The sequence below is a fragment of the Arthrobacter sp. zg.Y820 genome (assembly GCF_030125555.1).
In the GTDB taxonomy this organism is placed as follows: Bacteria; Actinomycetota; Actinomycetes; order Actinomycetales; family Micrococcaceae; genus Arthrobacter_B.
The window spans coordinates 1-56,271 of record NZ_JASKLX010000006.1; the positions used below are offsets into that span (position 1 = coordinate 1).

Annotated in this window: 54 protein-coding genes, 3 tRNA genes and 1 other RNA gene (1 of these 58 only partly in view); 28 read left to right on the forward strand and 30 right to left on the reverse strand. The window is 66.1% G+C overall.

Features of this window, described 5'->3' with window-relative positions:
- From QNN99_RS05205 to QNN99_RS05225, 5 genes are all read left to right on the forward strand, one after another.
- Positions 1-354, forward strand: a 354-nt coding sequence (locus tag QNN99_RS05205) for a magnesium chelatase subunit ChlI family protein (protein WP_502858707.1), incomplete at its 5' end; no start/stop codon positions are given.
- On the forward strand, positions 351-1,559 hold the full coding sequence (gene dprA, locus QNN99_RS05210; RefSeq protein ID WP_229965367.1) for a DNA-processing protein DprA: 1,209 nt from the start codon (positions 351-353) through the stop codon (positions 1,557-1,559). The genes QNN99_RS05205 and dprA, both read left to right, overlap by 4 nt.
- Positions 1,560-1,681: 122 nt before the next feature.
- The gene (locus QNN99_RS05215) at positions 1,682-2,203 is read left to right on the forward strand and encodes a methylated-DNA--[protein]-cysteine S-methyltransferase (RefSeq protein WP_229965368.1); all 522 of its coding nucleotides are present in this window, start codon (positions 1,682-1,684) and stop codon (positions 2,201-2,203) included.
- 106 nt (positions 2,204-2,309) lie between these two features.
- A complete protein-coding gene (locus QNN99_RS05220) occupies positions 2,310-3,197 on the forward strand; it encodes a tyrosine recombinase XerC (protein WP_229965764.1) in 888 nt (295 codons plus the stop codon).
- 318 nt (positions 3,198-3,515) lie between these two features.
- Complete coding sequence (locus QNN99_RS05225) at positions 3,516-4,019, forward strand: DUF3145 domain-containing protein (RefSeq protein ID WP_229965369.1); 504 nt, start codon at positions 3,516-3,518, stop codon at positions 4,017-4,019.
- A 136-nt stretch (positions 4,020-4,155) separates the two neighbouring features.
- Here the strand turns inward: QNN99_RS05225 and fabF are convergent, their stop codons facing one another.
- From fabF to QNN99_RS05265, 8 genes are all read right to left on the reverse strand, one after another.
- Entirely contained in the window at positions 4,156-5,391 is a 1,236-nt protein-coding gene (gene fabF / locus QNN99_RS05230; protein ID WP_229965370.1) for a beta-ketoacyl-ACP synthase II, read from the reverse strand.
- Positions 5,392-5,484: 93 nt separating this feature from the next.
- Complete coding sequence (locus QNN99_RS05235; RefSeq protein ID WP_152217833.1) at positions 5,485-5,730, reverse strand: acyl carrier protein; 246 nt, start codon at positions 5,728-5,730, stop codon at positions 5,485-5,487.
- An 85-nt stretch (positions 5,731-5,815) separates the two neighbouring features.
- Positions 5,816-6,880, reverse strand: coding sequence for a beta-ketoacyl-ACP synthase III (locus tag QNN99_RS05240; RefSeq protein ID WP_229965371.1), 1,065 nt, complete (start codon positions 6,878-6,880; stop codon positions 5,816-5,818).
- Positions 6,877-7,848: an ACP S-malonyltransferase gene (locus tag QNN99_RS05245; protein WP_229965372.1), complete on the reverse strand. Its 972-nt coding sequence runs from the start codon at positions 7,846-7,848 to the stop codon at positions 6,877-6,879. Before QNN99_RS05245 ends, QNN99_RS05240 begins: the two co-directional genes overlap by 4 nt.
- Positions 7,849-7,956: 108 nt before the next feature.
- A complete protein-coding gene (locus tag QNN99_RS05250; protein ID WP_229965765.1) occupies positions 7,957-9,150 on the reverse strand; it encodes a PucR family transcriptional regulator in 1,194 nt (397 codons plus the stop codon).
- 107 nt (positions 9,151-9,257) lie between these two features.
- Complete coding sequence (locus QNN99_RS05255; RefSeq protein ID WP_229965373.1) at positions 9,258-10,769, reverse strand: carboxyl transferase domain-containing protein; 1,512 nt, start codon at positions 10,767-10,769, stop codon at positions 9,258-9,260.
- On the reverse strand, positions 10,766-12,025 hold the full coding sequence (locus tag QNN99_RS05260) for a CaiB/BaiF CoA transferase family protein (protein ID WP_229965374.1): 1,260 nt from the start codon (positions 12,023-12,025) through the stop codon (positions 10,766-10,768). The genes QNN99_RS05255 and QNN99_RS05260 overlap by 4 nt, the downstream gene beginning before the upstream one ends.
- Before the next feature lie 60 nt (positions 12,026-12,085).
- Complete coding sequence (locus QNN99_RS05265; RefSeq protein ID WP_229965375.1) at positions 12,086-13,447, reverse strand: SLC13 family permease; 1,362 nt, start codon at positions 13,445-13,447, stop codon at positions 12,086-12,088.
- 180 nt (positions 13,448-13,627) lie between these two features.
- Between QNN99_RS05265 and QNN99_RS05270 the strand changes: the two genes are divergently transcribed.
- Positions 13,628-14,320, forward strand: a complete 693-nt coding sequence (locus QNN99_RS05270) for a FadR/GntR family transcriptional regulator (protein ID WP_229965376.1) — start codon at positions 13,628-13,630, stop codon at positions 14,318-14,320.
- A gap of 262 nt (positions 14,321-14,582) precedes the next feature.
- Complete coding sequence (locus tag QNN99_RS05275) at positions 14,583-16,337, forward strand: HNH endonuclease signature motif containing protein (RefSeq protein WP_229965377.1); 1,755 nt, start codon at positions 14,583-14,585, stop codon at positions 16,335-16,337.
- A gap of 125 nt (positions 16,338-16,462) precedes the next feature.
- Here the strand turns inward: QNN99_RS05275 and aceE are convergent, their stop codons facing one another.
- Positions 16,463-19,201 carry a pyruvate dehydrogenase (acetyl-transferring), homodimeric type gene (gene aceE / locus QNN99_RS05280; RefSeq protein ID WP_284015745.1) on the reverse strand — a complete coding sequence of 913 codons (2,739 nt, stop codon included), beginning with the start codon at positions 19,199-19,201 and terminating at the stop codon, positions 16,463-16,465.
- Positions 19,202-19,512: 311 nt separating this feature from the next.
- Here aceE and QNN99_RS05285 point away from each other — a divergent pair, with 311 nt between their 5' ends.
- From QNN99_RS05285 to QNN99_RS05300, 4 genes are all read left to right on the forward strand, one after another.
- Positions 19,513-19,932: a DUF3052 domain-containing protein gene (locus tag QNN99_RS05285; RefSeq protein ID WP_229965378.1), complete on the forward strand. Its 420-nt coding sequence runs from the start codon at positions 19,513-19,515 to the stop codon at positions 19,930-19,932.
- Between the two features lie 8 nt (positions 19,933-19,940).
- Positions 19,941-20,423: a redoxin domain-containing protein gene (locus QNN99_RS05290; RefSeq protein ID WP_229965379.1), complete on the forward strand. Its 483-nt coding sequence runs from the start codon at positions 19,941-19,943 to the stop codon at positions 20,421-20,423.
- Positions 20,420-21,430: an NAD-dependent protein deacetylase gene (locus tag QNN99_RS05295; RefSeq protein ID WP_229965380.1), complete on the forward strand. Its 1,011-nt coding sequence runs from the start codon at positions 20,420-20,422 to the stop codon at positions 21,428-21,430. Before QNN99_RS05290 ends, QNN99_RS05295 begins: the two co-directional genes overlap by 4 nt.
- A gap of 84 nt (positions 21,431-21,514) precedes the next feature.
- Positions 21,515-21,587: transfer RNA gene (locus QNN99_RS05300), tRNA-Val, on the forward strand.
- 112 nt (positions 21,588-21,699) lie between these two features.
- Here the strand turns inward: QNN99_RS05300 and QNN99_RS05305 are convergent.
- Positions 21,700-23,115: a trimethylamine monooxygenase gene (locus QNN99_RS05305; RefSeq protein WP_229965381.1), complete on the reverse strand. Its 1,416-nt coding sequence runs from the start codon at positions 23,113-23,115 to the stop codon at positions 21,700-21,702.
- 567 nt (positions 23,116-23,682) lie between these two features.
- On the opposite strand from QNN99_RS05305, the gene QNN99_RS05310 reads away from it, so the two are divergent.
- Positions 23,683-24,633, forward strand: coding sequence for a serine hydrolase (locus QNN99_RS05310; protein WP_229965382.1), 951 nt, complete (start codon positions 23,683-23,685; stop codon positions 24,631-24,633).
- A gap of 77 nt (positions 24,634-24,710) precedes the next feature.
- Positions 24,711-26,147, forward strand: a complete 1,437-nt coding sequence (gene gnd / locus QNN99_RS05315; protein ID WP_229965383.1) for an NADP-dependent phosphogluconate dehydrogenase — start codon at positions 24,711-24,713, stop codon at positions 26,145-26,147.
- Positions 26,148-26,284: 137 nt separating this feature from the next.
- On the opposite strand, the gene epsC is transcribed toward gnd, so the two are convergent.
- The 3 genes from epsC to msrA all read right to left on the reverse strand — a co-directional run bounded on the left by epsC (position 26,285) and on the right by msrA (position 28,493).
- A complete protein-coding gene (epsC, locus tag QNN99_RS05320) occupies positions 26,285-26,869 on the reverse strand; it encodes a serine O-acetyltransferase EpsC (protein WP_229965384.1) in 585 nt (194 codons plus the stop codon).
- A gap of 53 nt (positions 26,870-26,922) precedes the next feature.
- Positions 26,923-27,858, reverse strand: a complete 936-nt coding sequence (cysK, locus tag QNN99_RS05325; RefSeq protein ID WP_229965385.1) for a cysteine synthase A — start codon at positions 27,856-27,858, stop codon at positions 26,923-26,925.
- A gap of 110 nt (positions 27,859-27,968) precedes the next feature.
- Positions 27,969-28,493 (reverse strand): peptide-methionine (S)-S-oxide reductase MsrA, encoded by a 525-nt coding sequence (gene msrA / locus QNN99_RS05330; protein WP_229965767.1) that lies wholly within the window; start codon positions 28,491-28,493, stop codon positions 27,969-27,971.
- A 132-nt stretch (positions 28,494-28,625) separates the two neighbouring features.
- On the opposite strand from msrA, the gene QNN99_RS05335 reads away from it, so the two are divergent.
- From QNN99_RS05335 to QNN99_RS05345, 3 genes are all read left to right on the forward strand, one after another.
- On the forward strand, positions 28,626-29,573 hold the full coding sequence (locus tag QNN99_RS05335) for a Nif3-like dinuclear metal center hexameric protein (protein WP_229965386.1): 948 nt from the start codon (positions 28,626-28,628) through the stop codon (positions 29,571-29,573).
- Between the two features lie 69 nt (positions 29,574-29,642).
- A complete protein-coding gene (locus QNN99_RS05340; protein ID WP_229965387.1) occupies positions 29,643-30,383 on the forward strand; it encodes a zinc ribbon domain-containing protein in 741 nt (246 codons plus the stop codon).
- A gap of 3 nt (positions 30,384-30,386) precedes the next feature.
- Positions 30,387-31,451: a reverse transcriptase-like protein gene (locus QNN99_RS05345; RefSeq protein ID WP_442860481.1), complete on the forward strand. Its 1,065-nt coding sequence runs from the start codon at positions 30,387-30,389 to the stop codon at positions 31,449-31,451.
- Between the two features lie 15 nt (positions 31,452-31,466).
- Here QNN99_RS05345 and QNN99_RS05350 read toward each other — a convergent pair whose 3' ends face one another.
- Positions 31,467-32,231 (reverse strand): YaaA family protein, encoded by a 765-nt coding sequence (locus QNN99_RS05350; RefSeq protein WP_229965388.1) that lies wholly within the window; start codon positions 32,229-32,231, stop codon positions 31,467-31,469.
- A gap of 112 nt (positions 32,232-32,343) precedes the next feature.
- Between QNN99_RS05350 and rnpB the strand changes: the two genes are divergently transcribed.
- The 3 genes from rnpB (at position 32,344) to QNN99_RS05365 (ending at position 35,873) form a co-directional block, all read left to right on the forward strand.
- An RNA gene (gene rnpB, locus QNN99_RS05355) (RNase P RNA component class A) lies at positions 32,344-32,748 on the forward strand.
- A 137-nt stretch (positions 32,749-32,885) separates the two neighbouring features.
- Positions 32,886-34,193 carry an MFS transporter gene (locus QNN99_RS05360; protein ID WP_229965389.1) on the forward strand — a complete coding sequence of 436 codons (1,308 nt, stop codon included), beginning with the start codon at positions 32,886-32,888 and terminating at the stop codon, positions 34,191-34,193.
- 213 nt (positions 34,194-34,406) lie between these two features.
- On the forward strand, positions 34,407-35,873 hold the full coding sequence (locus QNN99_RS05365) for a glyceraldehyde-3-phosphate dehydrogenase (RefSeq protein WP_269439156.1): 1,467 nt from the start codon (positions 34,407-34,409) through the stop codon (positions 35,871-35,873).
- Positions 35,874-35,955: 82 nt separating this feature from the next.
- On the opposite strand, the gene QNN99_RS05370 is transcribed toward QNN99_RS05365, so the two are convergent.
- From QNN99_RS05370 to QNN99_RS05390, 5 genes are all read right to left on the reverse strand, one after another.
- Positions 35,956-36,528, reverse strand: a complete 573-nt coding sequence (locus tag QNN99_RS05370; protein WP_229965390.1) for a peptide deformylase — start codon at positions 36,526-36,528, stop codon at positions 35,956-35,958.
- A gap of 66 nt (positions 36,529-36,594) precedes the next feature.
- On the reverse strand, positions 36,595-37,752 hold the full coding sequence (locus QNN99_RS05375; protein ID WP_229965391.1) for an acyl-CoA dehydrogenase family protein: 1,158 nt from the start codon (positions 37,750-37,752) through the stop codon (positions 36,595-36,597).
- A 188-nt stretch (positions 37,753-37,940) separates the two neighbouring features.
- Positions 37,941-38,016, reverse strand: a tRNA-His gene (locus QNN99_RS05380).
- A 142-nt stretch (positions 38,017-38,158) separates the two neighbouring features.
- Positions 38,159-38,773: an oligoribonuclease gene (gene orn, locus QNN99_RS05385; protein WP_284015751.1), complete on the reverse strand. Its 615-nt coding sequence runs from the start codon at positions 38,771-38,773 to the stop codon at positions 38,159-38,161.
- Positions 38,774-38,896: 123 nt separating this feature from the next.
- Positions 38,897-39,610 carry a hypothetical protein gene (locus QNN99_RS05390; protein WP_229965392.1) on the reverse strand — a complete coding sequence of 238 codons (714 nt, stop codon included), beginning with the start codon at positions 39,608-39,610 and terminating at the stop codon, positions 38,897-38,899.
- 302 nt (positions 39,611-39,912) lie between these two features.
- Between QNN99_RS05390 and mptB the strand changes: the two genes are divergently transcribed.
- Entirely contained in the window at positions 39,913-41,451 is a 1,539-nt protein-coding gene (mptB, locus tag QNN99_RS05395; RefSeq protein WP_229965393.1) for a polyprenol phosphomannose-dependent alpha 1,6 mannosyltransferase MptB, read from the forward strand.
- Here the strand turns inward: mptB and QNN99_RS05400 are convergent.
- A complete protein-coding gene (locus QNN99_RS05400; protein WP_229965394.1) occupies positions 41,414-42,646 on the reverse strand; it encodes a glycosyltransferase 87 family protein in 1,233 nt (410 codons plus the stop codon). The two genes, mptB and QNN99_RS05400, sit on opposite strands and share 38 nt — an antisense overlap.
- Positions 42,647-42,799: 153 nt before the next feature.
- Here QNN99_RS05400 and QNN99_RS05405 point away from each other — a divergent pair, with 153 nt between their 5' ends.
- The gene (locus QNN99_RS05405; protein ID WP_229965395.1) at positions 42,800-43,213 is read left to right on the forward strand and encodes a DUF3224 domain-containing protein; all 414 of its coding nucleotides are present in this window, start codon (positions 42,800-42,802) and stop codon (positions 43,211-43,213) included.
- 28 nt (positions 43,214-43,241) lie between these two features.
- Here QNN99_RS05405 and QNN99_RS05410 read toward each other — a convergent pair whose 3' ends face one another.
- From QNN99_RS05410 to QNN99_RS05430, 5 genes are all read right to left on the reverse strand, one after another.
- Positions 43,242-44,000: a M50 family metallopeptidase gene (locus QNN99_RS05410; RefSeq protein ID WP_229965396.1), complete on the reverse strand. Its 759-nt coding sequence runs from the start codon at positions 43,998-44,000 to the stop codon at positions 43,242-43,244.
- A gap of 44 nt (positions 44,001-44,044) precedes the next feature.
- Entirely contained in the window at positions 44,045-44,815 is a 771-nt protein-coding gene (locus QNN99_RS05415) for an anti-sigma factor (protein WP_229965771.1), read from the reverse strand.
- Entirely contained in the window at positions 44,799-45,368 is a 570-nt protein-coding gene (locus tag QNN99_RS05420; RefSeq protein WP_229965397.1) for an RNA polymerase sigma factor, read from the reverse strand. Before QNN99_RS05420 ends, QNN99_RS05415 begins: the two co-directional genes overlap by 17 nt.
- Before the next feature lie 80 nt (positions 45,369-45,448).
- The gene (locus QNN99_RS05425) at positions 45,449-46,126 is read right to left on the reverse strand and encodes a class F sortase (RefSeq protein WP_229965398.1); all 678 of its coding nucleotides are present in this window, start codon (positions 46,124-46,126) and stop codon (positions 45,449-45,451) included.
- A gap of 184 nt (positions 46,127-46,310) precedes the next feature.
- Positions 46,311-47,123, reverse strand: a complete 813-nt coding sequence (locus QNN99_RS05430) for a DUF4397 domain-containing protein (protein ID WP_229965399.1) — start codon at positions 47,121-47,123, stop codon at positions 46,311-46,313.
- Positions 47,124-47,391: 268 nt separating this feature from the next.
- Between QNN99_RS05430 and QNN99_RS05435 the strand changes: the two genes are divergently transcribed.
- The 4 genes from QNN99_RS05435 (at position 47,392) to ettA (ending at position 50,738) form a co-directional block, all read left to right on the forward strand.
- Positions 47,392-47,464 (forward strand) — tRNA-Arg (locus QNN99_RS05435).
- Positions 47,465-47,767: 303 nt separating this feature from the next.
- Positions 47,768-48,328: a single-stranded DNA-binding protein gene (gene ssb / locus QNN99_RS05440; RefSeq protein WP_229965400.1), complete on the forward strand. Its 561-nt coding sequence runs from the start codon at positions 47,768-47,770 to the stop codon at positions 48,326-48,328.
- Complete coding sequence (locus QNN99_RS05445) at positions 48,325-48,825, forward strand: DUF6993 domain-containing protein (RefSeq protein ID WP_229965401.1); 501 nt, start codon at positions 48,325-48,327, stop codon at positions 48,823-48,825. The genes ssb and QNN99_RS05445 overlap by 4 nt, the downstream gene beginning before the upstream one ends.
- A 230-nt stretch (positions 48,826-49,055) precedes the next feature.
- Entirely contained in the window at positions 49,056-50,738 is a 1,683-nt protein-coding gene (gene ettA, locus QNN99_RS05450; RefSeq protein WP_229965402.1) for an energy-dependent translational throttle protein EttA, read from the forward strand.
- A gap of 91 nt (positions 50,739-50,829) precedes the next feature.
- On the opposite strand, the gene QNN99_RS05455 is transcribed toward ettA, so the two are convergent.
- The gene (locus QNN99_RS05455) at positions 50,830-51,720 is read right to left on the reverse strand and encodes an acyl-CoA thioesterase (RefSeq protein WP_229965403.1); all 891 of its coding nucleotides are present in this window, start codon (positions 51,718-51,720) and stop codon (positions 50,830-50,832) included.
- Positions 51,721-51,859: 139 nt separating this feature from the next.
- On the opposite strand from QNN99_RS05455, the gene QNN99_RS05460 reads away from it, so the two are divergent.
- Positions 51,860-52,378: an acyl-CoA thioesterase gene (locus QNN99_RS05460; RefSeq protein WP_229965404.1), complete on the forward strand. Its 519-nt coding sequence runs from the start codon at positions 51,860-51,862 to the stop codon at positions 52,376-52,378.
- Positions 52,375-53,070, forward strand: coding sequence for a DUF8185 domain-containing protein (locus QNN99_RS05465; RefSeq protein WP_229965405.1), 696 nt, complete (start codon positions 52,375-52,377; stop codon positions 53,068-53,070). Before QNN99_RS05460 ends, QNN99_RS05465 begins: the two co-directional genes overlap by 4 nt.
- Before the next feature lie 39 nt (positions 53,071-53,109).
- Here QNN99_RS05465 and QNN99_RS05470 read toward each other — a convergent pair whose 3' ends face one another.
- Together QNN99_RS05470 and QNN99_RS05475 are read right to left on the reverse strand one after the other, a co-directional pair.
- A complete protein-coding gene (locus tag QNN99_RS05470; protein ID WP_269439166.1) occupies positions 53,110-53,523 on the reverse strand; it encodes a globin in 414 nt (137 codons plus the stop codon).
- 71 nt (positions 53,524-53,594) lie between these two features.
- A complete protein-coding gene (locus QNN99_RS05475; protein ID WP_229965406.1) occupies positions 53,595-54,320 on the reverse strand; it encodes a mechanosensitive ion channel family protein in 726 nt (241 codons plus the stop codon).
- A gap of 95 nt (positions 54,321-54,415) precedes the next feature.
- Here QNN99_RS05475 and QNN99_RS05480 point away from each other — a divergent pair, with 95 nt between their 5' ends.
- Positions 54,416-55,420: an NAD-dependent epimerase/dehydratase family protein gene (locus QNN99_RS05480; protein WP_229965407.1), complete on the forward strand. Its 1,005-nt coding sequence runs from the start codon at positions 54,416-54,418 to the stop codon at positions 55,418-55,420.
- Here QNN99_RS05480 and QNN99_RS05485 read toward each other — a convergent pair whose 3' ends face one another.
- On the reverse strand, positions 55,421-55,900 hold the full coding sequence (locus QNN99_RS05485) for an OsmC family protein (protein WP_229965408.1): 480 nt from the start codon (positions 55,898-55,900) through the stop codon (positions 55,421-55,423). It lies immediately after the preceding gene.
- Positions 55,901-56,001: 101 nt separating this feature from the next.
- Positions 56,002-56,271, reverse strand: partial view of an aminopeptidase N gene (pepN, locus tag QNN99_RS05490; RefSeq protein WP_229965409.1) — the final stretch only. Its footprint extends 2,283 nt past the window's final position; only the last 270 of its 2,553 coding nucleotides appear in the window; its start codon lies off the right edge, out of view — the gene reads right to left on this strand; the stop codon is at positions 56,002-56,004.

Sequence of the window (56,271 nt, forward strand, 5' to 3'; positions counted from 1 at the left end):
CGCGGGGGGGCGCCGGGGGGGGGGGGCGCGGGGGGCGCCCCCCCCCCCCCCCCCCCCCCCCCCCCCGCCCGGGTCGCCGCCGCCCGGAGCATCCAGCACGAGCGGTTGAAGGGCTGGGGCTATGAAACCAATGCCGAGGTGGCCGGAAACCTGCTCCGCGGTGCCCTCCGGCCGTCGCCGAAGGCCACCTCCTCACTGGACCGCGCCATGGACCGCCAGACGCTGACGGCACGCGGTTATGACAGGGTGCTGCGGGTCGCGTGGAGCGTCGCCGACCTTGCCGGGCATGACACGCCGGGTGCTGACGACGTCGGGCAGGCGCTGGGGTTCCGGCAGCAGGGAGCGCTGGCATGAGCGGGGACCGGACGGCATTGCTTCGCAGCCGGGCCGCGTTGTCCCGGTTATTCGAGCCATCGGACAACGTTGGGTTGGCTCTCGTGGCGGCAGCGGGGCCGGCAGATGCGGTGCGGGTGGCGACGGGAACGCTGCCCGCCGGGAAAGAGCTGCGCCGGGAAGTTGCTGAGGAGCTGGCCGCAGCAGGCATCCCGGGGCGGGGCAGCAGTCTGCCCGAGGCCCTGAGCCGGTGGGCGCCGAGAGTTCCTGACCTGGCGCCGGACCGCGATTTGGCGACCATCGGCCGTCTGGGGGGTGAACTGCTCATTCCCGAGGACCCGCGGTGGCCGGAAGCCCTGCGCGACCTGGGGTTGGGCATGCCTCTGTGCCTGTGGGTGCGGGGCGATCTGAGCCTTGGAATGCCCGTGCTTCGCCGGACGGCGGCCGTCGTGGGCTCCCGCGACAGCACGGGGTACGGAGCCTCAGTGGCAGGAGATCTTGCGGCAGGGCTGGTGACGCGGGGATGGACCGTGGTGTCCGGAGGCGCCTACGGCATCGACGCCCAGGCCCACCGCGCGGCGTTGGCCACCGGAGGAACGGCGGGGATGCCCACTGTTGCCGTTATGGCCTGCGGTGCGGACCGCTACTACCCGGCAGGGAACGAGGACCTGCTGCGGGAGGTGGCCCGTCGCGGACTCCTGCTGTCCGAGGTGCCGCCGGGATCCGCCCCCACCCGCTGGAGGTTCCTGCAGCGGAACAGGATCATCGCAGCGCTCGGCGCCGTGACGGTGGTGGTTGAGGCCCGCTGGCGCTCCGGGGCACTGAACACTGCCCACCACGCCGCAGCCCTGGGCCGGGAGGTCGGTGCGGTGCCGGGGTCCGTGTACTCGGCAAACTCGGCAGGCTGCCACCGGCTGCTTCGAGACGGCAACGCCGTCTGCGTGACAGACGCAGCCGAGGTCGTTGAACTGGGCAGTCCCATCGGATCGGCTGCAGCCTCCGCCGAAGTGGAGCGTGGCGAACCCGGAGCGGTGCATGACGGGCTCACGATCGAAGACATCCTCCTCCTTGATGCTTTGCCGCTGCGCAGCGGATCACCGGTCGACAAGCTTGCGTCGGTGGCCGGGCTGTCGGTTCCGGCGGTCCGCGCCGGCCTGGCACGGCTGGAACTGGAAGACCTTGCCGTCCGCGACGGGCCGGAGACGTGGCGACGGAGCCGCCAATGAGCCGTCGCCGTCGCCGGGCAAAGCCCCAAGCAAATCCAACAAAGCACCAAGAACCCAAAGCACCAAGAACCCAAAGCACCAAGAACCCATTGCTCCACCGCACATCCACGAAAGGAACCACAATGCGCATCCATAAGAGTGTCGTAACGCCGCTGGGTGTCCTCACCCTGGCCTCCGACGAGGGTGCCCTGCGGGCTGTCTTCCCCGGGGTTCCCGATCCGGCCGCCGATCACGGGCTGGGCCGGATCGTCGAAGACGGCTTCGAGGAAGTCGAACGCCAGCTCGAGCAGTATTTCGCCGGGCACCGCTGCTGCTTCGACCTGGATCTCGACACCCGCGGGACGGACTTCCAACGCCGGGTTTGGGCCGAGGTGTCGGCAATTCCGTACGGCCAGACCTGCAGCTACAAGGAGCTGGCCATACGGCTCGGCGATGCCGCAAAGGCACGCGGTGTCGGAGCAGCGTTGTCCCGCAATCCGCTGAACATCGTCATTCCCACGCATCGGGTGGTCGGATCCCGGGGTGCGCTGACCGGGTACTCCGCCGGCATCGGCTCGAAGCGTTTCCTGCTGGACCACGAATCATCCGAGGCCACCGCCGTCCTGCGCGTGCATTGCGCCGGCACCGCCGGTGTGCCTGCTTGAGGTCGCGCCGTGATGCGAGGACAGTAAAGGGGTGAAACCTTCGAGCGACAGTGAGCCCACGGACACAGGGGAAGCCGGGGGATGGCCGGCGGAGTTCAGCCGGGCCCTGCGCGGGTTCAGCCGCTACCTGACCAGTGAACGCGGCCGTTCCGAGCACACAGTGCGAGCCTACGAAGGGGACGTTGCCAAGTTGCTGACCTATGCGCTCGCCGGGGGAGTGCGGACGCTGGCCGGGATAGATCTCGAAATCCTGCGCGGCTGGCTCGGGGAACTCAGTGCGGCCGGCCAAGCACGCTCAACACTGGCCCGCCGGGCCGCTACCGCCCGCAGCTTTACCGGGTGGGCGCTGCGCGAGGAGCTCCTCGACACTGACCCGGCCCTGCGGCTGCGGGCACCGAAGCGGGAGCGGACCCTGCCGGCGGTGCTGCGCGCGGGGCAGATCGGCGAGCTGTTCACTGCTCTGGCCGACGCAGCCGTCGACGGCGGACCGCTGGCGGTCCGGGACCGGGCCATCGTCGAACTGCTCTATGCCACCGGCATCCGGGTGGGCGAACTGACCGGTCTGGACATCGACGACCTAAACCCAGACCGGCGCACGCTGACTGTGATCGGCAAGGGCAACAAGGAACGCACTGTTCCCTATGGGCAGCCCGCGGCCGCGGCCGTCGATGACTGGCTGCGCCGCGGCAGGCCCGCTCTGGCCGGAGCCGACAGCGGCCCCGCGCTGTTTCTGGGGCAGCGCGGCCGCAGAGTGGACCAGCGGCAGGTCCGCTCCGTGGTGGCCGGACTCTTTGAGGCCCTGGGTGATACGGGGGCTACGGGGCCCCACGCGCTGCGGCACTCAGCCGCCACGCACCTGCTCGACGGCGGTGCTGACCTGCGGGCGGTGCAGGAGATTCTGGGCCATTCCTCACTGGCAACCACCCAGCTCTACACCCATGTATCTGTGGATCGGCTCCGGGCAAGCTACCAGCAGGCGCACCCCCGGGCCTGAGCCCGCCGGTGCCCCGCCCGGTGCCCCGGACGGCCGGATACCGGTGCCCCGCCCGGTGCCCCGGACGGCCGGATACCGGTGCCGTGTTCCGTGCCGGTACACCCGGAAAGGATTATTGGCGCATTCCAGAAACTTGCGGCACAATAAGGCTAAGTCCGCACCGGATGAGGGTCTTTAAAAGAATTGGAAGACACAGAAAAAACCTAAGCGCAGTTTGCGGTGATTTCAGGCTGGTCCTGAATTAACCAGGCAGCACGAGCATTTCAACATGGTCTGAAGGTCGTTGGGGAAGACGTACCTACAGCTATGGAGGATGGAATGTCTGTTGTGATGGCCCACGGCGTGTTATTCATACACTCCGCCCCGTCTGCGTTGTGCCCGCACATTGAGTGGGCCATTGGATCCGTCGTGGAAAAGCGAACGGATCTAAAGTGGACCCCTCAGCCCGCTGCCCCGGGCATGCTGCGCACCGAGCTGGAATGGACGGGGCCGCAGGGCACCGGGTCGCTCTTGGCCTCGGCCCTGCGCGGCTGGGCGCACCTTCGTTACGAAGTCACTGAAGACCAGAGCCCGGGATCTGACGGGAGCCGGTGGTGCCACACGCCCGAGCTGGGCATTTTCCATGCCGCCACCGACGTGCACGGCAACATCATGGTCTCCGAGGACCGGATCCGGTACGCCTACGAAAACGGCGCGGGGGATCCCTCGGCGGTCTACCACGAGCTTTCCCTTGCGCTGGGGGAGGCCTGGGATGACGAGCTGGAGCCTTTCCGGTACGCGGGCGACGGCGCCAACGTCCGCTGGCTGCACCAGGTCGGATAGCCGGGCAGAACACCAGCCGGCCAGACCACTAGCCGGGGCAGCCCACGCAACAAGCAAACAAACCATAGCTGGTTAATAACAGCAGCGGCCGATTCCCTCGGGAAACGGCCGCTGCTGTTGTTGGCGCTGGTGGTGCCTAGTAGCTGCGCAGGGCGATGACGGCGTTGTGCCCGCCGAAACCGAAGGAGTTACTCAGGACCACGATGTCCCCGCCGGGCAGGGCCCGGGCGGACGTCACGACGTCGAGCGGGATTTCCGGATCCTGGTTATCCAGGTTGATGGTGGCCGGAGCCTGACGGTCGGACACGGCCATGGCTGCCATCACGGCTTCCACGGCGCCGGAAGCGCCCAGCAGGTGACCGGTCTGGGACTTGGTTGCCGACACCGCAACGTTGTCCACGTGGGCGCCCAGTGCGGCCTTCAACGCTGCATACTCGGGGCGGTCACCGACAGGGGTGGAGGTGGCATGTGCGTTCACATGCACCACGTCCTCGGCCTGCGCGCCGGAGTCAGCCAGGGCGGCCTTCAGCGCGCGGGTGGCGCCCAGCCCCTCGGGGTCGGGTGCTGTGATGTGGTACGCGTCGGCGGTGACTGCGGTCCCGGCCAGCTCGGCGTAAATCCGCGCACCGCGGGCCAGCGCGTGCTCCTCGGATTCCAGCACCAGCGCGCCGGCACCTTCACCCATCACGAAGCCGTCGCGGTCCTTGTCGTAGGGACGCGAGGCGCGTTCCGGATCGTCGTTGCGCTTGGACAGCGCCTGCATGGAGGCAAACGCGGCCATCGGCATGGGGTGGATGGCGGCTTCGGCACCGCCGCAGACGACGACGTCGGCCTTGCCGGAGCGGATCAGCTCCAGTCCCTGGTGCAGTGCTTCGGTGCCGGAGGCGCACGCGGACACCGGGGTGTGGGCGCCGGCGCGGGCGCCCAGGTCCAGGCTGACGGCGGCGGCGGGGCCGTTGGGCATCAGCATGGGAACGGTCATGGGCAGGACGCGGCGGGGGCCTTTTTCGCGCAGGGTGTCCCAGGCATCCAGAAGGGTCCAGACGCCGCCGATGCCGGTGGCAAAGGAGACGCCGAGCCGGTCATGGTCGACGTCTTCGATGCCCGAGTCGGCCCACGCCTCGCGGGCGGCCACGACGGCAAACTGAGTGGAGGGATCCATGCGCTTGGCTTCAACGCGGGAGAGGACGTCGGTGGCCGGCGTGGTGACGCGTGCGGCGAAAGTGACGGGAAGGCTGTACTTTTCCACCCACTCGTCCTCGAGGGTGCGGGCGCCGGCGACACCCTTGAGCGCGTTCTTCCACATGGTGGGAACATCTCCGCCGATGGGCGTTGTGGCACCCAAACCGGTGATGACTACTTTGCGGGCCATGATTCACTCTCTCGAAGACGTTGGTGGTGCGGGAACTGCAAAACTGCGCTGACGCGGCGGCCGCCGCCGGCGAGGGCAGCGGCCGCCGGCGGATTACGCCTGGGCTTTGGAAATGAAGTCCACGGCGTCGCCGACGGTCTTCAGGTTCTTGACCTCTTCGTCCGGGATGCGTACGCCGAACTTCTCTTCGGAGTTGACGACGATGGTCATCATGGAGATGGAGTCGATGTCCAGGTCATCGGTGAAGGACTTGTCCAGCTCGACGGACTCGGGGGCCAGACCGGTTTCCTCGTTGACGATCTCGGCGAGGCCGGCCAGGATTTCTTCGTTGCTAGCCATGTTGGCTCCTTTTTCTCGTGACGCCGGCAGGAGCCGGCGTGGGTTGTCCAACCGCGGAACGGTGGGGTGTTGGGGGACGGACAGGTTACGGAAGAACGATAACCTGTGCGCCGAAGACCAGGCCTGCGCCGAAGCCGATCTGGAGGGAGAGCTTGCCGCTGAGCTCGGGGTTTTCCTTCAGCAGCCGGTGCGTGGCCAGGGGAATGGAGGCCGCTGAGGTGTTGCCGGCGTCGGCGATGTCACGGGCAATGATGACGGACTCGGGCAGTTTCAGCTGCTTGGCCATTTCGTCGATGATGCGCATGTTCGCCTGATGCGGTACAAACGCGCCAAGGTCCTCGGCGGTGACGCCGGCGGCGTCCAGCGCGCGCTGGGCGACCTTCGCCATTTCCCAGACAGCCCAGCGGAAGACGCTCTGGCCGTCCTGGCGCAGGGTCGGCCACAGCTTGCCGTCGCGGGCGGCGACGTCCGACACGCCGACCTCGGTGCCGTCGGTTTCCGCGGCCAGCGACAGTTCGCGGATGTCCAGCATGGAATGGGTCATGCCGATGGTGCTGGACTTGCTGCCGTCCGAGCCCCAGACGGAGGGGCCGATTCCGGCCGCGTCGGAGGGCCCGACGACGACGGCGCCGGCGCCGTCACCGAGCAGGAACGAGATGGTGCGCTCCGTGTTGTCGATGAAGTCGGAGAGCTTCTCCACGCCGATCACCAGCACGTACTCGGCGGCGCCGGAGCGGACCAGGGCATCCGCCTGGGCGACTCCGTAGCAGTAGCCCGCGCAGGCGGCGGACACGTCGTAGGCCGGAGCGGGGGAGGCACCGAGCCGGTGCGCGATCTCGGCGGCCGCTGACGGCGTGGCGAAGGGATGCGTGACGGTGGAAACGATGACGGCGCCCAGCCGGGAGCCCTCGATTCCGGCGCTCTGCAGGGCGTCGCGGCCGGCGGCCTCGGCCATGTCCACCACTGATGTGCCCTTGTCGGCGCGGTGCCGGGTGACGATGCCGGTGCGCTGGCGGATCCACTCATCAGAGGAGTCGATCCACTGGCAGACATCTTCGTTGCTCACGATGACGTCCGGGCGGAAGGCGCCGATGCCGTGGACGCGGCTGAACTGGTGGACGGGGGACTGCTTCAGGGTGGGCGTGCTCACGCGTTACCTTCTCCAATGGTGGTTGCTGCTGTTGCTGCGGCGGACGTGGAGGAGTGTTCGGTGATGAACTCCCGCGCGGCGTCGAGGTCTTCGGGGGACTTCAGGGCCAGGGTGGGCAGGCCCTTGAGTCCGCGGCGGGCCAGGCCGGTGAGGGTGCCGGCCGGAGGCAGTTCCAGCATTCCGGTGACTCCCATGGCGGCCATGGACTCCATGCACAGGTCCCAGCGCACGGGCCGGGAGACCTGGCTGATCAGGCTGTCGAGGTTGGCTTCGCCGGAGACGACGGCGGCGCCGTCGTAGTTCGAAAGCAAAGTGGGGCGCGGGGCGGCCGGGCGCAGCTGCGGGCGGAGGGCTTCCAGGACGCTCACGGCCGGTGCCATGTGCGCGGTGTGGAAGGCGCCTGCTACCTTCAGCGGAATCACGCGGGCCTTGGCGGGAGGGGCGGCGGCGAAGGCGGCGAGCTGCTCCAGGGTTCCCGCGGCGACTGTCTGTCCGCCGCCGTTCGCGTTTGCTGCCGTGAGACCGGCGGCGGCAAGCGCGGCCGCCACCTCGTCCGGATCGCCGCCCAGAACGGCGCTCATGCCGGTGGGCGTGTCAGCTGCGGCGCGGGCCATGGCGTTGGCGCGTTCGCGGACAAACATGAGGGCGTCGGCTTCGGTGAGCGCACCCGCCAGGGCCGAGGCGGTGATTTCCCCGACGGAGTGGCCGGCGACGACGGTGGAGGCGGTCAGCGCCTGCGGCTGCAGCAGCAGCCGTGCGGCCATCAGCCCGGCGGCCACAATCAGCGGCTGGGCCACTGCCGTGTCCTTGATGGTCTCCTCGTCGGAGACCGTGCCGTGGGCGATCAGGTCCAGACCTGCGAGGGAGCTCAAGGCTTCGAGATGTTCCCGGACACCGGGCAATTCCAGCCACGGAGAAAGGAAACCTGGCGTTTGGGACCCCTGGCCGGGGCAGACAATAGCGAGCACGTATCAAGCTTTCCAAAGAGTCGGGAAGATACCGGGTGTTTGCGTAGACCAAGCTCTGTGTGAGCAGTTGTAGGAAGTCTACAAGGGAAGGTGATGGATGCAACCCGCTCAGGAGCGGGTGGCCGGGCGCTCCGGGACCGCTTTTCCGGGCGGCGCCAGGCGGCCCACCACGAGGGCGGTCTGCAGCACGAAGGCCTCGCGCGGCAGCATCGGGTCCCAGCCGGTCACGTCGCAGACCCGGCGCAGCCGGTAGCGGACCGTGTTGGCATGGACAAAGAGTTCCCGGGCCGTTGCCTCCAGGGAATGCCCGAGCGACAGGTAAGCGGAAAGGGTTTCCGCCAGGCCGTTGGAGGCGCCGAGCAGCGGCCGGTAGATGCTCCGCACAAGGGCCTGGCGGGCGCTGTCGTCGCCGGACATGACCCGCTCGGGCCAGAGGTCGTCGGCGGCTACCGGGCGCGGTGCCGCCGGCCAGGCGCGGGCCGCGGTGAGTCCGGCGAACGCCGCCTGCGCCGACGGTCCGGCGTCGACCAGGGACTCGGCGGGCGGGCCGTAAACGACGGGACCGGGGCCGAAAAGTTCGGCAAGCCGGGCGTAGGAGCCGGGGGTGTCCTCCAAGCCGCCGAGCACCAGGATGAGCCGTTCGCCCTGGATTCCCACCAGGGCGTCCTCGGTGAGCCGTGCCGTGGCGCGGCGCAGTTCGTTGACGAAGGAGGCATTGGTGTCCGACGGCGAGCTGCCCACCATTACGGTGATCCGGGCCGTGGAGGTCCAGCCGACGGCGGCGATGCGGGAGCGCAGGGCGTCCGAACTCTCACCGCGCAGAATGGCATCCACCACCAGGGCTTCCAGCCGCGTGTCCCAGGCCCCGCGGGTTTCCGCGGCGCGGGCGTAGACATCGGCAGCCGCGAATGCCACCTCCCGGGAATAGCGCAGGACGGCGATGCGCAGCTGCCCCTGGACGTCGTCGTCGGCGAGCTCGGGAACGCGGTCCTCCACCACCTGCACCACCACCCGGATCAGCTGCAGCGCCTTCTGCAGGCTGATCGACCGGGTGAGTTCGGTGGGTGCGGTGCCGAAGACATCGCTGAGGACCCAGGCGGGGGAGGCCGGACGCTCGTACCAGTTCACGAACGAGGCGATGCCTTTTTGGGCGACCATGCCCAGGGCCGAGCGTTCATCGGGGCGCAGGCCCCGATACCAGGGCAGTGACACGTCCAGCTGCTTGAGCGTGGCGGTGGAGAGCTTTCCGATGTTGGCTTTGAGCCGCTCCACGGTGGTGGGATCCGCCGGATCGGCACGCATCCCGGGTTGGGGCGAGGCTGTGCTGCGAGTCACTGGCATAAAGCGAGTTTACGGTGTCGGCGGATCAAGCACCATTTTGTGTGAAGGCTACAACTCGGGGTATGGGATCAGCCCACCGATCCGAGTTTGCGGAACCGCTCGGTCCGCTGTGTCAGCCGTTCGGCGGCGGGCTCCGTCCGAAGCGACGCCAGCTCGTATTCCACCGCTTTGGCCATGCGGCGGCAGAAATCCGGTGCTTCGGCGGCGGCGTCGGGCTCTTCGGGAACGATGTGGTCCACGATGCCGTGGGCTGCCAGCGCGGACACCGTCACGCCCTGCGCCTCGGCCATTTCCGCACCGTGGAGTGTGTCCCGATAGACAATGGCGCTTGCGCCCTCGGGCGGCAGCGAGGAGAGCCAGGCGTGCTGCGCAGCGATGGTGCGGTCGGCCGGCAGCAGGGCCAGCGCGCCGCCGCCGGCACCCTGACCGAGCAGGACCGAGACCGTGGGGCAGCTCAGGCCGACCAGGTCATTCAGGCTGCGGGCAATCTCACCGGCCAGGCCGCCTTCCTCCGCTTCCTTGGACAGTGCTGCGCCGGCGGTGTCGATCACCGTCAACAGGGGAAGGTTCAGTTCTTCGGCCAGCCGCATGCCCCGGCGCGCCTCCCGGAGGGACGCCGGACCCAGCGCGGGCTGTTCCGATCCGCGCTGCCGGTCCTGGCCCAGCACCACGCATGCGGTCTGCCCGAAGCGCGCCAGCGCCAGCAGCAGGCCCGGATCCTTCTCGCCCTGCCCGGTGCCGTTCAGGGGCAGGACGTCGGAGGCGCCGAAATGCAGGAGCTGGCGGACACCGGGCCGGTGCCGGTTGCGGGAAATGGTGATGGATTCCCAGGCCGGCACTGCTGCCGGTGCACTGTTCAGGGAGTCGGGTTCGGTTACCGGCAGGACCGGGCCCGGGAGCAGCATGGAGAGGGCGCGGTGAACGGTCTCGGCGAGCTCCTCCGGGCGCAGGACGGCGTCCACCAGCCCGCGGGCCTGCAGGTTCTCCGCCGTCTGGACGCCTTCCGGGAAGGCTTCCCCGTACAGCGACTGGTAAACGCGCGGTCCGAGGAAGCCCAGCAGGGCTCCGGGCTCAGCAACCGTGATGTGGCCCAGCGAGCCCCAGGACGCCATGACGCCTCCCGTGGTGGGATGGCGCAGGTACACCAGGTACGGCAGCCCCGCCTCCTTGTGGCGGCGCAGCGCTGCCGTGATCTTGACCATGGACAGGAAGGCGAGGGTGCCTTCCTGCATCCGGGTGCCGCCGGAAGCCGGCCCGGCGAGCAGGGGCAGGCCTTCCCGGGTGGCGCGTTCGACGGCGTCGGTCAGCCGGTCTGCGGCGGCAACGCCGATGGACCCGCCCAGAAAGCCAAACTCGCAGACGACCAGGGCGACGCGGCGGCCCCGGACCAGTCCTTCACCGGTCAGTACCGATTCATCTTCTCCGGTCTTCTCCCGCGCGGCAGCCAGGTCGGCCTCGTAGGCGTCGCTGTGACCGGTGTAGGCCACCGGCTCGTCCCAGGAGCGGAACGATCCCGGATCCACCACAAGATCCAGCAGTCCGCGGGCGTTCAGCCGCCGCGGCTTCGCCTGCACGCTCACGCTTCCACTCCCTTATCGGCCGTCGGCGCCTGGTCGGTCGCGGGTGCCTTGTCGGCCACGGGCGCCTGGCTGCCGGCCAGCCAGCTGCGGATGTCGCTGCCGTGCTGGTTGAGCAGCGGCGGGGCCTGGTGCTCGCGGTTGGTGGTCTCAGTGCCTTCGGCGGCGGAGAAGAACCGCAGGGGAGGGCCGGGCAGGGCGATCTTGCCCAGGACGGGATGATCGACGTCGACCACCAGTCCCTGCGAATGGACCTGCTCCCACTCGTAGACCTCGTCGAGCGTGCGCACCTTGCCGGCGGGGATGCCTGCGGCGCGCAGCTTTTCCAGGAGGGGTTCGGCGTCGAACTCCGCGAAGGCCTCCTCGACCGCGGCGATCACGGCGTTCCGGTTGCGGACCCGCTGCGCGTTGCCGGCAAACTCGGGACGTGACGTGTCGATGCCGAAGGTCGCCGCAAAGGTCTCCCACAGTTTCTCGCTGCCCACGCTGATCTGGACCTTGCCGCCGCGGCAGGAGAAGAGGCCGTAGGGGGCGATGGAGGGATGGTGGTTGCCCTGTGCTGCGGGCACCTCGCCGGCGACGGTGTGCCGGGTGCCCTGGAAGGCATGGACGCCGACGACGGCGGCCAGCAGCGAGGTGCGGACCACCTGGCCCTTTCCGGTGCGCTCGCGTTCGAGCAGTGCGGCCAGCAGGCCGAACGCGCCGTACATGCCGGAGAGCAGGTCGGCGATGGGCACGCCGACGCGCTGGGGGTCCTCGGGGCCGGAACCGGTCAGCGACATCAGGCCGGCCTCTCCCTGGACAATCTGGTCGTAACCGCTGCGGGTGGCTTCGGGGCCGTCATGGCCAAATCCGCTGATGGACAGGATCACCAGCCGGGGGTTGAGTTCATGCAGCCGTTCCGGCGAGAAACCCAGCCGGTCCAGGACGCCGGGACGGAAATTCTCCACCAGGACATCGGCCCGCCGGACCAGGTCGCGGAGCACCTCCACGCCGTCGTCGGACTTCAGGTCGAGGCTGATCGATTCCTTGTTCCGGTTGCAGGACAGGAAGTACGTGGCCTGCTGGTCGTCGTCGGGCCCGACAAACGGCGGACCCCAGCTGCGGGTGTCGTCGCCGGTGCCGGGGGTTTCGACCTTGATGACGCGCGCGCCCAGGTCGGCGAGCATCATGCCGGCGTGGGGGCCGGCCAGGGCGCGGCTGAGGTCGACGACGAGGTAGCCGTCCAGCGGACCGCGGGCGGTTTCAGTGGTGCTCATGAGGGTTCCTTCTGATTGGAGTGCCGTAGCGGCGGTGGGGGGTGGAGTTCCGGCGGCTGTTTAGAGCCAGCCGGGCACCACCATGACCAGCCAGGCCACCAGCGGCCCGGCGACAACGATGATTCCGCTGTAGCTGAGAATCTGCTTGTAGAAGCGGTCCTTGTCCAGGCCCTCGGGGGCATTGGCCAGCACCAGGGCGCCGTTGGTGGAGAAGGGCGAAACATCCACGATGGTGGAGGACACGGCCAGTGCGCAGATGAGGCCGACGGCGCCGATCTCACCGGAGGCGAGGAAGGGGACGGCCAGCGGGATCAGTGCCGCGAGGATGGCTGTGGAGGAGGCAAAGGCCGAGACGACGGCGCCGATGTAGCAAATGAGCAGGGCGGCCAGCAGCGGCATGCCCAGGCCGACGACGGCGTCGGACACGTACTCGACGGTGCCCGCTTCCTGCAGCACGCCAACAAATGTGAGCATGCCGCAGATGAGCAGGACTGTGGTCCAGCTGATTTTGTTGATCGCGCCCTTCTGGGCCTGCGGGGAAACCAGGGCAAGGATCATGGCGATGGTGATGGAGACAAAACCGACGTCGACCTTGAAGCCGAGGGCGATCACGGCGAGAGCTATCAGCCCTGCGATGGTTACGATCTGCGGGAACAGTTCGCGGCGGGTCTTGGTGGCCCCGATGCCGTCTCCGGCGGGGTCACGCGGGCCGTAAATGTCGGAGCCGAAGCCCTTGAAGGCCACGTCGGCGCGGCCTGCGGCGCTGAGGTTCATCCGTGCTTCGGCGACCTGCTCCACGAAACCGCCCGCGGTGCTGCTGCGCAGTTTGCTGCCGCCCAGGACGAAGAACAGGATCAGGGCGATGAACGTGTTGAAGAGCAGGCTGGCCATGAACACGGCAAAGGGGCTGGACTCCAGGTCCGTTGCGCCGATGATGCCGTTGACCGTGACGCCGTACACGGCGATGGGGGAGAAACCGCCGGCCTGCGCGCCGTGCACCACCATCATGCCCATCATCAGGGGGTTGATCTTGTGCTTGGCTGCAAAGCCGAGGGCGATCGGGGCCACGATGGCGACGGCTGCCGGCGACAGGGCGCCAACGGCCGTGATGACGGCGGTAATGGCGAACATGATCCACGGAATCAGTGCCACCCGGTTGCCGACGAGTCGAACAGCTCCGCGGACAAGCAGATCGATGGTGCCGTTGTTCTGCGCTATGGCGAAGAGGTAGGTTACGCCGACAATCGTCAGGAACAGGCCGCCGGGAAAGTTGGCCAGGATGTCGTCGGTGCTCATGTCGAGGAAGACGAAGCCCAGCAGGAAGGCGCCGACAAACGCCAGGGCCCCCATGTTCAGGGGCAGTACCGTGGCCAGGAGGAACATGGCCACCAGTATCAGGATGGAGAGGATTGGAGCGGACATCGTTGTTCCCTACGTCGAAGATCCCGGCCCAGCCCAGTGTCGGCGGCCGGAGTGCAAAAAGTGTGACGGACCCCACATTCGCCACTGGACTAGCCTCTTAGACTCTGGGCCTCTTGTCAATTGCTGGCTAGACTCATTCCGACCGCGCGGACGCCCGGTGAAGTGTAGAGAGAGGTGGCCATGTCCGGCAGCGGTGACGGCAAGTTTGTTCGGGTTTCACGGCCCCGGCTGTATGAGCGACTGGTGGAGCAGCTTCTGGGGTTCATCGCCTCGACAGGCTTGGGTCCCGGTGACCTTCTCCCGGCGGAGCGGGATCTGGCCGAACGCATGGGGGTTTCCCGTGCCACACTGGCGCAGGCACTGGTGGCTCTGGAGGTGCTCGGAGTCATTGATGTGCAGCACGGCACCGGAGCCGTCCTGGTGTATCGGCCCAGTGTGGCGTCAGTGCTGCGGGAGCTGCGCGAACACCGGGACCGGATGCCGGAAATCGTGGAGGCCCGCAGCACCCTGGAAGTGAAGCTGGCCGCGCTCGCCGCAGAGCGCCGCACCTCCGAGGACCTGGCTGCCGTTAATGCCGCCCTTGATGTCATGGCCGCTGAGATTGCTGACGGCAGCCGCGGGACCGAGGGAGATGAGCTCTTTCATCAGGCGGTTGCTGTCGCGGCGCACTCCTCGATCTTGGCGTCCATGATGACGTTCATTTCCGAGCTGGTGCGTGAAACGCGGCTGGCTTCCCTGGGTCAGCCCGGACGTCCGGAGCAGTCGCTCGAATCCCACCGTGCGATTGCCGATGCCATCCAGGCGGGGGACCCTGCGGCCGCGGCGGAAGCGATGCAGGCACACATCAATCTGGTGTCCGAAACCGAGATGTAGGTTGCTCTGGCTGGCTGGCTGGCTGGCTGGCTGGCCGTCTGGCTGGAGCTGGCACGGAACCCAACGGCGTTGGCTTGCGCGCTGGCCGGCCGCCCATTTCATCTGATTGGCGGGTTTGATGCCGATACAAGTAATTCGGTGAAAAAGACGGGTATCTGATTGCCCGGATAAGGGCCTGTGTGGGGCTGTTTCGGGGTGGTTTTCGGGCTGTTTTGGAGTCTTTGGAACCGGAAATGTCAGTGCCGGGTGAAAGGCTTTAGTCATGGATCAGAACGGATCTTCGACCGGGACTCCCGGCACCGGCGGTGAGGCTGCAGGTTGCAGCCGATTCGTCTTTGTCGCCGAGCCTGGGGTTGCCGGAGGTGAGCCTGATAATGGGTTGAACGGATCCCTGGTCCTGCAGGACGTGGAGTCGTTGACCGAGGAGCAAACCGGGACGGTGTTGGCCCGGCTCAATCATTTGTCGCGGTGGGTGCAGGCGCAGCAGGCTCGGGTCCTGTCCCGGCTGCAGACCGTTTACGAGGACGAGACGCTGTCCGTTACCGGGTTGCGGGACGCGGAGATGGCGTTCAGTCTCGCTGCGGAGGAAGCAGCGACCATTCTGGGGGTGCCTGCCGGTACGGGCAAGGCGTTGATGAGTCAGGCCGGTGATCTCTGCACCAGGAACACGGCCACGCTGAAGGCGTTGGAGTCCGGGCAGATCAGTTACGGGCATGCGGAGACCTTGGTGGAGCAGTGTGTGGGCGTGGTGCCGGGGGAGTTGCCCGGGTTCGAGGCGGAGTTGCTGGGGATGGCGGCGGGCCAGACCAGAACCCAGTTCCGGGTGAAGGCGCACCGGTTGCGGGAGAAGTATTATCCGGAGACCATTGTGCAGCGGCAGGCGACGGCGTTTGAGCAGCGGACGGTGTGGGTGCGTCCGGAGCCGGACGGGATGTCCTGGCTCTCGGCGTTGCTGCCGGCCGAGAAAGCCCAAGCGATTTTTACTCAGCTCAGTGTTGCGGCTCGGGGTGAGCAGGCGGCTGGGGATCCCCGGTCGGTGGATCAGTTGCGCACGGACATTCTCACGGATCTGTTGGGCGGTCACGACCATGAGTGCGAGGACGACTGCAGCAACGGAAACGGTGGTGGCGGCCGTGGCAAAGGCAGCAAAGGTGGCCGTGGTCGGAGGGGCGGAGACAGCGGCGGCAGTGGTGCGGGTGCCGGCGGCAAGAGGGGCAAGGGCCGTCGTAAGGGGTCCGGTTCCGGTTCCAGCTCCGGGAAGGGGTCCGGGTCCTGCCGGATTGGCCATGGTCCCCGGGCGCGGACGGAGATTCTGGTGCTGATCAACGCCGAAACCCTCTTCGGCGCCGATGACCAGCCGGCGGAACTGAACGGATACGGACCGATCAGCCCCGTAACGGCCCGGCGGATGGCCCGCGAGGCCATGAAATGGACACCGGTGGAACGCGATCCGGACACCGAGGAGATCCTGCGGGTCGGGAAACGGCGGAAGGTCCCCGACGGATTGAAGCGGGTTCTGCGGGTGCGGGACGGGACCTGCCGGTTCCCGGGGTGCCGGACCAATGCGGTGATTTCCGAGATCGATCACACCAAGCCCTGGGCTCGGGGCGGGCCGACGGATCATGACAATTTGGAGCATTTGTGCCGGCGGCATCACATGTTCAAATCCGAAGGGTTCTGGAAGGCCAGGCAGCCTCGTCCCGGGGTGATTGAGTGGACCTCGCCGGGCGGCAGGTGTTACCGCACGGAACCGCAACTGAGCCTGTCCCGGGAAACCGGTAAGGGCTCTCAGGAAACCTGTGATGGTGCCAGCGGACTGCAAGCGGGTATCAAGGCGAATGGTGGCCAGGCGAATCGCGGAGGCAACACGACGGGCGTTGATCCATCACGGGCCAATGATGCCGGCGCTCCAAGCGCCCCCAGTGCTCCAAGCGCCCCCGGCGGTCCGAGTGCTCCGAGTGCTCCAAGTGCTCAAGACGATCCGGACGACTACGGAGGCGACCCGCCACCCTTCTAGGGTCCTCAGGATCCAGGCAAAAGATCAGGATCCAGACAAAAGGTCAGGATCCGGACAAAAGAAAAGAACCGCCGCGGATGCGGCGGTTCTTTTCTTCACTCCTGCGAGCAGGAGATCAGCAAACGTTACGCGTCGCCGCCGGCGTTGCCGGAGGTTCCTGCGTTGACGTTGAGCAGGTCGTACTTCTTGATCGCTTCAGTCGGCGCGCTGGCGTCGACCTCGCCGCGGCGGGCGAGCATTTCCAGGGTCCGAACGACCATGGAGTGCGAATCAATCTTGAAGTACCGGCGTGCTGCGGCCCGAGTATCGGCAAACCCGAAGTCGTCGGCACCCAGAGTGGCGAATTCGTTGGGCACGAACTGCCGGATCTGGTCCGGAACGGCCTTCATGTAGTCGGTGGTCGCGACAATCGGACCGGTGGCACCGGCCAGCTGCTTGGTCACGAACGGCACGCGGGGCTCGGCGTCGGGATGCAGGAAGGCATCTTCCTCGGCGGCCAGGCCATCGCGGCGAAGTTCGTTCCACGACGTCACGGACCAGACATCGGCGGAAACGCCCCAGTCATCGGCCAGGATTTGCTGAGCTTCCAGGGCCCACGGCACTGCAACACCGGAGGCCAGCAGCTGGGCGCGCGGGCCATCGATCTTTGCCGGAGCCAACAGGTAGATGCCCTTGATGATTCCTTCGACGTCCAGCTCAGCGGGAGCCTTCGGCTGCAGGATCGGCTCGTTGTAAACCATGATGTTGTAGATGACGTTCGGATCCTCGGAATCCGGACCGTACATCTCCTCAAGACCGTGGCGCATGATGTGCCCGATCTCGTATCCGTAAGCCGGGTCGTAGGTCTTCACAGCCGGGTTGGTCGAAGCCAGGATCGGGGAGTGGCCGTCAGCGTGCTGCAGGCCCTCGCCGGTCAGGGTGGTCCGTCCCGCGGTTGCGGAAATCAGGAAGCCGCGGGCCATCTGGTCGGTAGCCGCCCAGATGTAGTCTGCGGTGCGCTGGAATCCGAACATCGAGTAGAAGACGTAGACCGGAATCAGCGGCTCGCCGTGGGTGGCGTAGGAGGTGCCGGCCGCGGTGAACGCAGCAATGGAGCCTCCTTCGTTGATGCCCACGTGCACGATCTGGCCCTGCGGGGACTCCTTGTACGCCAGGACCAGGTCGCGGTCCACGGAAAGGTAGTTCTGTCCCTTGGGGTTGTAGATCTTCGCCGTCGGGAAGAACGAGTCCATACCGAAGGTCCGGGCCTCATCCGGAATGATCGGCACAATCCGCTTGCCGAACTCCTTGTCCCGCATCAGGTCCTTGAGCAGGCGCACGAAGGCCATGGTGGTGGCGGCCATCTGCTTGCCGGAACCGCGGTTGGCGACCTCGTAGGCCTTGTCGCCGGGCAGTGCCAGAGGGGCGTGCTTGACCCGGCGCTCCGGGACGTTGCCGCCCAGCTCACGCCGTCGTTCCAGCATGTACTGGATCTCGGGAGTGTCAGCGCCCGGGTTGAAGTACGGCGGCTGGTAGGGATCGCGCTCGAGGTCCTCATCGCTGATCGGGATGCGGAGGTGATCGCGGAAGGCCTTCAGGTCATCCAGGGTCAGCTTCTTCATCTGGTGCGTGGCGTTGCGGCCTTCGAAGTGCGTGCCCAGGCCGTAACCCTTGACCGTGTGGGCCAGGATGACAGTCGGCTTGCCCTTGAACTCAGTGGCTGCCTTGTAGGCCGCGTACACCTTGCGGTAGTCGTGGCCGCCGCGCTTGAGGTTCCAGATTTCCTCGTCGGTGAGGTTCGCGACGAGTTCCTTGGTCTCAGGGGTCTTGCCGAAGAAGTGGTCGCGGACGAATCCGCCGTTCTCGGCCTTGTAGGTCTGGTAATCGCCGTCCGGGGTGGAGTTCATGATCTCCACCAGCGAGCCGTCCTTGTCCTTCTCGAGGAGCGAGTCCCACTCGCGGCCCCAGACAACCTTGATGACGTTCCAGCCGGCACCGCGGAAGAATGCCTCAAGTTCCTGCATGATCTTGCCGTTGCCGCGCACCGGTCCGTCGAGGCGCTGCAGGTTGCAGTTGACCACGAAGGTGAGGTTGTCGAGCTTGTCGTTGGCAGCCAGCTGGAGCAGGCCGCGCGACTCGGGCTCGTCCATTTCGCCGTCGCCCAGGAAAGCCCAGACATGCTGATCCGATGTGTCCTTGATTCCGCGGTTCTGCAGGTACCGGTTGGACTGGGCCTGATAGATCGCGTTCATGGGGCCGATGCCCATTGACACCGTGGGGAATTCCCAGAAGTCGGGCATGGAGCGCGGGTGCGGGTAGGAGGACAGGGCGTGTCCCTCGCGGGACTTCTCCTGCCGGAACCCGTCCATGTCTTCCTCGGACAGGCGGCCTTCCAGGAAGGCGCGCGCGTACATGCCGGGGGAGGCGTGACCCTGGAAGTAAATCTGGTCTCCGCCGCCCGGATGATCCTTGCCCCGGAAGAAGTGGTTCATGCCCACTTCGTACAGGGTTGCAGCACCTGCGTAGGTGGAAATGTGCCCGCCGACGCCGATTCCCGGACGCTGCGCGCGGTGCACCATGATGGCGGCATTCCAGCGCAGCCAAGCGCGGTAGCGGCGCTCAACTTCCTCGTCACCGGGGAATTCCGGTTCCTGGTCCACCGGGATGGTGTTCACATAATCAGTCGTGGTGACCATTGGTACGCCCACTGACTGTGCACCGGCGCGCTGGAGCAGCGAACGCATGATGTACTGAGCCCTTTCGGTGCCCTGGGAACGGATCAGTTCATCCAGCGACTGCATCCATTCCGCGGTCTCCTCGGGGTCACGGTCCGGAAGCTGGTTGGTTAACCCGCTCAGGATGTCCGTTGTGTCTTCTGCGGCCACGGCAAACCTCTTTCATGTACAGATTGCGTCTGCACGAATACGTCTGTGGGGATCCGGTTCTTTCACCGGACGAGCACTGTGGCTGTGCGGATGCTGGTGCCTCCGGAGCCTATGTCTCCCACTCTAGTCCCGCTGAGTGGCTGTTGCGTAGCCCGTTCGCTATTGGCTGTCCGGCGCCGGCGTACACGCGATACCTTGCCGCCGGAACCTTGTACGTTGCGGACAAAAGGTGTTGGCTTGTGTCCTAGACACCACATCTCGTCCAAATATGTGATTCCCTTGTATTTATGCAGTCAACCAGGAGGAGTGAAGTGAGCGAGGCCGAAGCCGTCACGGATAAGAACGTGGCGGGAAGATTGGGTTTCAAAGACCAAGACCTGATTCAGGAATTCGGTTACGACGAGGACGTCGATTTTGACCTCCGCGACGGCCTCGAGGACTTGGTGGGGAGCGAGCTCCTGACGGAAGAGGACCACGACGTCGTAGACGGAGTCATCCTCTGGTGGCGGGCCGACGACGGGGACCTGGTGGACGCGCTGGTGGATTCCATCACCACCCTCGACGACGGCGGAGTCGTCTGGGTCCTGACCCCCAAATCCGGACGGGTCGGGTACGTCCCCCCGGCTGACATTGAGGAAGCCGCGCCTACATCCGGCCTGCACGTCACGACATCCGCGGCGGTCAGCAGCGACTGGGCAGCAACCCGCCTGGTCGCCCGCCGCAAGAAGTAGCACCCGCTTTGCGTCGAAGTCCGGTTCCGGCTGCTGCACCGCAGCGGCCGGCGCCGGACTTTTCGCTGCCCAATCAGTTTGGCGAACCGGTTTCCCTGTCCGCTCTTCGGGGAACACCCGTCGTTCTCGTGTTCTACCCCTTTGCTTTCTCGGGTGTGTGCACCGGAGAGCTGGATGAGCTTCAGGGTGCCCGGGATGAGATCGCCCGGGCGGGCTCCCGGTTGCTGGCGGTGTCCTGTGACTCAAAATACGCCCTGCGTGCCTATGCGCAGCAGCGCGGCTATTCCTTCGACCTGCTGGCCGATTTCTGGCCGCACGGCCAGGTGGCGGATGCCTACCAGGCGTTCGACGCCGATTTGGGACGTCCGGTCCGGGCCTCCTTTATCATCGATGGTAGAGGCCTGATCCACACCGAGATCCGGTCGGATCCCGGCACTCCCCGTCCCCTGCAGGCCTATCTGGACGCCCTCAAGGAGATGCCTTCGGAATGACCAACGCACCTCAGTTCTTCGATTCACCTTCCGCCGGACAAGTTTCCTCCGGACCGGTTTCTTCCGGACAGGCCGGATCCGGGCAGGGAAGGCCCGGACTGGGGCTCACCGGATTTGTCCGCTCGGAGCCGACACCGTCGGCCCCTGCGCCCACGCCCGACGAGGAACGCCTGCTCCGCCGGGCGGTGCAGTTGTTGAGCGGCCGCCGCCTGGCTGTCCTGACCGGTGCCGGCATGAGCACGGATTCGGGCATCCCCGACTATCGGGGACCTGAAGCCCCGCCGCGCAAGCCCATGACGTACCAGGAGTTCGTGGGGGACCCCGAGCTCCGCCGCCGCTACTGGGCACGGAACCATGTTGGCTGGCACCATCTGCGCCACGCCCTCCCCAATGCCGGCCACGCCGCCGTCGCCCGCTTGGAACGCCGGGGCCTGACCACCGGCCTGATTACCCAGAACGTGGACCGGCTGCATGCCGACGCCGGCAGTGCCCTCGCCGTCGACCTGCACGGGCGCTTTGACCGCGTCCTGTGCCTGGACTGCGGCACCCGATATTCCCGCCAGACCGTGGCCCGGTTACTCGAGGAATTGAACCCCGGCTTCCTGGAGCGCACCCGGCTCGATGGCGACATCGCGCCCGACGCCGATGCGGACGTCGCGGACACCGAGGATTTCGTGGTGGCCGGCTGCCCCGTCTGCGGCGGTCTGCTCAAGCCGGACTTCGTCTATTTCGGCGAAAACGTTCCCCGCGACCGGGTGGCCGCGGCCTTCGCCATGCTCAACGCCGCCGACGCGCTGCTGGTCGCCGGTTCGTCGCTGACGGTGATGAGCGGACTGCGGTTCGTCAAGCACGCACACAAGAGCGGCAAGCCAGTGGTGATCATCAACCGCGGATCCACCCGTGGGGATGACCTCGCGGATCTGAAAATAGAGGCGGGAGTGGCCACCGCGTTGGAGTATTTGGCGGCGGAACTGCCCGACCTGTCGCACGATTTTGGCGCTGATTAGGAGAAATCCTCATCCGTCCGGTAAAGTAATTCCTCGTGATGCGGCGCTGATCAAGGAGATCTTGAAAGGCATAACGGTCACAAAGGGTCTTTAGCTCAGCTGGTAGAGCGCCACGTTTACACCGTGGATGTCATCGGTTCGATCCCGGTAGGACCCACCGCAGAAGTACAGCGGTACAACGAAAACCCCGTCGTCCGGTTCCGGACGGCGGGGTTTTCTGTTTGTGTCTGCAGGTCCTCGGCGCGGCGTTTCCCGGCCGCAGCGGACAGTTAGGACACGGGAAGGGGAACCGGGAGCCGGTCCGCTCCGGATTCTGACTCCGGAACCGCCGCAGCAGTCCCGTCCGCCGGCGCCAAATAGGCAGCCAGGCTGTCATCCATCGCCTCGATCCAGCGTGTATGGTGCTGCTGCGCCATGGTCCCGGTGATCACCGAAGGATGCACGACGTCGCGGTAGCCCATGATGTCCCGCTGCTTGTCCTGCATCCAGGCCTTGAACAGCTCTGAGACGGCGGCCAGGTCGAAGTCGGGGTAGTCGGTGCGGTCGATGAGGTCCCGGACGTAGGCAGTCTGGAAGTCGGCGCCGTCGTCGTGCGTGACCAGTGCGTCCTGCGCTGAAAGCCAGCCGGCGATGTCCGCCGCGCGTTCCTGCGCCGTCGGCACCGTTATTCTGCCCATGATGACGTCGCGGGCGTACCAGGCCTGCGCATCGAACATATTGAACGTGTAGTACTGGTCCTGCATGCCCAGGTAGATCAGGTTCGGGTTGTCCTGCCACAGGACGCCCTTGTAGAGGTCTGCGGGATAGAGGACGTTCCGGGACACCAGGGAGAGCTCCGAGGGTAGGAACGGGAAGGTGTGGCGGTAGCCGGTGCACAGCACGACGGCGTCCACCTCCTTGGTGCTGCCGTCCAGAAACTGCGCGGTGCTGCCCGCGAAGCCGGTCACGAGCGGACGTTCCTCGATGCCCTCCGGCCAGTCATAACCAAGTTCGTGGCTGCGGTAGCTGATGGTGACCGAGCTGGCTCCCATCTTGTAGGCCTGCGAGCCGATGTCCTCGGCCGAATAGCTGCTGCCGATCATGAGGATGTTGCGGCCGGCGAAGCGTTCGGCGCCGCGGAAGTCGTGCGCGTGCAGGACCTCGCCGGGGAAGGTATTGATTCCGGGAAACTCCGGGACCACAGGGCTGGAGAAGTGCCCGATGGCGACCACCAGCGTATCGAAGACGTGGGTTTCGGTGTTGCCCGTGACCAGGTCTTCCACTTGAACGGTGAACTCCGCCGCCTCCTCGCCCCAGGAAACCCATCGGGCCACGGTGTTGAAGCGGACGTACTTTCGCACGTCGCTCTTTTCGACCCGGCCCTTGATGTAGTCAAAAAGGACCTCCCGCGGGGGATAGGAGGAAATCGGGCGGCCGAAGTGCTCGTCAAAGCTGTAATCAGCGAACTCGAGGCATTCTTTGGGGCCGTTGGACCAGAGGTGGCGGTACATGCTTGAATGCGCCGGCTCGCCTGCCCCGTCCAGTCCTGTCCGCCAGCTGTAGTTCCACTGGCCGCCCCAATCCGACTGTTTTTCGAAGCAGACAATGTCCGGAACTTCAGCACCGAGCGCGCGAGCCGATTCGAAGGCGCGCAGCTGTGCCATTCCGCTGGGACCGGCCCCAATGATTCCTACCCGTTGTGTCATATGTCTCCTCGATTCAGGGGCCTCGATGCCGCAGCGAGGATTTCCGGGTCCGGAGGACGGGGATAAGCGGCGCGCGGCCGCGCAAAAGGGGAAGCTGAAGTGTGGCGCCCGGATTCAATCCGTCAGGAGAAAGGGGCGGCAGGTTCTGCCGGCAGGAAACGGCGAAAGCGGCATCCGGCACAGTTTGCGTACGGCCAGTCCGAGGCCCGATGAGCCGGCCAGCCGCCCTGCAACCGAATCAGGTCTCTCCGGTGAAGTCAAAACGGACCGGCCAGCTTCAGCCCCGGGCACGGCAGGGTCCGGGTGACGCCGGCGGACAGCGCAGTCTTCATCAGGCCCGTTTTCATCAGGCCCCGAACCGTGAAGTTCGCCACGCGGCAGTTCCGGCTGCGGCGGCCCTGCGCGGCAGACCGGCGGCTACATAGTTTCCGGACAGAGTTCTCTGCTATCCAGATAGAGAAGCATTCCGCCGGAACCCGGACCGCAGCTCACCGGCGCAAGTGCAAACTGCAAGCGCAAACCCTCAAACGCGAACCTCAGGTACAAACAGGAACAGGGGGTGCAGACATGTCTACAGCCTTTACCCGTACTACACTCCGGCGCTCACTTGCGGCAGCGGCCGCGCTGCTGCTCCCGCTCACCGCCGGCTGCACGGGCCTGCCGGCCGCCGAGGAAGATCCGGCGCCGGTCGAGGCCACCACGGAACCTGCCAATCCCGATTCCCTCCCTGCGGATGAGGCCGAGCAGCTCGACGCCGCGCTGAACAAGTACGCGGACCAGGCCGACGCCGAAATCTCCGCGGCCGTCTACGAGACCGCCACCGGCCGGGCCTGGTACTACAACCCAACCGCCGAATACCTCGAAGCCAGCTTGGTCAAAGTTCCCATCCTGCTGACCCTGCTGCGCCAGGCCACCGAGCAGGAGCGCGAGCTGACCCTGGAAGAGGAATACCTCGCCGTGATGATGATCGAATACAGCGACAATAACGCCACCACCACGCTTTACCAGGCCGTCGGAGGTGCGCCGGAGCTGTCCCGGACCTATGAGCTGCTCGGCGTGACGGAAACCCAGGCAGCCGAGATCTGGGGCGCCAATGCCACCGGCGTCGAGGACCAGCTCAAGGTCGCCCGCGCAGTGCTCGACGGCGTGGACTGGATCAACAGCGACCTGCAGGCATACGCCGTCGAACTAATGGAAAACGTGGAGGCCGACCAGCAGTGGGGGATCAGTGCCGGACTGCCGGCCGGCGGCGCCGAAGTCGCCCTGAAAAACGGCTGGCTGCAGGACGATGACCTGACCTGGAACGTCGGAAGCCTCGGATTCGTCCGCAGCGGCGGAGCGGAGTACGCGGTGGTGGTCCTGACCTCCGGGACCGAGACGATGGAAGACGGAGTTTCGGTGGTGGAGGACGTAGCCAGCGTCATCAACTCCTTCGAAACCACCGGAACCCCGGGCACCCCGCCTGCCGCAGGCGACACGGACGACGCAGTGTGGCGGGCCGGCGGGCCTGAAGCATAGGCTTGTGGGTAAAGACGGCGGGTGAGCGCCGATCGCCGTGGCCCCTGGCTGGGGCCCCAAAGAATTCTGGAGAAAACTTGAGCGCACAAATTGGCGTCACCGGTCTGGCAGTAATGGGCGCAAACCTGGCCCGGAACCTGGCCCGGAACGGGTACACCGTGGCCCTTCACAACCGGTCGATCGAGAAGACTGACGCACTGCTGTCCGCGCACGGGGACGAAGGAGACTTCATCCGCACCGAATCCCTGCAGGAGCTGGTTGATTCACTCGAAAAGCCGCGCCGGGTCCTGATCATGGTCAAGGCCGGGGCGCCCGTTGACTCGGTGATCGAGAAGCTGGTGCCGCTGCTGGAAGCCGGTGACATTGTCATCGACGCCGGCAACTCGCACTACGAGGACACCCGCCGCCGCGAGGCCGCACTGGCCGAAAAGGACCTGCACTTCGTGGGCGTCGGAGTGTCCGGCGGCGAGGAAGGTGCCCTGCTGGGCCCGTCCATCATGCCCGGAGGCTCCAAAGAGTCCTACGACTCCCTGGGTCCGATGCTGGAAAAGATCGCCGCCACGTACGACGGCAAGCCCTGCTGCACCTGGATCGGCACCGACGGTGCCGGCCACTTCGTGAAGATGGTCCACAACGGCATCGAATACGCTGACATGCAGGTCATCGGGGAAGCTTATGACCTTCTGCGCTCAGCCGCAGGCATCGAGCCGGCCGAACAGGCCAAGATTTTCACCGAGTGGAACACCGGTCAGCTCAGCTCCTTCCTGATCGAAATCACCGCTGAGGTCCTGGCGCACACCGATGCCCGGACCGGCAAGCCGTTTGTCGACGTCGTCGTGGACTCCGCCGGCCAGAAGGGCACCGGCCGCTGGACTGTGGTCTCGGGCCTGGACCTGGGCTCGCCCGTGTCGGCGATTGCTGAATCAGTCTTTGCCCGGGCACTGTCCTCGCAGCGCGGCCAGCGCGAAGAGGCCCAGGGCATCCTTGCTGGCGGCGAAGCTGCCGTTGAGCTGCCCGAGACCTTCGTGGAGGACGTCCGGCAGGCACTGTACGCCTCCAAGCTGGTCAGCTACGCCCAGGGCATCGACATGCTCACCAGCGCCGCCAAGACGTACGGCTGGGACCTGAAGCTTGATGAGATCGCGTCGCTGTGGCGCGCCGGCTGCATCATCCGCGCGGAACTGCTCGATGACATTATGAAGGCCTACGCAGGCGACTCCGCACCGGCCAACCTGCTGCTGGCCCCGGCCTTCGCCGAGTCCATTGCCGCCGCCCTGCCGGCCTGGCGCCGTGTGGTGTCCGTTGCGGTCCAGCTGGGCATCCCGGTGCCCGTCTTCTCCTCATCGCTGGCCTACTACGACGGCCTGCGCCGCAAGCGCCTGCCCGCCGCCCTGACCCAGGGCCTGCGGGACCTGTTCGGCGCCCACACGTATCACCGCGTGGACGACGAGGGGACCTTCCACACGCTGTGGAGCGGTGACCACTCCGAGATCTCGGCGGTGGACACCCACTAGCACCCGCGGACCGAGCACCCGCAGAACAGCAAAAAAGGCCGCCGGCACCCTGGGAAATCCAAGGGTGCCGGCGGCCTTTTGCCGTTGGTGCCAAATGTCCGGGCGGGACGCCCGGGCAGCAGCCAGAGGCAGAACCGTCAGATGTAGATTGCGGGGTCGATGTACTCGGCCGGGTCCACGGCCGGCTGGGTCTCTTTCACATGGCGGTGCCGCCAACGGGCCGGGATTCCGGTGATGATGGAATCGGCCGGAGCATCCTTCACGACGACGGCGTTGGCGCCGACGGCGCTGTTCTTGCCGATGGTCACCGGGCCCAGGATCTTCGCGCCGGCGCCCACGGTGACGCCGTCACAGATGGTGGGGTGCCGCTTGATCCGGGCCAGGGAACGCCCGCCGAGGGTCACGCCGTGATAGAGCATGACGTCGTTGCCGATCTCCGCCGTCTCACCGATCACCACGCCCATCCCGTGATCAATGAAGAAGCGCCGGCCAATGGTCGCCCCGGGATGGATTTCAATTCCGGTGGCGAAGCGGGTTGCCTGGGAGAGCACCCGGGCCGGAAAACGCAGCCCCGGCCGGGCCCACATCCTGTGGGTCAGGCGGTGCATCCAGATGGCGTGAAGCCCCGAGTAGATCACAATGTTCTCGAGCGACCCGCGCGCGGCCGGGTCATGGGACGCCGCGGCGTCGAGGTCTTCACGCAGGCGTGCAAACAGGCTCACAGAGGACTTTCTGCTCGGGCGGATCCCGGTGGGAGCCGGGAATTGAACGGGTCTCAGTTCCGGATGTCGTCGTACAGAACGGTGGAGATGTAACGCTCACCGAAATCGCAGACCACGGCGACAATCAGCTTACCGGCGTTTTCCGGCCGCTTGGCCAGCTCAAGGGCCGCCCAGACAATGGCTCCCGAGGAAATGCCGCCGAGGATTCCCTCCTGCGTGCCCAGCGCCCGTGCGGTGGCCACGGAGTCCTCGATCGAAGCATCGATGACCTCGTCATAGATCTCGGTGTCGAGCACCTCGGGAACAAAGTTGGCACCCAGGCCCTGGATCTTGTGCGGTCCCGGAGAGCCGCCGTTGAGGATGGCGGAGTCCTTGGGCTCCACGGCGACGATCTGCACGCCGGGCTTGCGCTTCTTCAGGACCTGCCCGACGCCGGTGACGGTGCCGCCGGTGCCGACCCCGGCCACAAAGATGTCCACCTTGCCGTTGGTGTCTTCCCAGATCTCCTCCGCCGTCGTCTGGCGGTGGACCTCCGGATTGGCAGCGTTGGCGAACTGCTGGGCCCAGATGGCGTTCTCGGTGTTGGCCACGATCTCCTTGGCCTTGTCCACGGCGCCGCGCATGCCTTCGGAGCCCGGTGTCAGGACAATCTCGGCGCCGTAGGCGCGGAGCATGACGCGCCGCTCGGTGGACATGGTCTCCGGCATTGTCAGGATGACCTTGTAGCCGCGGGCGGCACCCACCATGGCCAGAGCGATGCCGGTGTTGCCGGAGGTGCCCTCGACGATCGTGCCGCCGGGCTTCAGTGCGCCGGCCTCTTCCGCGGCGTTGACGATGGCCACGCCGATCCGGTCCTTCACGCTGTTGGCGGGGTTGTAGAACTCGAGCTTGACCGCAACCTCGGCGTCAAGGCCTGCCGTCAGCCGGTTCAGCCTTACCAGCGGCGTGCCGCCGACCAGCTGCGTCACGTCGTCGTAAATCCGTCCCATGGTGTGTCCTCTATCCGTTGTGGGTGTTCTGGAAGCCTTGCGGCTCAAACGCCGCTGGTAAATACACGCAGCGGGGCCCGCTCAAGCCTATCGCCAAGCATGTACAAGAGTCAGTTGTCAAGCCATTCGGCGTAATATTTCCTCGCCTTGGCGAGCTTGGGGTTGATGATCACCTGGCAGTAGCCCACCTCGGGGTGCTTGGCGTAGAAGTTCTGGTGTTCGGATTCCGCCACATGGAACTCCGGCAGCGGCGAGATTTCCGTCACGATGGGATTGTCCCAGTGTGCCTGGGCGCGGTCCCGGGCCTTCTCGAATTCCTCGCGCTCCGTCTCGTTCGTATAGAACATCGAAGAACGGTACTGGGTTCCGACGTCGTAGCCCTGACGGTTCAGGGTGGTGGGGTCGTGGGAGATGAAGAACATGTCCAGGATCACTTCACCCGGAATAATGTCCTCATCAAAGGTCACTGCAACAACCTCCGCGTGGCCCGTGGTTCCCGAACAGACGCTGCGGTAGTCCGGATGGGCGGTCTGCCCGCCGGTGTAACCGGAAACAACTTCGGTCACTCCGCGGGTCTTTTGATATAGGGCGTCGAGGCACCAAAAGCATCCTCCGCCAAGTACATAGGTCTTCATACCCTCTATCAATGCGCGCACGCCCGGAAGAATTCCCGGTGCCGGGAACCGTCCGCTCTCCGCGCCGGGAACCGGGTGCGGCACGGCACGGCCGAATTGAGCGCGGGTTGCCGAGCGGGTACAACTGAAACCATGGAAACAAACAAGCCCGCCGAAGGCAGCGAACCGGCGGCACCGGGAACGGAACCGGACCAGCACGCCGCGGCAAACCCGGAACCGGCCGCAACGGCGGCAGCCTCCGTGCCCACCCTGGGAGATGTGCTGCTGGCCGCCGAGGAACTGTGGCCCGAAACCCTGGCCGAGGGCTGGGATGCCGTCGGTTTGGTGGCCGGACGCCCGTTCCGCGCCGTCGAACGCATTCTCTTTGCCGTGGACCCCACCGCCGAGGTGATCGACGAAGCCCTCGACTGGGGTGCTGACCTGCTGGTGACCCACCATCCTCTGTTCCTGAAGCCGGTCCATTCGGTGGCCGGCACCGGATTCAAGGGCGACGCCGTCCACCGCCTCATCGAAGGCGGATGCGCGCTGCTGACAGTGCATACCAACGGCGACAGCGCCGTCGGCGGAGTATCGGACGTCCTGGCCGACGCGTTCGGCCTTCACGGGGTCGTGCCCCTGGTTCGCGCCGAGGACGGACTGCCCGAGGAAGGCATCGGCCGGGTGGGGGAGCTGTCCGAAGCCACCACCCTGGCGGACTTCGCCAAACTGGTCTTCAGCATCCTGCCCGCCGTGGCCGGCGGCGTCCGCGTGGCCGGAGATCCGCACGGCCTCGTCCGCCGGGTTGCCGTCTGCGGCGGTGCCGGAGACAGCCTTTTCGACGCCGTGCGCCGGCATAAGGCTGACGTTTACGTCACAGCCGACCTGCGCCACCATCCGGCATCCGAGGCGCGCGAAGCGGCCGTCAACGGACGGCCCTACCTGATCGACGTCTCCCATTTCGGCAGTGAATGGCTGTGGTTGACCCCCGCAGCCAACGCCCTGGAGAACATGCTCAACGATCAGGGCTTCGCAGCGGAGATCCGAATCAGCGGCACCAACACCGATCCATGGGACTTTGTGCTGACCCCCGGGCTGAACTGATCTGCGCCCTTGGCATAGGCTAGGGGAGGAACCGGCCAGGTTGGTCCGGTCATAGGTGGAGGTTTTTCGGTGGCAAAAGCATCGTCGGCGGAGCAGCTGCGGCTGCTCGATTTGCAGGCTCTGGACAGTAACGTTCGTAAACTCCGGAACCGGGCTCGCAGCGTCAGCGACAACTCGGCCATCGCGGAACTTGGGCTGCAGCGGGCAGCGGCGCAGAGCAAGCTCGTGGCCGCCTCCACTGAGGCAGCCGACGTCACCCGCGAACTGACCCGTGCGGAGGCCGACGTCGCGTCAGTGGTGGCCCGCATCGACCGCAACCGGAAACACCTGGACAGCGGCATGGGCACCTCCAAGGAGCTCACCGCCCTGCAGAGCGAAATGGAATCGCTGCAGCGCCGGCGCTCCGATCTGGAAGACGTGGAACTGGAAGTCATGGAACGCCTGGAGGCCGCCAAGGCCGCCGAGGAGCAGTTCCGGCAGGCAGCACAGGCCATCGACGCCGAGGTGTCGGAGCTGGAGCAGGCGCGCGACGCCGAACTGGCCGAGATCGAAGCCGAACGCCTCACCGTCGTCGCCGAGCGTGAGGAACTGGCCGCCACCTTTGAACCGGCGCTGCTGGCAATCTACGAAAAGACACTGGCCAAGAACGGCATCGGCGCTGCACGCCTGTTCAACGGAACCTCCGAAGGGTCCGGTATGCAGCTGAGCCCCGGAGACCTCGCCGACATCCGCAAGGCCGCCGAGGACGACATTGTGTTCTGCCCCGACTCCGGCTGCATCCTGGTGCGTTCCGCTGAGTGGGGCAGCTGATCCGTGACCCTGTTTGACCCGTCTGACGCTCCCGCCGCGCCTTCCGGCACCGAATCACCTGCCGGCCAGGCCGCGGGCGGCGTCCGGCGCACGCTGATTGTGGAGGCCGACGGCGGTTCCCGCGGCAACCCCGGGCACGCCGGCTACGGTGCGCTGGTGCGCGACCCCGATACCGGAGCCATCCTCGCCGAAAAAGCCGAGTACATCGGAAAGGCCTCCAACAACGTGGCCGAGTACTCCGGCCTGCTGGCTGCCCTGGAAATGGCGCATGAGATCGACCCCGACTGCTGGATCCTCGCCAAGATGGACTCCAAGCTCGTTGTGGAGCAGATGAGCGGGCGCTGGAAGATCAAGCACGAGGACATGCAGCGGCTGGCTGCGAAGGCGCGGGCGATCGTCAATCCGCGCCGGGTGAAGTACCAGTGGATTCCGCGTGAAATCAACAAGGACGCCGACAGGCTCTCCAACGAAGCCATGGACGCCGGCATGGCCGGAATTCCGTGGGTGCACAAGGGCGGTCTGGCGCTCAAGGGCGGTGTGGCATTCGCTGACGCCGCGCCGGCTCCGGAAGCATCTCCGGAGGCATCTCCGGAAACCGCTGCAGCGGGGGCAACCGCCGCGCAGCCGGCAGCCGAACAGGCGTCTGCCGCGGCGCCGTCCCCGTCGGGGCGGCTGCACCACGCCGAGATCTGGGTTCGGGACTTTCCGGCGGCCGAAGCCTCGCTGGGCTGGCTGCTGGAACGGCTGGGCTACCTGCGCACCGACGCGTGGGATTCCGGGGCCAAATGGCAGGGAGAGCACAGCTATCTCGTCATCGAAGCGGGGCCGGACGTGGCGGACGCCAACCATGAGCGTCGCCGGCCGGGCCTGAACCACCTGGCGTTCCGCGCCGGAACGCCCGCCGACGTCGAGCTGCTCGCCCGGCGCGCGGCAAGCCACGGCTGGACGCTGCTCTTTGCCGACCGGCATCCCCATGCGGGCGGGCCGGAGCACTACGCCGCCTACCTGGAAAACAGCGAGGGGTTCGAAGTGGAGCTGGTTGCCGACGGACCTGCTGAACAGGACTAGCCCTGCTGAACAGGACTAGCCCGGCAGGATGATGTTCAGCTGGAACGGCTTGCGGGCAGTGGCCGGCACCAGTTCCGCCTCCCACTTTTCCTGAGCTGCCGCCAGCAGCTGTTCGGGAGTGGCCGGGTCGCTGCCGGCCCGCGTGAGCAGATGCCGGGCGAGCTCGCCCCGGGTGTGCTTGGCGAAGTGCGAAACCACGGTGCGTTTGCCGTTCCGCACCTGAAAGACGCTGACTGCCGCCGCCGTCGAGGGGTCCGGAGCCCAAGCCGCAGCGTAGGTGCTGGACCTGCAGTCCACCACCAGATGCCCGGCCGCGTGCTCGGTAAGGGCCTGGGCCAGATGCGCTTTCCAAAAGGACGCCAGCTTGCCGGTCTCCGGCAGCTTCACGGCCATGGAAAGCCGGTACGCCGGAATCGGATCGCTGAAGCCCAGCGCACCCCACAGGCCGGAGATGACGACGACGGCGTCGTCGGCCTTGCGCTGCTGGGCGGGGGTCAGCTCCGCATAGCCCAGGGCGTCATACAGCACACCAGAGTAGATGCGGTGGGCCGGAGCGCAGGGTTCCTCGTGGAGCACAACGTTCCGGCGGACCTCGGCGGCCAATGACGGGCCGACACCCAGGATGCTGTGGGCATCCGCTGCGGTGCTGGCCTCGGACAGCGCAGCGAGCACCTGTTTGCGGGCATCAGTGAGCTGCGGGAAGTGCAGCTTGTCGGGATCGAAGCCGGGACCGGTTACGGCCGGTGTTTTTCCTTCGGAGGGTGGCAGCAGAATCAGCACCAATTAATCGTACGTGAGCCGCGGCGTCCGCTTTCCCGCCCGCGTCCCCGGCCCACGGTCCGGCCGATGAGAATCCGGAGAACCGCGTTTAGGCGGTAGCATTGAGGCTGGACGGGTTGGCCAGGCGATCGCGTTGGTTCCTTTTTAAAGGTGCCGCCGAGGAAAGTCCGGGCTCCGCAGAGCAGGGTGGTGGGTAACGCCCACTCGGGGAAACCCGCAGGCCAGTGCCACAGAAAAGAAACCGCCGTCGGCAGTGTCCTCCCTGTGAGGACCACTGTCTTTCGGTAAGGGTGAAAAGGTGGTGTAAGAGACCACCAGCGTTCCGGGTGACCGGAACGGCTAGGTAAACCCCACCCGGAGCAAGGCCATACAGGACACGTTTGAGGGCTGCTCGCCCGAGGTGTTCGGGTAGGCCGCTCGAGGGCGCCGGCAACGGCGCCCCTAGATGGATGATTGCCGCCTCCGGCCCGGTAACGGACCGGAGATACAAAACCCGGCTTATCGGCCAGCCCGTCCCACTAAATCCTTGTTTATCCCCCGGAAGTTCCTCCCCTGGCAACAGGCCGGCGCGCCCGGCGCGGGGTTTTCCACAGGATTTGCGAAAGATCGCATCAATTAACCCGGCCCCGCGGTTTCCGGGACTATTCTGTGGCAATGTCCCAGACGCCAACGAAACGCCAGCCGCTGGTGCTCCGCAATGCGAATTTCCGGGCGTTGTGGCTTTCGTCGACTGCGGGAATTTTCGGTACCTCCGTGGCGGCGGTCGCCCTTCCCCTGATCGCAGCCGTGGAATTGGATGCTTCCGACTTTGCCGTCGCGGCCCTGTCCGGTGTGGGATTCCTGCCGTGGCTGCTGTTCGGCCTTCCGATCGGCGCCCTGGTGGACCGCTACCGCCGAAAACCAGTGGTGATGGCGGCCCTGGTGCTGCGGATAGCCGTGCTGATGTCCCTGCCGGTGGCGTTCTGGATGGACCGGCTTACCGTCCTGCAGCTGTTCGTGGTGTCGTTCCTGTCCGGCCTGGCTGCCGTTTTTTCCATGCTGGCCGAGTCTGCGCTGCTCCCGCGGGCCGTGCCGCGGGAGGAACTCATCGAAGGCAACGGGCTGATGACGGGCTCAGCCGCTTCGGCAGACGCCGTCGGCCGCGGCCTGGGCGGCTGGCTCACGGGGGTCTGGGGCGCTTCGAATTCGCTCCTGCTGCAGGTGGCGGCTTCGGTGGCGTCCCTGAGCTCGGTGGCTACCCTGAAGGTCACCGAAGCCGCAACCGTTCCGCGCGCCGGGAACCGGATCTTCCGTGACATGGGGGAGGGCCTTCGCTACAGCTTCAGTACGGCACCTCTGCGGACCATCCTGCTCGCCGGGGCGCTGTGGAACCTGGGCGGGGCCATCGTTGTATCGCTGATGGTGATTTTCGTGGTGCGCACCCTGGGGGAGTCCGGAGCCATGCTGGGCTTCCTGACGGCCTCCACGGCGCTCGGCGGAACCCTGGGCGGGCTGACCGTCCGGCGGGCCACCGAGCGCTGGGGATCGGGCACCGTGTGGCGCTTCTCGATGGTCCCGGCGGTGCTGGGCTATTCCTGCCTGCTGCTGATGACGCCGGGATGGGGCTTGGTTCCCGGTTTTGCCGGCCTGTTCCTGGCCGGGTTCGCCATCTCCATGAACGTGGTGGTGGGCACCAGCTTCCGGCAGCGGGTCTGCCCGCCAAGCATGCTGGGCCGGCTGGGCTCCGCCTCCCGGATGGTGACGTGGGGAATGCTGGCCGTCGCCGGCGTGATCGGCGGAGCACTCGCGGATCCGCTGGGTGTCCGCGGAGCCATCATCACCGGGCTGGCCATTGCCGTCCTGGCTCCGGCCGTGGCCGCGTTCGGGCCGCTGCGCGGCATTCGGAACCTGGAGGATCTGGAGCCCGTTCCGGAGGAGAACATCGGGAAAAACACCGATGAGCGCATTTCCGGGCGACCGTAACAGCTCAGTGTGTGTGACTAACATCTCGCGCAACATGCAAGTGCGTCACGTGTGTCCTAATACACTTGGAGGGACCGAGGCGCGGGATGTCCGCAGCCTCGGACACACGTCGCACGCCGGATAATTCTGCAGCCACCGCTGCAGGGCCCGGGCGAACGCGAGTTGACCAACCGGCACAAAGCAGTGCCGGCTGAGAGAAGGATGTGAAGATCTTTGAGCCAGTTCTCCGATGCCTGCCTTGATACCTGGATGGACCGCGAGGCCCTCGCCGAGGCAATGATTCCGCTGATCGGGCGGCTGTACCGGGAAAACAGTGTGGTCACCTCGGTGTACGGCCGGCCGCTGGTCAACCGGTCAGTCATCGATATCCTCAAGGCGCACCGGTTTGCCCGGCAGATCGACGAAGTGGAGCTGCCGGTCTCCGACACGTACCCGCTGCTGCAGGCACTGACCGAGCTTGAGCTCGGTGCGGCGTCCATCGACCTTGCCCGCCTGAGCCTGAAGTACAAGGCCGAGGGCAACGGAACGGACCTCGTCGAGTTCCTCCGCGCCGAGCTGTCCGGAGTGGCCGGCAAGCACGGCGCCGACGACCGCACCAGCACCGACGTCGTGCTCTACGGCTTTGGCCGGATTGGGCGCCTGCTGGCCCGCATCCTCATCGACCACGCCGGCGGCGGACAGGGACTTCGCCTGCGCGCGATTGTGGTCCGCAAGGGCTCGGACAATGACCTGGTCAAGCGTGCATCGCTGCTGCGCCGCGACTCGGTGCACGGCGCCTTCGACGGCACCATCACCGTGGATGAGGCCAACAACACCATCCTGGCCAACGGCACCCTGATCCAGGTCATCTACTCCAACGACCCGACGACCGTTGATTACACGGCCTTCGGCATCAACAACGCCGTCGTCGTCGACAACACCGGACGCTGGCGCGACGAAGAAGGTCTGGCCCAGCACCTGCGCGCCAAGGGCGTCGCCCGCGTTCTGCTCACGGCCCCGGGCAAGGGCAGCCTCAAGAACATCGTGCACGGCATCAACCACGAGGCGATCACCGACGATGACAAGATCATCACGGCGGCGTCCTGCACCACCAACGCCATCACCCCGGTGCTGAAGGTCCTCAACGACAAGTACGGCATCATCCACGGACACGTTGAGACGGTGCACTCGTTCACGAATGACCAGAACCTGATCGACAACTTCCACAACGGTGACCGGCGCGGCCGGTCCGCCGCCCTCAACATGGTGATCACCGAAACCGGTGCCGCCAAGGCCGTGGCCAAGGCACTGCCGGAACTGGCGGGCAAGCTCAGCGGCAACGCCATCCGCGTTCCCACCCCCGACGTCTCGATGGCGATCCTGAACCTGAACTTCGAGACCGCCACCACCAAGGAAGAGATCAACGCCTTCCTGCGCGAGACCTCGCTGAACTCGGACCTGCACAAGCAGATCGACTACATCGATTCACCGGAGGTCGTGTCCACCGACTTCGTGGGTTCCAAGCGCGCCGGCATCGTCGACGGCCTGGCCACCATTTCCAACGGCAAGAACGCCGTTCTCTACGTCTGGTACGACAACGAGTTCGGTTACAGCTGCCAGGTGATCCGGGTGCTGGAGGAAATGGCGCATGTGAATCCGCCGGCCTTCCCCCGCGTTCAGGAATTGGCCGCCTCGCTCTAAGCGGTTTCCACCCGCGAAATGGCAGAAGGTGCGCTTCCCAGAGCTGGGAAGCGCACCTTCTGCCATTTCGGCGGTTGGTTTCCTAGTGGCCGAACGGATCCGGGTCGACGCCGGGCATCCAGGTCAGCCCCGGAACGTTCCAGCCGTGGGCCTTGATCACCTTGCGGGCCTTGCGGCTCCACCGGTCGTTGAGCTTGTCCACATAGAGTTTGCCGTCCAAGTGGTCGTACTCGTGCTGCAGGACGCGGGCAAACCAGTCGGTGGCCTCGAATTCCACCGGCGCGCCGTTTTCGTCGAAGCCGGAAATCTTCACCCATTCAGCGCGGTTCACGGGGAAATTCTCGCCGGGCACCGACAGGCAGCCTTCAGCGTCCTCTTCGGGGTCCGGGGCGGAGCCGGGAACCTTGGAGGTGATGAGCACGGGATTGACGACGACGCCGCGGTCGGGGGCATCGTCGTCGTTCTGGAAAGCGAAGGTAAAGAGGCGCAGCCCCACGCCCACCTGCGTAGCTGCCAGTCCGACGCCGTTGGCCGCGTCCATGGTTTCGTACATGTCGGCGACCAGGGTGCGCAGTTCGTCGTCGAACTTTTCCACCGGAGCGGCGCGGCGGTGCAGGACGGGTTCGCCGTGGATGACGATGGGACGGACTGTCATGGCTGTCTTTCTGTAGGACGGGCGGTGCTGGTGCTGCAAGAAGTGCGGGTGCGGCAAGCGCGGCGGCTAGGCGGTGATCTGCCGGCCGATGACTTCGCGCATGATCTCGGAGGTGCCGCCGAAGATGGTCAGCAGCCGTGCGGCGAGGAACGCCTGCGCCACCGGGTACTCGAGGATGTAGCCGTAGCCGCCGTGCAGCTGCAGGCAGCGGTCGGTGATGGACTTGACGCGTTCACTGGCCCAGAGCTTGGCCTTGGCCGCGGAGACGGCGTCCAGCTTCCCCTCGTTGAACGCTCCAATGGCTGAGTCCACGTATGCCTCGGTGACCTCAACCTCGGTGAGGATGTCGGCCAGGGCAAAGCGGCTGTTCTGGAAGTCGGCAACCCGTTCACCGAAGGCGTTGCGGTTCTTCGTGTACTCGACAGTGGCTTCATAGATCTGCCGGGCGACGGCGGAGGAGGCGACGGCGATGGCCAGCCGGCCCTGGGGGAGCTGGCCGGCGGCGTACTCCAAGCCGCGGCCCACTTCGCCGACAAGGTTCCCCTCCGGAACAAGGACGTTGTCGAAGAAAAGCTCGGCGGTGTCCGAGGCTTTCAGCCCCATCTTGTCCAGCTGCCCGCCGGTGACGTAGCCCTCGGTCTTTTCCACCATGAACATGCTGAACGAGTCCCTGCCGCCGCGGCCCGTGCTTCCGTCGGTGCGGGCCAGGACCAGGGACGCATCGCCGCTGATTCCGTTGCCGATGAAGGTCTTCTGGCCGCTCAGGCGCCAGCCGCCGTCGTCGGCGCGGACGGCCTTGGTGCGGATGCCGCGCAGGTCACTGCCGGCACCGGGCTCCGTCCAGGCCACGGAGGTGACCTTGGCGCCGCTGACCATGTCCGGCAGCCAGCGCTCCTTGAGGTCGTCGGAGCCGTAGGCCAGCAGATGGGGGAGGACCATGTCGTCGTGCAGGTGGAACGCCAGGGCGACCGCGAGGTGGTTGGCTTTCGCGAATTCCTCATCCATTACGGCGCGGAAGCGGTAGTCGGGCATGCCGGCGCCGCCGAACTCTTCCGGAACGGCCAGGCCGAGCAGGCCCTGTTCGCCGGCGGCCGTCCACAGCTGCCGGGGCATCATGTGTTCGGCATCCCACCGGGCATACCCGGGGGCAACCTCGCGGGCGTTGAATTCCCGGGCGAGGTCGCGGAAAAGCTCATGGTCTTCTTCGAACAAGCTGCGCTCCAAGGCGGCATCTCCTCATTGGCTGGCCACACTGATTTTCAGCGGCGGTGGCCGGTGGTTCATTGGCTTGCTGCGGCGCTGCGCTGCGGTCGTTGCGGCGGGCCGGAGCACCTCATAACAGTCAAACACAACAAAGGCCGCCCCGAATCAAACCGGGGCGGCCTTTGTGAAGCTGGTCCTGCCAACTTCATTGGGGTGAGTAACGGGGGTTGAACCCGCGACCTCCTGGACCACAACCAGGCGCTCTGCCAACTGAGCTATACCCACCATGTGCCCCGGATAACATATTTCCAAAGTCCAGGCGAGTGGTCTTTGCAAACTCATTTATCTGGGGCAGCGGAATCAAGCTTACACGGTTTTTCGGGTAGTCCTGACCAAGTTCGGGCCGGGTGGCCCAAATGTGACCGAGCTAACCTTTGATGTCCTCGATGATGCCCGCGGCGATCTTCTTGGCTGTGGCCGAGTCCGGTCCCGGAGCCGGCACAAAAACGGCTTGGCGGTAGTACCGGAGTTCATTGATGGAATCCACGATGTCGCCCAGCGCCCGGTGGTTTCCCGTCTTGGCGGGCGCCTGGAAGTACGCGCGGGGATACCAGCGGCGTGCCAGTTCCTTGATGGTGGAGACATCGATGATCCGGTAGTGCAGGTAATCGATGACCTCGGGCATGTCCCGGGCCAGGAACATCTTGTCAGTGCCCACTGAGTTCCCGGCCAGCTGCGCCTTCTTGGGCTCCGGAACCCACTTGGTGATGTAGTCAATCACCTGGGCTTCCGCCTCAGCCATGGACATGCCGTTCGGCAGTTCATCCAGGAGCTTGGAGGTGGTGTGCATGTTCCGCACAAAGTCACCCATCTGCGCGAGGGCGGCGTCATCGGGACGGATGACGACGTCCACCCCGTCCCCCAGAATATTCAGCTCGGAGTCGGTCACCAGGACTGCCACTTCGATCAGGGCGTCATTCGTGATGTCCAGCCCGGTCATTTCACAGTCAATCCAGACAATGCGTTCATTAGTTATTGGCACAGAACCAATGTACCGCTTGGCTCCGGCAGCGCGCGGCGCGCTGTGTTGCGATGCACGCACCGAAGAATCCGTGCCTTCGGCGGTGCCGGAGGTTCCAAGGCCGGAGGATCAGAAGCTGGAGCGTCAGAGGCCGGAGTGGCTGCGCTGCCTGCGGTCCGGAGAATCGGCGTCGGGAGCAGCGGGCACGACGACGGCGGAGGCGGCAGCGGCGTTGTGTCGCTGGATCGGGAGCTGGCCGGTTTCGGGCGGGCCGAAGGTGCGTGTCCAGCGGCTTTCCGCGGGCTCCTCGGTGTCGGCTGAGTCCGCAGCAGCCGCAGCAACTCCTGATGCCGTCGGTGCCGTCAGCGTTGCAGCAGCAGGTACTGCAGGTGCTGCCGGTTCCACAATCTGGACCGGAGCCACAGTCTCGACCGGAGCCGCGGGGGCCGGGGCAGGATCCGCAACCGGGACGGTCACGACGCCCGAAGGAGTCGACGAGGCGTACCAGACGGCCGCAAAGGCCAGGAGAAGCACGAGGGCGGATGCGGCAGTGACAGGCCAGTCGACGCCGACCCAAACCATGGCTGCGGCTGCGGTGGCGGTCAGGAAGAAGCCCCAGCCGAGCAGATCGTAATTGATCTGGGCGGGCTTCTGCGAGGGCTTCCGGAAGGGCTTCGGCGCCGCGGAGCCGGCGGCTGCAGGTTTGGAGCTGCGGCGCGGACGCAGTGCCTCGCTGCTGACAGGTCGCAGTGTCGAAACGGGTTCCTCGCTGTCTCCGCGCCTGCGCTGCGGCACCGGAACCTGCGGTCCGTCGTCGTGCTTCTGTCTGTCTTCACTGTCTGCCCGGTGGCGCCCCACAGCCCATACCGCCTTGCGTTGATGATCCAAACGGATGTCAGTGTATGTGACGCACCCCGCATACCTGTGTTCCGGCTCCGGCGCGTCCGCACCATCCCGGATTTGCGCGCGCTGCGATGCTAATATTTGGGCTACTGACGGTCCTCGCCGCGGTGCATCGGTGCTGGTTGTACGGTACCGTCGGCCACGCTGATTTGCTGCTGGTGACTGCAGCTCGTGAAATCCGGCCTTCGCCGTGAAATCAGGCCCGCGCCGCCACGCCGTTGGGTAACCGTACAAACCCAAAGATTGGAACCACGCAGATGACCGCCCAGGTCCCCGCGACCGAGCCTTCGTCTCCGGACACGGAGATCGCGAAAGCCAACAATCCGAACGTCGCGATCATCCAGGGCCTCGTCGGTTCCATCATGATGCTTGCCGGCTCGCTTGGTGTCGGATGGCTGTCCCTGGCTTCCTATGACCTGCGCCGCAACCCGGTGATCATGTGGCTCCGGTTTGAGCCGGAGGGCTCCGTGCTTGCCGTCTTCCTGCTGGCACTGGGCGGCATGCTCCTCGTCCGTTCGTGGCTGAGGCTCGGGCAGCGCATCACGTCCTGGGGGCCGGAAACCCGGCCGGTGGTGCTGAAGGCGATCGTTGCCTGGGGCGGTCCGATGTGCCTGGCACTGCCGCTCTTCAGCCGCGATGTCTTTGCTTACATTGCGCAGGGCCTGGTCATGGTCAGCGGGCTGAATCCGTACAAGGACGGCTATTCGCAGATTTCCAATTATCTGCAGACCGGCGCCGACGATCTGTGGGCGCAGAGCCCCACGCCGTACGGCCCGGTGTTCCTGTGGCTGGAGGAACTCGTCGTCGGCATCACCGACGGCCAGCCGGAGTTCTCGATCCTGCTCTTTCGGCTGATCTCCCTGATCGGTGTGGCGCTGTGCGTCTACTACGTTCCCAAGCTCGCCGAACTGCACAACATCAACCCCAACCGCGCCCTGTGGCTGACGGCGGCCAACCCGTTGTTCCTGACCACCTTCATTGCCAGCATCCACAATGACGCCCTGATGATCGGGCTGGCACTGGCCGGCTTGTACCTGGCCGCCACCAAGCGTGCGCTTCCCGGCATCCTGCTGATCACGCTGTCCATTGGCATCAAGCCGATCACCGTCATCCTGCTGCCCTTCGTGGGCCTGATGTGGGCGGGCAAGGGCGCTTCCTGGCCGCGCAAATTCCTCTACTGGTTCATGACCGCCGGAATCTCCCTGGGCATCCTGTGGATCATGGGCATCGTGAACGGTTTCGGCTTTGGCTGGGTCGGTGCGCTGAGCACTCCCGGCAGCGTCTGGATTTGGTACGCACCGGTCGGCTTCCTCGGCATGCTCGTCGCCACCCTGGGCAATGCCCTCGGCCTTCCCGGCTGGACGTTTGCCGACATCGTGCACACCGTCGGCCGGGTCGTGTCCGTCGTGATCGTGCTCTGGCACATGTTCGTGGGCGAGTACAGCAGGCTGGTGCGCCGTCTGGCCCTGGCGTTTGCCGCCGTCGTCCTGCTCGCGCCGATGATCCAGTCCTGGTACGTGGTGTGGCTGATTCCGCTGTTTGCCGTCACCGGAATCCGCAACGACTGGCAGGTGAAAACGCTTTACCTGCTGGTCTCGTTCTTCATGGTTTACGCGATCAGCGACCAGCTGGACATCTGGCCCTACTTCGACTTCAGCCTCAGCGCCGCCAGGCAGATTGCTGCCGTGACGGCGCTGGGCTTCGCGCTGTATCTGATCTTCTTGGACCGCAAGACGAAGGTCCTCTTCCAGCGAAAGCTTACGGAGCCGTCTCCGGGCGAACTCCGGGTGCGCTGAGGCGGCCGGCGCCGCCTGCCTTGGTCAGGCGGACAATCCGCACCAGCGACCAGACGAAGAGGACCAGCAGCAGGATGTTGCGGACCGTGAGCAGCAGCGCCACAACCACGTTCAGGTCGTTGTACAGCGCAGCGTAGAACATCGGGTAAACCAGTGTGGTCAGCGGAGCGATGACCAGCATCAGGATCGCCGGGACGCGCCAGCTGCGGCCCTCCCAGGCCACTCCGACGGCCACCACGGCGCCCAGCCACAGCATGAACTGCGGCGAGCCCACCTTGTTGAACACGATGAATGCGGCCACCAGCGCCAGCGATCCGGCGATGAGCAGCTGCCCGGCGTCGGCTCCCCGGCGCATGGCCCACAGAAGCAGGACGACGACGGCGAGGGCCGCCAGCGCCAGCAGCGGCATCATCAGCGCGGCCACCGGCTCGCCGAGTGCACCGCGGACCTCGCGCGTGTTGATGAGCTTGTCCTCGAAAATGTAGGCATCAGATCCGCCCAGAATCGCCTGCCACAGCCCGGGCGTCGTGAACGGGGCCTCCATCTGCATGCCGCGGGCACCCTGGGCGCCAATGAAGGACAGCAGGTGGGAGATTCCGCCGCCGGCGACCACAACTCCGGCCATGAGAAGGGATACAGCCGCGCCGGTCAGCAGCAGCGTTCCGCGGCGGCGCCAGGTGACCAGGACCGCCAGGATCACCGCCGCCGGCCAGACCTTCATCCAGGTGGCGAACGCCAGCAGGGCCGAAGCCACGACGGGACGCTTGGCCAGCAGCAGCAGCGCGATGACCACCAGAGGTGCCGTAAGGCCGTCCACTCGGCCCACAGCCACCGGGCCCAGCAGCCCGGTGATGAGCAGCCACCAATACGAAGCCGCATAGCGGACCGGGGTTCCCGGCTTGCTCAGAACGGCCACGGCAGCGGCGTTCAGCGCCGTGAAGATGAGGAACCAGACCAGCTGATACGGGCCCCAGCCCAGCACAGCGGCCAGGAGCATGGGAACCAGTGCTCCGATCGGATAGACCCAGTCCGCACTGATGCCCTGCCAAATGCCGTTCTCGATGCCGTCGAAGGCCCACTGCCGGTAGAAGATGATGTCGCTGAGCACGCCGCCTGAGAAAATGAGCGACGACAACGCTGCGAAGAAGACTAAATGGACCACAGCGAAGCAAATCCATAACGATTTGCGGTGCATGAAGCGCTCCTGCAAAGGGGCCAATTTCTGCGACATTCCGGGTGGTTCTCCTTAGGTGATGCAGGTGCCGTGTCCTGTTCGGACACAGCGATAAGGCTACCGGCGGCCGCGCCGCGGCATGCAATCCGCCGTCGGACACGGGATACTGGAAGGATGACCGACGGAACAGAACACGTAATTACGGCAGATTTTGATGTCTCGGAATGGGAACCGACGCCTTATCAGGTGGAAGGAACCAACAGCGAACTCTCCACAGTCCGCGCAGTGAAGATCTTTGAAGGCGACATCCTGGGCACCAGTGTGGCGGACCTGATCATGGCCGGAAACGCCGTCGGCGCCGGCTATGTCTGCTCCGAGGTGTTCGCAGGATCCATTGCCGGGCGGGAAGGCACCATGGTCATTCAGCACTGGGGCGTCGCCGAAGGAACCGCGACCGCCAGCTCCGGCCACATTATTCCCGGCTCCGGCACTGACGGGCTCGCCGGCATCGCCGGGAAGGCCCACTTCACGCAGGAACCCGACGGCCAGCACCGACTGGAACTGCGGGTGACCCTGCCGGAGGAGTGACCCGGGAATCCGTGGCTCAGCGCAGCGCTCAGGACAACCAGCCGGCCGCGGGGCGGGCCCACCAGAGTGCCGCAGCCACTGACGCCGTGATCACGGCAGCAAACGCTGCCAGCCACAGTGCCGACGGCACGCCGGTGCGCTGATAGAGGATGTAGGCGTCCGAGCTCTGCAGGGACCGCCTGCGCCGGGTGTGGACGCTCAGGACGTTCAGCCAGTCCCGGACGGCGCCCGACAGGAGGGCAATTCCCACCGCCAGCGTGATGCACGAAACGGCAAAAGGCGTGGCAAACCACACCAGCATCACCGAAACGGCGGCGCAGCCGCAGGCAATCAGCAGACCCTGGGCATTGCGGATGAACAGCAGCGCGGCCAGCAGCACCAGGGCACCGGCGGACAGCGCAAATCCGGCCCAGCCGGAGAAGGCGGCCCAGACCAGGAGCGCGCCGGTAACGGCCGGAACCGGATAGCCCCAGAACCCTGTCCAGGCAGCGGCAAAGCGGCTGCGTCCCATGCTGCGCATCTGCCCGGAATGATCGAATCGCAGCTCGATGCCCTTCACCACCTGCCCGGTCATCAGGGCGGCAAACGCATGCCCGAGCTCATGGACGAACGTCACGAACAGGCCGAACCAACGCCACACGGGCCGGGGAATCGTGAGTGCCGCAGCGGCGGCGGCGATCAGGAGCAGGACCGGCCAAGCGACCTCCAGGGGAGCGCCGCGCGAAAAACCGTCAGCGACCTTGGACCACCACTGCGTTATGACGGATCCGACAGTACCGAAATCCACTAAAGAACCACATCCACTAAAAAACGTCCCCCAAGAAGCATGAACTAAAGATCCAGCTGTCCGCGCAGGATTGAATTCCCGGAGTGCGCGGGGTCGCCGTCAAACGGCTCGTCCGAAATATCCACCACCGGATAGCGGTTCAGATCCAGGCCGGCGGGCAGCTCAAAACGCCCTTCGGTGCCTGCCATCGCGCCGAGACTGACCATCGACTGCGCGTCGGGTGCCAGGAGCCAGACCTCCCGGTAGCCCTGGGCGGCGTCGCTGCCGGAGGTCACCACGAGTTCGCGCCGGCCGTCCGGCAGCTGATCAACGACGGCGCTGCCCGTCTCGGAGTAGGACGCCAGGGGTGCCAGGTCCGCCGAAGCAACCGGTTCGGGGCCGGACACCGAATCCACTGTGCGCAGCGCACCCCAGGTCCCTGCTCCGGCGACGACGACGGCGGCTGCCGCAGCGGCCAGCCAAGTGACGGTGCGCCGGCGCCGGGCAGCGGCCAGGGACGGCACTGGGGAGGCCAGCGGGTCTTCCCACAGCTCTTCGTCGAGGTTGAGCGCCTGGTGAATGCCTGCCCACACGGAGGGTGCCGGAGGTTGCAGGGCTGCATCGGAGGGGTCCTCCCGCTCCGGCGGCGCAGCGGCCGGCTGCCGGCCGCTGCCGGATTCCTGGGTGCTTGTCCGGCGGGCAGCGGTAACCACCCGGGAGAAGGAACCAAAATCGGCCCGGCACCGCGGGCACTGTTCCAAGTGGGCGGTTTCCTCGTCGGTGGCGGGCTCACCCAACGCCAGGAGGGTGAGCGCGTCATCAGGCAGGTGCTGCATCACTGACCTCCAATCTTTGCCTCAGATGAACGAGGCTTCGGCGTATATGGCTCTTAACGGTCCCCAGCGGCAGTTCGAGCCGGTCGGCAATCTGCTGGTGGGTCAGGTCCTCGTGGAAAGCCAGTCGGAGGATTGAGCCCTGCGGTTCGCCGAGCCGGTCCAGTTCCGCATCGATGACCACCTTGTCGGCAACCCGATCCGGATTGCCGACACCGTCGTCGGCTTCTTCCCGGCGCTGGGAGGCCGCGGCCTCCCAGACGTTCGCCTCGCGGATCCGTGAGGCGCCCATGCCGAGGGCCACATTGCGGGTAATGCCGACCAGCCAGGACAGGAGGCCGGACAGTTCGGGGGAGTAGCTGGCCCGGTATTTCCATGCACGGATGAAGACTTCCTGCACGACGTCGTCGGCGGCAGCAGAATCAGCCAGGCGCCGGAGCGCGAGCGAGCGGATCAGGGGAGCGAACCGGCGGTAGGCCTCAGCGAGGGCCGTCTGGCTGCCGGAGGCGAAGGCGCGGTCAAGGGCCGCGTCCTGCTCAACGGAACCGGCTGGCATCGAGTGCGGTCTCCTGGTCTCGGGAATCCGGTCCAATGCGGCGCGGCCATCCGGCCCGCCCCTCGGATCGGCAGTTTTGCCTATGATACCGGTGCCGCTGTCAGGACCACGTTATCTTCGTAGTCATCCTGTGCCTCCAGCCACTGTCCGCCGCAGGTGACGAGTTTCAGCCGCGGTTCTCCCGTGCGGTCAAAAAGTCGGTGGCCGTCCAGGCTCTTTTTGGCGATGTTTTCCACACCTTCGGCGGCGTACCGCAGCACTGAACCGTCCTCCCGGGTGACGGTTACGACGGTTCCTGCGGGCACGTCCTTGAGTCCGGCGATCGGCAGCTGCTCGGTGCGCGAATCCACGTGTGCGGCGAGGACGCTGGAGCCTTCTTCCGCACCGGGTGCGGGACCGTAGCGGTACCACGCGGCTTGGTCGTGGTTGTCCGGCAGGGCCATTGCACCGTTTGCCTCCACTCCTCCCGGAATGACCTCAAGGTCAATTCCCGTTCCTTCCACCTGAACGCGCACCGGACGCGGGATGCTGACGGCGGGTTCCGGAACTGCCGGGCGGATGTCGATGGGAGCGGCCGCGGTTGGAGTGGCCGCGGTCGCGGTTGGGGACGGGGCGGGCGATGCGGGGGCAGCGGCAGGAGGGGCCGACGTCGGCTCGTCAGCCGCTTCCTGGCCACAGGCTGTGGAGCCGGCGACTAACGCGGCCGCGAGTGCAGCACCGGCCCACAGACGACGGCGGCTGGGTGCGGGTCGGGTCATTCTGGCAACCTTTCGGAGCTGTGCTGCGGGGACTGGGGGTTTGCAGAGCGGGGCCAGCGGAACCGGCGGCCGGCAAATGGATCCGCCGGCGGCCGGCCCCGCTGCTGTTGTTCCGGGGTTGGTTCCCGGACATAAATCCCGGGGCATGAGATTCCCGGGTGCCTCGGAACCCCGGGTGCCGCTGCTACCGGCGGGAAGCGGCCGCTGTACTGCTGCGGCGCACCGCCACGGCGGCGCCGGCCAAAAGCATCACCGCAATGCCTCCGGCTGCGAGGGCCTGGCCGTCGTTCGACGTGGCCAGCGCACCCGGCACCGCGTTCGGCGCCGACTCCATGCCGTGAACGGTCTGGGTTGCGAGGGCGAGGTTTCCGTCCGCCAGCGAACCCCAGGCGTAAACAAACGTATGCGTGCCTTCGGGCAGCGTCAGGTCTGCCGGACCGATAACCGGCTCGGTGGTTCCCGCGGCCGCCACTGAAGCCGCAATGGTTCCGGCGTCGACCGCCAGAGTCTCTTCACCCGGATTCTCCAGCCCGCTGATCACGGGAGAACCGCCAGCCAGGACGTCGACGGCGGGAGCCGCCGCGGTGTGCCGGACCGTCAGGTGCGACTTGCCCGGAGCCACTGTGGAGAGGTCATTGGTGTAGAAGTTTGCGGTGGGAGCTCCCGACGCGTCGAGGTTGGCAACGGCAGTGTAGTTTCCGCCGGCGGCCAGGTCCACGGTCACTGGTCCGATGATTGGTGCGGAGGCGTCAGCGGCGTCAGGGGCGGTGATGGCCAGCTCGTAGCTGCCGCCGGCCAGGTCGAGGGGACCGGCGAGGGTTCCGGGGGTGAAATCGTCGAGGGTGAGTGCCCCGTTGACGTACACATCAACCGTGGTGTCGGGTACAGCATGCAGGACGGAGAGCTGGGCGGTGTCCGCTGCTGCAGCAGGGGTCAGGAATCCGACTCCGGCAGTCAAGCCTGCTGCTGCTGCAAGGGCGGTGACGGTCTTACGCATGGTGTCTCCTTGGTAGTCTTCTCCGCCGGTCGGCGAAGATGTGGTGTTGCTTACACCTCCTCTACTTGTGGAGACAGGTCTTTGGATGCAGCTGCCCGGAAATTCTTGCCGGCTGGATCACCAGCCGGCTGATCTCTAAGAGGGGAGCGGGAGCCCACTGCGGTGAAGCCGGAAGGCCGTGTGGTTGTCGAACCCGGACCGGCCCTGCAGCGGAGCCGGCACGCTGCGTCGCTGTATCACCGGCGCTGCGTAGTATCATCGACAGGTCGCCTCCGTAGCTCAGGGGATAGAGCAGGAGCCTTCTAATCTCTTGGTCGCAGGTTCGAATCCTGCCGGGGGCACTCATTGGCCGATGTCCCAACTTGCAGTGCACCGCTGCCGGTTGGGGCGTCGGCCTTTTTCTTTTAAGTTCTCACCTCCCGCTCCCAAGCCGCGGTTCCGCACCGCAAGACCGGAACCACCACTGCGCGGGCAAGAGTCCTCCACAGCCACTCGTACCAGGCCGGACCCGGCCGGCAATCCACAATTGCCGGCGCCGGCGCCCCGCTGGCGGCCTGCCGAAGCCAGACTTTTCCGTGCGGGCGGAACCCGTCCGGTTCAGGATTTCACTTACGGGAATCACTCAGAGGCAGGCAGGGAACAGCATGAGCGACACCATCACCGTCCGCGGCTATGTAGCCACGGAGGTCCGGAGCACCACCGCCGACAGCGGACTCGCCATTGCAGGATTTCGGATGTGCACCACGGAGCGGCGTTATGACCGTGAAACCGGAAGCTGGGTAGACGGCCAAACCAATTGGTATTCCGTCAGCCTGTTTCGGCAGCTGGCAACAAACTCGGCGTTCAGCATTCACAAGGGAGACCGCGTGATCGTGACCGGGCGGCTGAAAGTCCGTCAGTGGGCGCTGGACGACGGACGCAGCGGCACCACCGTCGATATCGATGCCGAGAGCGTCGGCCACGACTTGATGTGGGGAACCGCCAACTACCGGCGCAACGTCCAGGACCGCGCCGCAGCCAATGCCTCCGCCGGGGAAGAACCGGCAACCGATGATCTTCCCGCGGACCTGGACCTGGAGACCGGGGAGCTTGCCGGTGCAGCCGGTGATGGAGACACCACTCATGAGGACGCAGGCGGAGGCCCCGACGACCCGTTCGTCGTCGCTGAGGCATCCGGGCGGGGGCATGGCACAATGAGCGGATGATTCCCGCACGCCGTACCGGCAGGCTTTCCCGGTTGACCCTCACCGTTTTGCTGGCCGGATCCGCGGCGCTGCTTGCTCCGGCCGCGGTCCCGGCAGCGCCGGCGGTTGCGGAGCCCTCAGTTGTTCCAGCTCCTGCAGGGCACCCGGATGTTGCAGCGTCATCCGCGCAGGCTGACGGAGCGCTGAACACAGGGATCCCCGTGGTTTCAGAGGTGCCTGCCGACAGCCTGACGGCGTCCCTGACAGCGCTCGCCGCTTCGCAGCCCAGCCCCGGTGCGAAAGCGGTCCGCCAGGCTTTCGCTGCGGCTGGCTTCCCCGAAGACTCCGTGGAGGTCTCCCTGGACATCACGCCCACCGGTCTTGCCGTGGATTCCATTCGCGGCGCAACGGTAAGCGAGGGTGAATGCCTCTTCGGCGAGGTGCGTGACGGAAAGGTTGCCGTTACCGTTCTTCCGGTGCTGGACTCGGGATTCTGCTTTGTGGGGGATCAGCGCTAAGACCCTTGTTTGTGGGGTCAGTGCTAAGACCCTTGGCAGGTTCGACGGCTAGCCGTTGGCATCCCCTGGTCCTGGTCCGCGGCCGGCTAGTCTGCTCCGTTGGTTCCCGGCTGTCCCCGCCCGGATCGCCCCCGCCCGGATGCCCCCGCCCGCCCGCCCAGCCGGCCCGGAGCGTGGGCGGGTCGGGCCCAAATGGCACTTATTGCCGTTGACGCACTAGCCTTGGTTGTATGGCGGAATTTATCTACACGATGACCAAGGCCCGCAAGGCCGTTGGCGACAAAGTTATCCTCGACGACGTAAGCATGTCCTTCTACCCCGGTGCCAAGATCGGCGTGGTGGGTCCCAACGGTGCGGGTAAGTCCACCATCCTCAAAATCATGGCCGGACTGGATACCCCTTCCAACGGTGAGGCCCGGCTCAGCGCCGGCTACTCCGTGGGCATCCTGCTCCAGGAGCCGCCGCTGAATGAGGAAAAGACCGTACTCGGCAACGTCCAGGAGGGCGTTGGCGAGATCTATGCCAAAATCCAGCGGTTCAACGAAATTTCAGAAGCAATGTCCGAGCCGGACGCTGACTTTGACAGCCTGCTGGACGAAATGGGCAAGCTGCAGGAAGCCATTGACGCTGCCGATGCCTGGGATATTGATTCCCAGCTCGAGCAGGCCATGGACGCGCTGCGCTGCCCGCCGCCCGAAGCCGACGTCACACTTCTCTCCGGTGGTGAGCGCCGCCGCGTAGCGCTGTGCAAGCTTCTGCTGCAGAAGCCGGATCTGCTGCTCCTCGATGAGCCCACTAACCACTTGGACGCAGAGAGCGTTCTCTGGCTCGAGCAGCACCTGTCGGCTTACCACGGCGCCGTCCTGGCCGTGACCCACGACCGGTACTTCCTGGACCATGTTGCCCAGTGGATCGCCGAAGTGGACCGCGGACATCTTTACCCGTACGAGGGCAACTACTCCACGTACCTGGAAAAGAAGCGGGCACGACTGGAGGTCCAGGGCAAGAAGGACCAGAAGCTGGCCAAGCGCCTCACCGAGGAACTGGACTGGGTCCGTTCCAATGCCAAGGGACGCCAGACCAAGTCCAAGGCGCGTCTGGCCCGGTACGAGGAAATGGCTGCCGAGGCAGACCGCACCCGCAAGCTGGACTTCGAAGAAATCCAGATTCCGCCGGGCCCGCGTCTGGGTTCCCTGGTGCTGGAAGCCAAGGACCTGCAGAAGGGCTACGGCGACCGCCAGCTCATCGAGGGCCTGTCCTTCTCGCTGCCGCGCAACGGCATCGTTGGCGTGATCGGTCCGAACGGTGTGGGTAAGTCCACGCTGTTCAAGACGATCGTCGGCTTGGAAGAGCTCGACGGCGGTGAGCTGAAGATCGGCGAATCCGTCAAGATCTCCTACGTTGACCAGTCCCGCGGCGGCATCGATCCGGAAAAGAGCCTGTGGGAGGTTGTGTCCGATGGCCACGACTGGATCCAGGTTGGCCAGGTCGAAATGCCGTCCCGTGCCTATGTTTCCGCGTTCGGCTTCAAGGGCCCGGACCAGCAGAAGAAGGCCGGTGTGCTCTCCGGTGGTGAGCGCAACCGCCTGAACCTGGCAATGACGCTGAAGCAGGGCGGAAACCTGCTTCTGCTCGATGAGCCCACTAACGACCTCGACGTCGAAACGCTCTCCAGCCTGGAGAACGCCCTGCTGGAATTCCCCGGCTGCGCCGTGGTGGTCTCTCACGACCGGTGGTTCCTGGACCGCGTGTCCACCCACATCCTGGCCTACGAGGGCACCGAAGAGAACCCCGCGAACTGGTACTGGTTCGAGGGTAACTTCGAGGCCTACGAGCAGAACAAGATCGAGCGCCTGGGGCCTGATGCAGCCAAGCCGCACCGGGTCACCCACCGCCGTCTGACGCGCGACTAGGCAGAACGCGGTTCGTGCCTGCGAACTGAAAGAAGCACAAAAAGAACCCGCTCCGTGCAAACGGAGCGGGTTCTTTGCATCTGGTGAAACCCTAGGGCTGGTCGGGAACCCGGACCATGCCTTCCTGGGCGACGGTGGCGACGAGCTCGCCGGCCCGGTTGAAGATCCGGCCGCTGGCCAGGCCGCGGGCGCCGGAGGCGCTGGGGGATTCCTGGACGTACAGCAGCCAGTCATCTACGCGCAGCGGGCGGTGCCACCACATGGCGTGGTCGAGGCTGGCGATGGACATGCCCCGGGCGGACCAGGCCAGCCCGTGCCGGCGCAGGACCGATTCGAGCAGCGTGTAGTCGCTGGCGTAGGCCAGGGCGGCGCGGTGCAGGTTCTGATCATCGGGCAGCGGGCCGAAGGACTTCATCCAGACGGCGTTGCGGGCAACCTTGTCCGGTCCGGCCTCGAAATACACGGGCTTTTCCACGTGCCGGATATCCATCGGCCGCTGGTGGGACCAGGCCTTGGCCACCGGATGATCGATGCCCTTCAGCAGCTCCGCCGTGGTGGGCAGGGACTCCGGCTCCGGAATACCCTCCGGCATCTCCACCTGGTGATCCAGCCCCTCGCCGGGCACCTGGAAGGACGCGATCATGGACAGGATGGGAACGCCGTTCTGGTAGGCATGCGTTCTGCGGGCCGAAAATGAGCGGCCGTCGCGCAGCCGCTCGACACCGAAGGTGATGGGAACCTCCGTGTCTCCGGGGCGCAGGAAATAGGCGTGCATGGAGTGCATCAGGCGGTCGGGCTCCACCGTGTGGGTAGCGGCAACCAGCGACTGTCCCAGGACCTGTCCGCCGAAGACCCGCTTCTGCGGTTCCGGCCGTGATCCGCCGACAAAACTGTCCTCGTCCGTCTGCGTGCCGTCCGCAGGGCTGAGGGTCAGCAGACTCAGCAGGGAAGCAGTGGGATCGACGGTGTCGTCTAGCGCCATGGGGGGTTATTCTCCTCGGAAAAGCTCAGATGTAGGGGCCGCGTGGGTGCCGGTTCCCTCTTCGAGATTAGACGCCCCGCCGACAAGACCCAAGCCGGGCGTTTACCGTGCTGCCCCGCAGGTTTGAGAGGATGGGGTCATGCCTATCAACCGCTTTCCGATCCAGTTGCGCTTTGGCGACGAGGATTCCAACGGGCACGTGAACAATGTGCGCTTTGTCCAGTTCCTGGAAGAGGCGCGCGTGCGCCTGGGCCTGATGCCGCTGGGGGAGGAGCTATTCCCCGAAGCCGGAGGGCAGAGCTTCCGTTCCCTCACCTCCCGGGCCGGGATGGCGGTGGTGGCACGGCAGGAAATCGAATACCGGTCCCCGCTGGTATACCGGCAGGAGCCCGTCTGGGTGGACATCTGGGTGACCGGGATCGGCAGTTCCAGCCTGACGTACGGCTTTCGAATTGCCGACGACGACGGCGGCCGGGTTTATGCCTACGCGCAGAGCACACTGGTGATGGCCGATGCTGAAAGCGGCCGTCCCCAGCAATTGTCCGATCTGCAGGTCCGGGTTCTGGAGAGTTGGCGCGGGGAACCGGTCCCGTTCCGGGGCGGCAGTGCCGTGCCGGACCGCACGGGTGCCGCAGAGCCGAGCGGAGCTAACCGATGACCGCCCGGCCCGAAACACCTCCGACCGGACTGGTCCTCGCCGACCCGCAGGTCACCGCGGATCTTCGCACCTTCGTCATCCGTTCCCGCGCCGCCGACGACGGCGCGGTGCGGCTGCAGGCCGTCGGCAACGTGCTGGCCGCCTACGTCTGCGTTCTGCGGCCGCGGGCGCTGGGGGAGGACCTCCCCACGGTGTTGGGAATGCGCACCATGCCCTTGGCCGAGCCGGCCAGCCTCGACACCGTCGTGTCCCTGGCTTCCATTGCCGACCGGCTGGCACGAATGGGCGAAGCCGACACGGTGCTTCCGGTGCCGCCCATGACCGTCACCGAGAGCTGGACGGGCGTGGGCGCGCCGCGCAGCGGATGGGAACGCGGCGACGATGTTCCCTTCAAGCTGCTCGAGCAGGCGGCGCACCGGGGCATCCGGGAAGTCGCTGCGCTGGTCCCCGCCAGTGCCGGGGCGCCCGTCGTCAATACCGCCCGCGGCGCCGTCTGGGGGCGGCCTCTGCCGGATACCGCTGCTGCCATTCCCGCCGGAGCGGCGTTCGCGGCGCTGACGCTTGGCTTCCTCCCCGGAGAGGGCAGCGCTGCCGGCGGCAGCGCAGCGACCTTCAGGTGCGGCCGGTGGACCCGGCTGAGCATGCCCCGCGGCCATGTACTGGTGCGTTCGGCTTCCGTCCTGGAGTTCTGAGCGTCGGAGGCTCCCGCGCCGGGAACCAGGGCACGGGATCTAGGCGGAGTTGACCATGGAGTGGGCGGCGCGCTCCAGATAGTCCCACAGTGTTGCCTCGTGCAGCGGAGCCAGTTCCAGGGTGTCCACGGCGGCCCGCATGTGCTTGAGCCAGGCATCCCGGGCCTGGGGCGTGACGGTAAAAGGCATATGGCGCATCCGCAGCCTCGGGTGTCCCCGCTGGTCAGAATAGGTCCGCGGGCCGCCCCAGTACTGCTCGAGGAACAGCTGCAGGCGCTCCTTGGCCGCGGTCAGGTCCTCTTCGGGATACATGGGACGCATGAGCGGATCGTCGGCGACGCCGTCGTAAAAAGCGTCGACCAGCTTAGTGAAGGTTTCGTGCCCGCCGACGGCCTCAAAGAAGTTCTCGGTGTAGGTCGGCTGGGAAAATCCCGGCTGGCCGGACAGCGGCAGCCGGGAGGCTGCCGGAGGTGCGGGGGACACAGGCAGCGGGGGCCGGTTCTCGGAAGGTGTTGCCGGGGTGGTCACAATGAGTCTCCCTTGCTGGAAGCCGAGGCGGAGGAAACGGGTGCGGCAGGCGCGGCAGCTGCAGGTGCGGCGGCGTCGGCAGCCTTTGCCGGGCTCTGCTCCGGCTCACCGGCCGGATCAGAGAAGTCGCCCTGGGACCGGTTGCCGACCTTGGCCAGCTCGCCGTTGCGGATGTACCAGATGACGCCGCGGGCATCGACAATCCGGGTGATCCGGATGCCCACTGACTGGACGGTTCCGATGGTGTCGCCGACCTCAATCACGTCCCCGATGCCGTACTGGTCTTCAATGGTAATGAAGAATCCGGCCAGGGCGTCGCGGATGAGCTCGCGCGCACCGAAACCGAGGGTGATGCCGACAATACCCACGCTTGCGATGAGGGGCGCGACGTCAATGCCGACGGCCTGGAGGACCATGATGATCACTGTCGTCCAGATGAACAGGCTGACTGCACTGCGCAGGAGCGCGCCAATCGTGTCCGCACGCTGCGCCCGGCGCTTTTTGTCCAGGTTGCGCATGACCGGCGCGGCCCACTTCAGCTTCGAGGAGCTGAAGAGCGCGTAGCCCTTCTGGGCGCGCTGGACAACACGGTTGATCAGGAACGTTGCTGCCGTCCAGACAAGCAGGCCGATCAGAATAATGACACCGGCCTGGATCAGGCCGGGCCAGTCAAAGTTCTCGATCTTTATGGACGATGTTTCAATTTCTCCGGCGGTCAGCAACGGACGGTTACCATCCCTTTCGTGTGGGGAAGCAGGCTGCCGTACACGGAAGCATGCTGCGGGCACAGACAAGGCTACCGGGGTAGGCTCCGAACATGCGCATCCTTATTCTCGGCGGAACCGTCTTCCTTTCCCGTGAGGTCGCCCGGCAAGCTGTTGCCCGCGGCCATGATGTCACCTGCCTCGCCCGGGGCGAGTCGGGGCCGCCCGTGACCGGCGCGGACTTCGTGAGCGCTGACCGTGACGCCGGCGCAGCCGCATACGCAGAGCTCGACGGCGGCTGGGACGCAGTGATCGACGTCGCCCGCAAGCCGCAACAGGTCCGGGAAGCGCTCCTGGCGCTGGCGGGAAAAAGCAGCCACTGGTCCTTCGTGTCCAGCGCGTCGGTCTATGCAGCCCACGACAAGCCTGGCGCTGATGAAAGTGCCGAGCTGCTGGCACCGATGACCGCCGTTGACGGCGTGTACGCAGAGCCTGCGGACAACGAGTACGGCGAGGGCAAGGTCGCCTGCGAGAACCTGGTGCGGGACCTGGGCCCGGCCAAAACGCTGGTGACCCGTCCGGGCCTGATCGCGGGACCCGAAGATGACAGCGACCGATTCGGCTACTGGCCGGCACGCCTGGCCCAGGAACGCAGTCCGGTGCTGATCCCCGCCAACGCCGAAGTCATGACGCAGACCATCGACGTGCGCGACCTGGCACTGTGGCTCGTCACCGGCGCCGAGGAGGCCGTGACCGGCAATTACAACGTGATGGGGCCGTCGGTGCCGTTTGGCGAGCTGCTGACACTGGCTGCCGCTGCCTCCGGCTTCCACGGCAGCTTCCGCAGCGCCGATCCGCAGTGGCTGCATGAGCAGGGTGTGGCATATTGGGCCGGGAGCGAGTCGCTGCCGCTGTGGCTGCCGGAGAAGGGGTACGACGGGTTCTCCACCCGGTCCACCGCGTCCGCGCTGGCGGCCGGACTTAGCCTGCGCCCGGTCGAGCACACCATCCGTGACGTCCTCGGCGACGAGCAGGACCGCGGCCTGCACCGGGAACGGAAGTCCGGGCTTTCAGCTGCCCGGGAAACTGCTCTGCTGGCGGCCCTGGAGACGCTCTAGTCAGCTGCCCTCGATGGTGGTTTCGGGTTTGTGCAGCACCGGAAAGTTCACGCTGCGGGCAATGAAGCACAACCGGTTGGCTTCGGCATGCAGGCCCTCCGCTGCGGCTGTGGAATCGCCGGCGGCAACCGTTACCCGGGGGCGGAGCACGGCCCCGGTGAATTCACCGCTGCCGTCCCGGTTCAGCCGAAGGGTTCCCTCGGCGTCGTCGGCGTAGGCGAGGACGGTGATGCCGTTCTTCACCGCCACGTGCAGATAGGAAAGCATGTGGCACTGGGACAGCGCGGTGAGCAGCAGCTGCTCGGGGTTCCAGCGGTCGCGGTCGCCGTGGAACGTGGGGTCGGCAGTGCCGGCCAGATCCGGCAGTCCGTCGGCCCTGATGATGTGGTCGCGGCCGTAGCCCCGGTAGCTGGCAGTGCCCGTCCCGCGGTTCCCCGTCCACTCCAGGGAGATGGCGTAGCGGTGTTCGGAAAGATCCATAACTGCTGACCTTCTTCCTGGTCGGTGAAAAGACGCGTGGTGGGAACCGCCCGGCCCGGAGCCCCGCAGAATGCTGCGGGGCTCCGGGCCAGTGGTGATTTCTACTTGTCGGCTGCCTGCGCCTTCAAGGCGCGGACCACTCCGTCGCGGCTTTCCAGGATCAGGCGGCGCAGCGAAGGTGCTTCGTCGCCCAGGGACTCCAGGAAGGCATCCGTGGCATCCACGGTGGCCTGGGTGGTCAGCCGTGACGGGTACAGGCCCGTGACGATCTGCTGGGCGATTTCGTGCGTCCGCGAGCTCCAGACTTCGCGCACGGCAGCAAAGTACTTTTCGGCGTACGGCTCCAGCAACGCTGTGTCCTTCACCCGGCT

What these genes read in the sequence shown, in the direction of transcription:
- dprA (WP_229965367.1), top strand. Translation starts at nt 351, where the DNA reads ATGAGCGGGGACCGGACGGCATTGCTTCGCAGCCGGGCCGCGTTGTCC.
- QNN99_RS05215 (WP_229965368.1), top strand. Translation starts at nt 1,682, where the DNA reads ATGCGCATCCATAAGAGTGTCGTAACGCCGCTGGGTGTCCTCACCCTG.
- QNN99_RS05225 (WP_229965369.1), top strand. Translation starts at nt 3,516, where the DNA reads ATGTCTGTTGTGATGGCCCACGGCGTGTTATTCATACACTCCGCCCCG.
- fabF (WP_229965370.1), bottom strand. Translation starts at nt 5,391, where the DNA reads ATGGCCCGCAAAGTAGTCATCACCGGTTTGGGTGCCACAACGCCCATC.
- QNN99_RS05235 (WP_152217833.1), bottom strand. Translation starts at nt 5,730, where the DNA reads ATGGCTAGCAACGAAGAAATCCTGGCCGGCCTCGCCGAGATCGTCAAC.
- QNN99_RS05250 (WP_229965765.1), bottom strand. Translation starts at nt 9,150, where the DNA reads ATGCGTGCCGATCCGGCGGATCCCACCACCGTGGAGCGGCTCAAAGCC.
- QNN99_RS05260 (WP_229965374.1), bottom strand. Translation starts at nt 12,025, where the DNA reads ATGAGCACCACTGAAACCGCCCGCGGTCCGCTGGACGGCTACCTCGTC.
- QNN99_RS05265 (WP_229965375.1), bottom strand. Translation starts at nt 13,447, where the DNA reads ATGTCCGCTCCAATCCTCTCCATCCTGATACTGGTGGCCATGTTCCTC.
- QNN99_RS05270 (WP_229965376.1), top strand. Translation starts at nt 13,628, where the DNA reads ATGTCCGGCAGCGGTGACGGCAAGTTTGTTCGGGTTTCACGGCCCCGG.
- QNN99_RS05275 (WP_229965377.1), top strand. Translation starts at nt 14,583, where the DNA reads ATGGATCAGAACGGATCTTCGACCGGGACTCCCGGCACCGGCGGTGAG.
- QNN99_RS05295 (WP_229965380.1), top strand. Translation starts at nt 20,420, where the DNA reads ATGACCAACGCACCTCAGTTCTTCGATTCACCTTCCGCCGGACAAGTT.
- QNN99_RS05305 (WP_229965381.1), bottom strand. Translation starts at nt 23,115, where the DNA reads ATGACACAACGGGTAGGAATCATTGGGGCCGGTCCCAGCGGAATGGCA.
- QNN99_RS05310 (WP_229965382.1), top strand. Translation starts at nt 23,683, where the DNA reads ATGTCTACAGCCTTTACCCGTACTACACTCCGGCGCTCACTTGCGGCA.
- cysK (WP_229965385.1), bottom strand. Translation starts at nt 27,858, where the DNA reads ATGGGACGGATTTACGACGACGTGACGCAGCTGGTCGGCGGCACGCCG.
- msrA (WP_229965767.1), bottom strand. Translation starts at nt 28,493, where the DNA reads ATGAAGACCTATGTACTTGGCGGAGGATGCTTTTGGTGCCTCGACGCC.
- QNN99_RS05335 (WP_229965386.1), top strand. Translation starts at nt 28,626, where the DNA reads ATGGAAACAAACAAGCCCGCCGAAGGCAGCGAACCGGCGGCACCGGGA.
- QNN99_RS05360 (WP_229965389.1), top strand. Translation starts at nt 32,886, where the DNA reads ATGTCCCAGACGCCAACGAAACGCCAGCCGCTGGTGCTCCGCAATGCG.
- QNN99_RS05370 (WP_229965390.1), bottom strand. Translation starts at nt 36,528, where the DNA reads ATGACAGTCCGTCCCATCGTCATCCACGGCGAACCCGTCCTGCACCGC.
- mptB (WP_229965393.1), top strand. Translation starts at nt 39,913, where the DNA reads ATGACCGCCCAGGTCCCCGCGACCGAGCCTTCGTCTCCGGACACGGAG.
- QNN99_RS05400 (WP_229965394.1), bottom strand. Translation starts at nt 42,646, where the DNA reads ATGCACCGCAAATCGTTATGGATTTGCTTCGCTGTGGTCCATTTAGTC.
- QNN99_RS05405 (WP_229965395.1), top strand. Translation starts at nt 42,800, where the DNA reads ATGACCGACGGAACAGAACACGTAATTACGGCAGATTTTGATGTCTCG.
- QNN99_RS05415 (WP_229965771.1), bottom strand. Translation starts at nt 44,815, where the DNA reads ATGCAGCACCTGCCTGATGACGCGCTCACCCTCCTGGCGTTGGGTGAG.
- QNN99_RS05420 (WP_229965397.1), bottom strand. Translation starts at nt 45,368, where the DNA reads ATGCCAGCCGGTTCCGTTGAGCAGGACGCGGCCCTTGACCGCGCCTTC.
- QNN99_RS05425 (WP_229965398.1), bottom strand. Translation starts at nt 46,126, where the DNA reads ATGACCCGACCCGCACCCAGCCGCCGTCGTCTGTGGGCCGGTGCTGCA.
- QNN99_RS05430 (WP_229965399.1), bottom strand. Translation starts at nt 47,123, where the DNA reads ATGCGTAAGACCGTCACCGCCCTTGCAGCAGCAGCAGGCTTGACTGCC.
- ssb (WP_229965400.1), top strand. Translation starts at nt 47,768, where the DNA reads ATGAGCGACACCATCACCGTCCGCGGCTATGTAGCCACGGAGGTCCGG.
- QNN99_RS05445 (WP_229965401.1), top strand. Translation starts at nt 48,325, where the DNA reads ATGATTCCCGCACGCCGTACCGGCAGGCTTTCCCGGTTGACCCTCACC.
- ettA (WP_229965402.1), top strand. Translation starts at nt 49,056, where the DNA reads ATGGCGGAATTTATCTACACGATGACCAAGGCCCGCAAGGCCGTTGGC.
- QNN99_RS05455 (WP_229965403.1), bottom strand. Translation starts at nt 51,720, where the DNA reads ATGGCGCTAGACGACACCGTCGATCCCACTGCTTCCCTGCTGAGTCTG.
- QNN99_RS05460 (WP_229965404.1), top strand. Translation starts at nt 51,860, where the DNA reads ATGCCTATCAACCGCTTTCCGATCCAGTTGCGCTTTGGCGACGAGGAT.
- QNN99_RS05465 (WP_229965405.1), top strand. Translation starts at nt 52,375, where the DNA reads ATGACCGCCCGGCCCGAAACACCTCCGACCGGACTGGTCCTCGCCGAC.
- QNN99_RS05480 (WP_229965407.1), top strand. Translation starts at nt 54,416, where the DNA reads ATGCGCATCCTTATTCTCGGCGGAACCGTCTTCCTTTCCCGTGAGGTC.
- QNN99_RS05485 (WP_229965408.1), bottom strand. Translation starts at nt 55,900, where the DNA reads ATGGATCTTTCCGAACACCGCTACGCCATCTCCCTGGAGTGGACGGGG.